This window comes from Rhodococcus sp. NPDC056516 (genome assembly GCF_042794655.1).
GTDB lineage: Bacteria > Actinomycetota > Actinomycetes > Mycobacteriales > Mycobacteriaceae > Rhodococcus_F.
On record NZ_JBHTTG010000006.1, the window covers coordinates 400,477 to 457,371 of the forward strand.

The following is a 56,895-nucleotide window of genomic DNA, read 5'->3' on the forward strand; positions in this document are numbered from 1 at the left end:
GGCTGTGGGGAGAGCGTCGAGAACAGCCAGTATGGTGTCTACCGGGTCGTGATGCCCCATCCTCCGAGCAATAGATCCCAGAGCTTCCCCCGCTCGGATCCCGAGTGCCGGTACCTCGGACAAGATCGTCACCCCATCGGCACCTCCGGACGCAGCGTAGAGATTCTCCCAGTCCTCGTCCTCACGATGGATCCTCTCGCGGATCTGGTCTCGGACACCGGTCGAGTTCAGGTGCGTGCGCCCGGCCGTGGTGTCACGACACCGAAACTCCGGTGGCAACGCGGCACTGAGCAGCGTGTTCCCCGCCTCGTACGGATATACGTCCGCGGTGATTCGCACGCCTTCCTCGCGAGCCGACTCAACCAATTGCAGGGCCTCGGACATTTTGTGCCAGTGCGACTTACCAGCAACCTTGAGGTGGTAAATCTCCCCGCGCGCTCCTGTCGTTCGAGCGATGTCGATCAGTTCCTCGATGCTTTCGAGAAACCTCTGCCCTTCGCTTCGGAGATGGCAGATATGGACGGCATCATGTCTGGCGAGCACCTGCGAAAATGCTCGCAACTCGCCGGTATCCGCATAGCTTCCGGGTGGATAGATCAGAGCCGAACCCACTCCGAGAGCTCCATTTTCAAGCTCCTCGTCGAGCAGGGCACACGCTTCGGCCAGCTCTTGTTCACTCAACAGACGATTGTCCACACCCGCAACCACCATGCGCAGATTCGCTGCGCCGACGAAGCTCGCCACGTTGAAACCGACGCCGTTCGTCTCCAAGGATTCGAGAAAATCGTGCAACTTCGGCCAATGTGATTGCACTCCAAGTGGAATCGCACCCAATCCGAGCATCGCCGGAGTCATCGAACCCGTGACCGGTCCGAGAGACACGCCTTCACCGAAGACCTGGGTTGTGACCCCCTGATACAAGTCCGACAATCCTCGTGGGTCTTGCTGCAGCGTGAGGTAACTATGGCTGAGCACATTCACAAAACCGGGAGCCACCATGCAACCGCGAGCATCGATGTCGCTCGCCCCCGGCACAGCACCGATCGTTCCGACTTCCACGATCGTGTCACCGGAGATCGCAACATCCGCTTTCCTGGGCGGGCTCCCACTACCATCGAGCACAGTCCCGTCCCGAACGACGATTGTCGGCAGCATCACGTCTCCTCCACGGTGGCCTTGCTGTCGCGAGATGCGACCCTCTTCACTCTGCTCAATCGTGGAAGCGAAATCTTGTTCCAGACACACATACGCGATGCAAAATTGGTGCCGCCCTACCAAACTGGCCCATGGTTCCGATCATGCCATCGGTTAGCCGACAACCCTGCGGATCTCGCTCTCGGAGGCATTGGCGCCCGTGCAGACAACAGCAACGCGCTTGTCAGCGAAGGTGTTCGGATGCGCATAGACCGCAGCAAGTGCGGCCGCACCGGCGCCTTCACTCAAAGTGTGAGCGTCGTAGAGCAACGCCCGCTGCGCGAGGGTGATGTCGTCGTCAGTGACGAGCAGGAAGGCTCCTAGCCGTTCACGCAAAACACGTTGTGTCAGTGCGAACCCGGCACCGGTCGCAAGCCCCTCGACACGGGTGGTGTTCGGGCGCTCGACGCACGTGCCGGAACTCCATGAGTCATGTGCGGCTCGCGCGGCCTCCGACTGCACTGCGAACACCTCTAGGTGCGGCGCGAGCGCACTGGCGACGAGACACGCCGCCGCGGCACCGCTGCCGCCACCGACTGGGACTACCACCGCGTCCAGATCGGGTTGTTGTTCGACGAGTTCGACGTAAGCAGTAGCGACACCGGCAAGGATGGCCGGCTCATTGGCGGCGCTGACGAGACGCAGGCCGTCACGTTCGCTGATGAACTCGGCGTGAGCACGTGCCTCGTCGAAATTCACACCGTGCTCGACAAGTTCGGCTCCGAGCATGCGGACAGCATGAGCCTTGACTGGATTCGCCCCAACCGGCATGACGATCACACATCGCACGCCCGCACCCGCTGCTGCATACGCCAAGGATTGAGCGTGGTTTCCGGTCGAGTAGCCGACAATCCCCCGCGCGCGCGTCGCCTCATCCAGTCCTGCCACCAGATTCAGTCCGCCGCGAACCTTGAACGCACCCGTGGGGTGCACGTTCTCGTGTTTGACGAACAATTGGCTGCACGAGCCCGCACCCAAGGTCGGATGCGATACCAGGGGCGTAACCGGTAGATGCCGACGGACGACCTGACTGGCACGCTCGATGTCTGCCCACGTGGGTGGTTGTAGCTCGGTTGTTGCCGCGAGATCAGGTGCCTGTGCCATGTGGAGCACCTTTCCAAACACTGATTCATAGGTCCAATACGTGTTTTCGTCAAAAGCATCGAAATCTTCTATGATTTCGGCATGCTCGATCTAATTCGGCTGAGGGTCTTGGTCGCTGTTGCGCAGGAAGGATCGGTGACAGCCGCCGCCGATTCTCTCGGTTACGCACAGCCCTCCATCAGCCACCACCTTCGACAACTCGAATCGGAAGTCGGGGTTCCACTGTTCCAGCGAGCCGGTCGTGGGCTACGTCTGACGGATGCCGGTGCGGTACTGGTTCGGCGAGCCACCGAGATCCTCGGCCACGTCGATGCAGCAGTAGCGGAAGTCGAAACGTACGCAGGACTGAGGGCCGGGCGGGTACGACTGGCCGCATTCCCGTCAGCCCTGGCGAGTTTGATTCCGCAGGCGATGGCAGCGTTCACGTCCCAGTACCCCGATGTGTCCATCAGCCTCGTTGATGCAGAACCACCCAAAGCACTTGCACTGCTTCGTAACAACGATGTCGACGTAGCTGTTGTCTTCGCGCACGAGGACACCCCTGAAGTCGGGCTCAAGCATGTCGCGCAGACGACTTTGCTGGAAGATCCGTTGTACTTGATCACCTCCGCGCGGAATCCAGATGCCGCCAGCCAGCTCAGCGACTACTCCAGCGAGACCTGGATTGCCGGTTGCCCGAGCTGCCGCGCCCACCTCCTCACCGCTTGCAATCGTGCTGGATTCATTCCGCGGATCGAGTTCGAGACCGACGACTACGTCGCCGTCCAAGCGCTGGTCGCCTCCGGAAGCGGGGTCAGCACCCTTCCGGCCCTCGCTCTCCAGGCACATCAGAATCCGGATATCCACGCACACCGCATTCCCGGCGAGCGGCGCACTATCTCTGTCGCGACCTACGGGAAACCTCCACTTGCTCCCGCCATCGACGCGTTCGTCAGAACTCTGACAGCGATATCCGAATCCATGTGTGAGCGCGTCGAACTGGATGGGCACGTCAGTCTATGACGACCCTGGGCGGCCCGATCACGACCGCCCGCAATAGCCAGTGACCTCAGGCCCTACCAACAACCGCGACTATCAGTGCGGCAAGTTCGCTTCGAGCATCGTCGGGCGAGAGCGCTCCCGCTACAGCCGCATGCGAGAGTGCCTCTGCAGCACCGAATATTGCAGTCATCGAAGGTTGCGCAAGTCCCCCGCCCACACCAAAGGGAGCCAGCACCTCCCGACATCGTTCGGAATACGCGTGTTCGGATTCACGCTTGACCCGCTCCAGCTCGGGCGAACCCTCCAGCGCTGCAAGCACACCCGTCAGCTCACGCCCCTGCGCCAGCGAACATCCGACGTAGGAGTCGGCGATGGCATTCGCGCGTCCGCTCAAAGACTCATCCGCGGCATCGAGATACTCCTCGAGCATCACCGTCTGACGATCGTCGAATTCCTTGAAAAGGGCTGCCAACAACGCGGCGCGGGAGGCGAAATGGCTGTAGACAACGGGCTTTGCGACGCCGGCACGTTCAGCCAACCGGCCAAGGGTGAGCGCGTCTGCGCCCTCCTCTCGCACCAATGCCCACGACACCTCGACGAGCTGTTCGTACCTGCCGGCTCGCGACAGTCTCGTACGTGCCATCGGACACCTCCTTGCGCTATATACCAATAGTAACCTACTCTTAGTACATAAGCGCACCAGCTACCGAAGGACGCTCATGACCACACTCGTCGTAGTCTCCCACTCCGATCCACAGTCACTTACCCAGCATGTCGCCCGTTCTACCGCCGACGCGATCCGCGACCTGGGCGGCGACGTCGACTTCGCGGACCTACATGCCGAGAATTTCGATCCCCGATTCTCCGAAGCCGATGTGAACCTGTTCCGCGGCAACGGGACTCCCCCGGCCGATGTTGTAGCCGAGCAGGACCGAATCGATCGTGCAGACGATCTGATTCTCGTGTTTCCGATGTACTGGTGGTCGATGCCCGCACTACTCAAAGGTTGGATCGATCGAGTCTTTGTCAGCGGATGGGCGTACGAATACACCCCGGGAAGCGAATTCGTGAAGAAACTGGACCGACTCACCGTCCACCTGATTCCGGTCGCAGGTGACGACGCTGAGAGTTTCGACCGACACGGCGTGTACGAGGCCTTCCGGACACAGATCGAGCGCGGCATCATCGAATATTGCGGTGCCACACTGGGATCGACAACCTTCGTTCACGAGTCGGACACGAAGGGCCGAGACGTCCTCGCCGCAGAAATCCACGACGTCAGCGAAAGCATTGCGGCCCGTGTCGCTTACCCTGCGACCGTGACTTCCAGTTGACGGTCAGAACGCGGTCAACTGACGCTTGACCGACCCGTGGCTGCCCAGTAGCGAAGCGTATCCCCAGTATGACCGAGGTTGCGCGACAACTGATCAGCTGGGCGCACGCTGTCGAGTAGACCGCCACACCCTTCGATTGCCTTACGCGAACCCGCGTTCATTTCGTCGCAGGTAATCAGGACGCGACTGAGCCCCACCGGGTCGCCGGCGTACGTGAGCACGTCCCGCAGAGCAGTCGACGCTATCCCTTTCCGGCGTTCCGACGGCCGAATCCCGTAGCCGATATGACCACCAAGATCAGCCAAGAACTCATTCAAGCTGTGTCGCAACTGGATAGCACCGAGATACCTGCCGTCACGAACGATCCACCAGTTGGTTGCCGGGACAATGTCGGGCCCCGGCAACGCCTCAGGCTGCGCCAACAACTCCTGCACCCAGTGCCCGAACCCATCGCGGGATGCAAGGTCGAGATCCAGACGTTGCGCAACTCCCAAGGCCGAACCGGGCTGATCCGCCTGCGGTCCGCCCCACTCGTCACGCGACTCCAACCAGGACACCCACAACGCCTCGTCAGGCGCAACCAAATCGACAGTCATAGCAGCGATGCTACGTCCCACCCGCAATGGTCGAGACTTCGCCTCAATCCATCGCAAAAGCACATAGTGTCGATGTATGAGTGGACGTTTCACAGCTGGGGTCTTTATCGTCGTCGTCAGTGTCGTCGCCGTTGCGTTGGTTTGGGCCGGCGTTCGAGACTATGAATCTTTCACTCCACCGGCCGCGACAGCGGTCGATCGGGCGGACTGTCTCGCCCCTGATATCGCCGCCGCGCTCGTAGCCCCCGAGGCACGCGACAGCAGCATCGCTCTTCGCCCTGAGGGAAGTGGTTACCCCCCTCCTGATTTCAGCCCCGTTGCCGTTGTTCGATGCGAACGCGGAGAAACGTCCGACGGCGGGTTATCGATCGACACCGTACGCCTCGAGGGGGACATCCACGCGGTGGACGAAGCATTCCGCGAACAGTCTCGTCGATTTCCTGCCAACGTCCGAGCCGACTGCGCGTACCGTCTCGTCCCGCCAGCCGGTTTGTGGCTGGTAGACGAAGCAGGAGCAGCCATACGCCCTACCTGGCCGACCGCGCCCTGCGGACTGCAAGAGAAACCACACGCAGCCCTGAACCGATTGCAAGAGGACAGCCGCGAACAACACTTGGTCGACGGTGTGTCCGCCGATGATGCGGGAATCTGCCCCGACTCGATCGGACAACCGTTCGCGACGACCACTGAAGCTGACATGAATCGCATGGCAGAACACGAAGACACTCACGCGCGCCCACTGACGGAAACAGCTTTGGCTACACCGATTTCCGACGTCGGCAGACTACGGGTGTGCCGCTATTCCACCGAACCGCCGCTGACCGCGTCCCGAATCCGCTTGTCACGCCAGCAGAGTACTGATCTGATGGAGGCTGCATCCACCGCGCCACCTGCAGGCCCATGCGATCTCGTCGCTCAACACATCGCTTCGATCGACGTGCTTCGTCCCGACGGATCGGGCGGCACTCGGATGGCAGTCGAACTCGACGGATGCCAACGCGTAAACCTCCTCGGACAACGTCAATTACCGCCCGCAGTCATTGCGTTCCTGTTGCGGTAGCACGGACCCACACCCGAGTTCATCGAGACTGATCGCATAAAACCGACGAGGGAATCACAGGTCTCGAATCGACGTGACGACAACCGGCCTGACCGGCTTGGGCGCCGCGCCGCAACTCGGTGGACGCGGCGCGAGTTCGGAGACTGCAGTCTCGACGGCCCATCGCCGGCCGTCCACATGTGCGACGACGCATGTCCCGTCACTCGCCTGCTCGATGACAGCCAACTGGTTGATTCCACAGCCGATTTGTTGTCGCACTGCAATTTCCGAAGCCTGACCCGCCGGAGACCAGCAACTCCGACCACGCAGGCCTGGCAAATGGACTTGGTCTCGGGAAGCCACCTCCACGGCCGTGACACTCTCACTTGCGGACAGACGGCCGTATGTATTGCCGCTCGGCAGCAGGATCATCGACGGCGCAAATCGGTGCCCGCCGGTATGCGAACACTCCCACACCTGAGGCCCGAAGGACGACATGAGCGCTGCGGCAATCGGCCTGCCGAATACAGCGCAGCACTGGTCGCGCTTGCCGTGAGCACAGACCAATACGACTGGCTCGGTCACTTGCTCGCCCAATCCTGGTGGCGGCCCATCCAACAGGAAGAAATCGACGTCGAGTAAATCCATCGGCGAATCGATGTGCAACCTTTCACACCATGAGTCGCTCGGATCGGAGCGCGCAAGCAGGACGGTGTGTCCATCAGTCATCGGATCGGTGCGCCCGGGTCGCCGAACGAACATGATTCGTACGTCGGCAGCGTCGGCTCGTCGGCTCAGCTCGGCGGCGAGCTCCTCCCCCAACGCCGTTCCGTCCAGCACGTCACGACCCCAGGCTGCGTTGAATTCGAGACACACCCAACCCCGCACGACGGCAGCGCTGCCTGCCAGCGGTTCGTCGACAGCAGACAGCGCGGAACAGGTTTCGGCTTCGGTCACGAGCCCTATTGTGTCAGCCGCGCTGGGTATCGATTCGCAAGTGCCTGTAGCTCAGTGACGCGGAAGCTCAGTAGAACTTCTTGCCCTCCGCAAGCTGGTTGACGAATTTCTCGATCCGCCTGGCTCGCGTCTCCGGACGCTTTGCCTCCTGTAGTCGGTACGCGATGGTGAATCGGTTGGTGGAATTGAGCGTCGCGTAGAACTCGCGAGCCTTCGGGTTGTCCGCAAGCGCATCGAGAAAGTCTTTCGGGACCTCGGCCTTGGCTGATCCCTCGTACGCGCGATCCCATCGACCGTCGGCTTTGGCCTTCTCGATCTCGGCGACACCGGATGGCTCGAGAAGTCCCGCGGCGTCGAGGCGGGCGACTATCTCGACGTTGCGTTTGGACCACGGACTCCGCGCGGTGCGTCGCGAAAACTTCTGCACGAAGAAATCGTCGTCGATTCGCCGTGCGAGGCTGTCGATCCAGCCGAAGCACAGGGCAACGTCCAACGCTTGGTCGTAGTCGATAGAGCTGTGCGACGAGGTCTTCTTGGCCATTTTCAGCCAAAGGCCGGGGACCACCTCGTGGTTCTCGGACAGCCATCGACGGAACTCTTCTCCGTCAGCGAAGTATTCGGTATCGAGTTCGACTGCCATCAGTGCTCCTCACATTCTCGATACCCATACTCTGACAAAACCCTGCGACAAATATCCGAAAGTTCCGAGCGCGAGCACCCATTTGGCAATACTGACAGTCGAAGCGGCGCGAACCCTCGAGTCGGTGATGCTGTCGCGATGATCGAGGAAATGGAGTCCGACCACGTTCTCGACGTAGTCGCCGGCCGCCGACAGTACCGGTGCGACGGCAACGACGCGCCGAGTTGCGGAGGAAAGGGGAACCCACTCCCCGAGCCGCTTGCCTGCTGACCGCAAAGCCATCGCGTAGATCGCGGGATGTACGAAGTCGGGGTAGTAGTGACTACGAAATCGCGCCGAGGCCTCTGCGTCCATGGAGTCCAATATTTCGACGTACCGGCGAGCAGAGAAGGCCGTCTGCACTTCCAATACTTTGGGAGCCACCGGCCCGAGTAGGCGAGCAATATTCGCTTGTGAGACAACAAAAGCAGTCGTCCACAATGCCATCGCCTTCGCAGATCCAGTTGGTGCCATTCCACGATCGTGCCATCTTCGCACAACAGAACGGAACGGCCCGACGGAAAAGCTCGCCGAAAATGTGCATGAGGTTGTAAAAAGCGGGCATCCCGTATCGATCATCGGTCCGATAGCGGGGAGCGCGCATGTCGCCCAAGTCCAACCCGACTGTTCTGTTCATCCACGGACTCTGGATGCACCCGACCACCTGGGACCCCTGGGCGCAGGTTTTCGGCGCGCAGGGGTACTCCACGATGGCGCCGGGGTGGCCAGGGGACGCGTCGACGGTGGGTGAGACGCGTGAACACCCGGAGGACATCGCGGGGCACGGCATCGACGACGTGACGGATCACTACGCCAAGGTGATCGCCGATCTCGACGAACCACCGATCGTGGTGGGGCATTCGTTCGGAGGTTTGATCGCGCAGAAACTGCTGGGCCAGAAGTTGGCGACAGCGGCAATCGCCATCGACCCGGCTCAGCCCAAAGGGGTGCTGAAACTTCCCCTTGTTCAACTGGGCAGCGTCTTCCCGGTCCTGTCCAACCCCAGGAATTACCGGAAGGCTTACTCACACAACAGAGAGTCGTTTCACAAGTCCTTTGCCAGCGCCGTGTCCAAGGACGAGTCCGACGCCTTGTTCGAGCAGTATGCGATTCCCGCCCCTGGTCGGCCGTTGTTCGAGGCAGCACTCGCCAACTTCGCGCCTCACAGCCCCGCTGCAGTGGATTTCAACGCCCGCCGTGGGCCACTCCTGATGATCGGCGGCGGCAAGGATCGCACAGTCCCTAAAGCCAGTTCGGACAGCTCGTTCAAGAAGTATGCCAAGGCGCCAACGGTCAACGAATACAAGGTCTTCGGCGATCGGGGGCATTCTCTGACCATCGACCACGGCTGGCGCGAGATCGCGGATTACAGCCTTGCCTGGCTCGACAAGCAGGGCATGAGCCCGCCGCAAGGCAAGCACGAAAGTCAGTCTCAACCGAAAGCTTGAAAACGACGACGGTACACCTGCGGCGAGATTCCGAGATGCGTCGAAAATGCTCGGCGTAGGGATTCCGAACTGCCGAATCCCGCCAACTGCGCGGCTTCGGTCACCGAGTGGCCGGCATCGAGGAGCGCTTTCGCGGAATCGAAGCGGATCAACTCGACGTATTTGGCCGGCGTCGTACCGAGTTCCTCGCGAAAGAGTCTCGTCAAATGCCGTGGGCTCAGGTGCGCCAGGGCAGCCAGTTCGTCGACCGAGTACTCCCCCGCCGGATCGGCCGCCACCGCATCGACTACTGCGCGAAGCGCGGGCACCCGGGGCCGCGGCCCGCTCAACGACGGCGAGAACTGTGACTGCCCACCTGGACGCTGGAGGAATACCACCAGAAGCTGCGCGACGCGTCGGGCAATCTCTGCACCATGATCTCGCTCGAGCAATGCGAGCGCGAGGTCGATCCCGGCGGTCACACCCGCAGACGAGAACACCGTGCCGTCCTCGATGAAAATGGCGTCGGGAACTACCGTGATCTGCGGATAGGCGCGCGCCAGCGTTGCCGTGTGTTGCCAATGCGTCGTTGCGCGGCGTCCGTCGAGCAGTCCACTCGCCGCCAGGATGAAAGTCCCGGTACAGATCGAGGCAACCCGCCCCGATCGCCCTGCCAGGTCACGTGCTGCCTCGCGTAATTCCGGACCCACCGGCGTGGACGGGAACACGTCGCCACCCATGACAAGCAACGTGTCGAAGGAACCGGAATCTGCGACGTCGCAGTCGACCGGAATGCGCATGCCGGTCGACGAGTCGACATCGTGTCCACCCACCGAGCAGATCACCAACTCGTAGTTCGCTCCGCCGCGATTGGCTTCTGCGAACACCTCACTCGGACCTGCGACGTCGAGCAGTTTGACGCCGTCGAACACCAGGACGGCAACTCGATGCACTGCGGTCACGATCACTCCCCTTCGTCCTGATCTGTGGACAGTATGGCCGAGATCAGGGTGCGCCCGCGTGCGTGCTCGACCGACACTGGGATAGACCGAGAAATTCGCAGCAGCGACGAGCAGAGCAGGTACCGATGAACACGATCATTGCCGGTGTGAAAATCCCCGATTCGAAGATGGCTGCCGACGCCACCGAACTCGTCCGAGATACGGCTTCCGAGTTACTGTTTCACCATTCGCGACGCGTATTCCTCTTCGGATCGCTTCAGGGAGCGCGTCTGGGGCTGCACGCCGACCCCGAATTGCTCTACGTCGGCGCCATGTTCCACGACCTGGGGCTCACCGAGAAGTTCCGAGACAGTACGGCTCGATTCGAATTGGACAGCGCCGACGAAGCGCGGCGATTCCTCACCGGCTACGGTGTCGACGAAACCGACATCCGCACAGTGTGGGAAGGCATCGCTCTACATACGACGCCCGAAGTTCCCTCCCGATTGGAACCCGAAATCGCCTTGGTGACAGCGGGTGTGGAGACCGATGTACTCGGAATCGGATACAGCGAACTCGACCAGGCCGACATCGACGCCGTCACCGCGGCCCACCCCCGCCCGGATTTCAAGAATCAGATCTTGAAGGCCTTCACCGACGGTTTCAAGCACCGCCCCGAGAGCACGTTCGGAACGGTCAACGGTGACGTGCTCGAACATTTTGTACCGGGATTTCGGCACATCGATTTTGTCGAGGTCATCCAGAACTCGGCTTGGCCCCAATAGAACTCGATTTCAGCCGGCCGCCTCACTCATCGCAGCGGCATCTTCCGCCCCGAACTTTTCCTCGAGAGTTTCCGGCGAATAGTCGAGGTCGATCTCGGCGACGTCGCGCCCGCGCGCAGACTCGATCGCCGAAAGTCGGCGCTGCGCACGGTCTGCGGCATACTCGAGGAACTCCTGATTGTCCAAACCGAACGGCTGCACCTCGAATTGATCGTTGACCCAGTTGATCATTCCGAGCGCCATGGGCATGAGTTCACCCATCCGCTGCTGGACGACGTCCCAGTTGTGATCGTCGGCGGCGACGTGCCTTCGGCAGGTGAACGTCCCCCAAGCCATGTGCCGTCGTTCGTCGTCACCGATCTTCCGCACCAATTGCTGCATGCCAGGCAGGATTCCGCGCGTCGCACAGACTTTCTGCCAGGCGTAGTAGCCCGTCAACGCCAGACTGCCCTCGATGACGTGGTTGTACGTGACGCTGGCACGCACCTGGTTGACCGGGCTGGGATCCGTCTCGAGAATGCGTAGCGACGAAGGCAACTCCTCGTAGAACAGTTGCCGGTAGTACGGGTTGTCAGCGACGTAGGAATGCAGGTCACTGGTCAATCCCACTTCGTCCATCCACAGCCGAAATACCTGGGTGTGCTTGGCTTCCTCGAAACAGAACTGCGTCAAGTACATCTCGTCGCCGAACCTGCCCTCGGTCGACATCGCTTTCATGAACGGTTGAATGTCTTCGGTGACGGCTTCTTCACCGGCAATGAACTGCGCGCACAGGAAGGTGGCGCTGCGCTGCTGCTCGCTGGTCAGCTCCTGCCAGTCACGAGCGTCCTGGGAAAAATCGAGGTCGGTTGGGTTCCAGAATTTTGCATTTCCCTTGGTGAACAATCGGAGTGGGAACGAATCCCAGTTCAACCCTCCCGACCGAAGAGTACTGAAACCTTCTCGCCCCGGCGAGGTGACAGTCATGACATTCCTTCTTCCCGAACCGAAGACAGATGCCCCACCAGCATGCCCGCAGAACTGAAACGTGAATCAGTTTTGGCGAAATTTGATCTATTCCTTCAGAGAAACGCCCTTGGTCTCCATCACTGCGAAGAGCTTGGCGTTCATCTGAGCCGCCAGATCTGGCCGATACGAGCCGATATTGAGCGGATTGGCTAGATTGTTCAGTTCCAAGGGGTCGGCTTGTAAGTCGTAGAGTTCGTATTGCGGCGCAGCAACTCCCGCGGGATCGAAGTACATCGTGTACTTCCATCGACTCTCACGTATGCACCGGATGTGATTAGGCTGCGTGACGATGTTCTGACCGTCGGGCGTTGCGCAGTTCTGATCGTCGTAGGTGAACAGAATCGTGTCCTGAACCTGTGCGCTGGGACTTTGCGGATAGGCGGCAGCGTCGACGACGACCGGTGTCAGATCGGTGCCCAAGAAGTTCCACGATTGACGCGCAGGCGCTTGGGCGAGAGTGGCGAGCGTGGGCATCACGTCGATCAACGACGCCAGGGCGTCGGTGCGAACGGACTCGGGAAACAGCAAGGGGTTGCTGATGACCAATGGAACGCGCAGCGTTTCCTCGTAGGCGTTGAACACCTTCTGCCGCAAACCTCCGTGGCTCATCCCCATCTCCCCGTGGTCGGACATGCGAACGATCACCGTGTCGTCGAGCATCTGTGGAGTGGCCTCGATCGCGTCGAGCACGCTGCCGATGTGTTCGTCCACAACCTTGTGCATGTAGGCGTAGAAGTTGATGTAGTTGCGGGCCTGATCGGGTCCGAGCAGCGGCCCGAGCCCGGCTGCGAGCAGCAATTCCGACTGAACCTGTGCTGTCGGTTTGTGATTGAGCGCCAGGATCTCGTCGAAGGTGGGCGGCAGGTCGATACCCTGCTCGAAGGCGCCCGGCGCGTCCGATCCGTAGTTGTCGCACGTGCCGTTCATCGCGTTCCACGTCTGGGGGTACGCGAGGACATCGTGCGGATTCACGAACGAGACGATCAGCGCCCAAGGCTGTCCGGATGTGACTGCGGGTCCGGAGAGGAACTCGACAGCTTCCTCGGCGACACGGCGATCATGGTCTGCGCACCCGCCACCGAAATGATCCGGATTGGTGTCCTGGCCCGCGTCCGGCGGAATCCACCCCTCGAAGCCGAATCCTGCCACGTCCTCGCTTGTCGGATCACCACCCTCGACGCCTTTGCTCAGATGCCATTTCCCCCGGTACTGGACGTTGTAGCCGGCCGACGCCAGCAGCTTTGCCATGTTCTGTTCGGAGACCTGCAACTGTGGCTCGGTGGGGGAAACAGTGCCGCCTTCGGTGAGCGTTCTCGTGACCCCGTGCTGCGCGGGGTAAAGGCCGGTGAAGAACGTACTGCGACTCGGCGAGCACATCGCGGTATTGCACACCGCCTGGTCGAACGTCAGCCCGTGATCGGCAATCCTCTTGCGGTTGGGCAGATTCTGATCAGCCCAGCCTTGCGGCCAGTACATCGGCCGGCGTTCCTGATCGGTGATGATGACAACGATGTTGGGTTTCTGTGGAAACCGATCGGCGGGCGCTGCTTGTGCCGGCGCCGCGCTCACCACGCCGGTTGCGACGTCTGCCACTCCGGCGAGGACAAGAGCACCGACGCCACCGAGGAACGTCCGGCGCGGCAATGAATGACAATGCGAGGCTGGAACGTTCTCTGGGTTCACGGGCGTCGTCCTCTCGGAGGCGTTGTCGCCCCAGAGTTGACCGAATCAGTGTTCGCTACACATACTCGAGCAAACTGTCTGAGCGCTGATCAGCTCGATAACCCGATCCGCACAGCGCAGCGGATCCGGTGTCCGGCCGATGCCGAGAGTGTCGACTATCGAAATCGTCCTTCGCACATCAGCCTCCTCGACGCCCCACGACCAACCGAAGTCGTGATTCCAGAGCAGAACTGCGTTCTTCCCCGGATGGTTTCGGGCATGAACGGGGAGAACGATCACCGCATCCGTGCTCGGACCCTGCGGCCACCGAACTGTCTCACCGTGAACGGATCGTGCTACCGCGTCGACGTATTCGTGTGCGGACCAGTCGTTGCCGTTGGTGTGCATGAAAGTACATTCGGTGCCGCACTCGTTGTGGATGGGTTCTTTCCGGAACTGATCTGATATTCCGCTTTCAGGAAATGAACGGCAACACAACGGATTCGAATTGGCGGTGACCGTCGCGGTGGACACTGTGGCCGGTGCGGAAGGAGACCAATTCGCAGCGCGCGACCGTGGCCGCAACAGCGTCGAGGCGAACGGGGTCTACCATCCCGCCCAGACCTCCACGCAGGAACAACATGTCGGCCTCGATGAGTGGCAAGCGATCCCACCACTGCGGATCCGGTCGGCGGAACTGCTCGAGCGCGGACCGCGTCATCGAGCGATCGAACGTCAGCGCGGCTCGCGGATGTCGCACCAAACTTGTTGTGGCGTGCCACAGTTCTGGCACACTCGGCAATTTCCTCGCGAACACCTGTTCCGGGTCACCCGCACGTAGTGGTAACGGCGCTTCCTCGATGACCAACTTCCGCACCACGGTGGGACGTTTCTGAGCGATCAACGACGCCGCGTGCCCGCCGAGCGAATGGCCGACCAGATCCACCTGATCGAGTTCGAGATGATCACACACGTCCATGACGTCGTCCGCGAACTCGTCGAACAGGTACGACGACGCCCTAGCGCTCCGGCCGTGGCCGCGAAGATCGACCGAGACAACTCGTCGGTTGCGCGAACGCAAGGTCCGCGCGAACTTGTCCCAGGTACCGCTGTCGCCGCCCATCCCGTGCACGAGAACTACCGGAGGCAGATCTGCCACACTGGGATGCGAGCCGGAATCGCGGTAGCTGATCTGGACCCCGCCGGCACTTCGTACGTTAGCGACACTCACGAGTTCCCAGGATAGACCTGTCCTCGCGGATTGCTGACGCGGTCAGTTGAGGCGGCAACTCCCCTGGTCTCGTGACCTCGTCGTAGCGAGCCAGCCCGATCCTCGCGATGTTGCGCAGCGACTCGCTTGCATCGGCGAAGTATCCGCAATGCCCTCGAATGGCGCCGGTGTCGAAAACTATGGCTCCGTGCTGCGCTCGGACTGGAGACGGGCCGTGCCCGAGACGACCGATCTTCACGCGCGGGAAGTACCGGATCCAGTCCGACGGCCCCAGAGCAGCCCAGAGATTGCCGCCAAAGCACAGGTCCTTGCGCGAACTGGTCCCCATTCCCGGGCTGCCGATCACCACACAATCGTCCGCGCGCGCCGACGGGAGGGCGAGTCCGCACACCACCGCCCCGTAGCTGTGCCCGACGAGCGTGACATGCGCCGAACGCGGCAGGATACGAGTCAACCGCGCCAGATCGATCGCACCGCGTTCTGCAAGAGTCCGCGAGAACGACTCGAGAAATCCCCACGGCGTCCGATAACCGACCCACACGATCACCGCGACGCGGTCGTTCGGACCGAGCGTTCGGAGCATCCTTCCCAGTGTCCATCCGCTCGCTCGTGGTCCTGTCGGACGGTTCTCGTCGAAGTAGTTTCCCAGGCCGTTGTCATTGCCTGGCACGAAGATCACGATGTGCTCAGCTGTGGCGACGTCCCCGAATACCTCCACGATTCGGCCTTCGCCGGCTTCGTCGTACGCAAGAAGTTCTGCGTCGCGTAGCTCCGTCGGCCGGTAGTGAAGTCGATCGGTTCCGGAAACGTCAGATCGGCCCGCCGTTTTCATGACACTCCTCGCGAAGAGTTGCAACGACGAGAATCATTGCAACAGTGAGTTTTTGAATGTCATAGACGCTAGGTGCCCGACGGCGTCAGTACGATGGCGCCAGCGCCCCTACTGTTCGTACAGCCGACTCGACCATGTCCGGTACAGCTGGCTGTACCTGTGAACTCATTCGTACACACCCTCCACCGACCATCCACCGCCTTCACAGATCATCAGCAGCGCCCGCGATTCCTCCAGCAGAACCTGAGCCCGCGCCGCCGTGCGCGCCGAGGCAGCGTCCCACCATCGCTCGTCTACCGGCCATGGCCCGGCCCATCCCTGCACTGCCCATTCCTTGCTCCCCCACTTCAGCCTTCCCGGCTGCGAACTGAAGACTCCGCGCTCGGTGACGTACACGGCATTGCCGGCCATATCCCCCAGCCATACCTTGGGGTTGTCGACGAAGATCGACCCCGGAGAGGGCTGCGGCAGACGACCAGGCCACGGGGCTGTCGGATCATGGGCAGCTACCCGCTCGTCTCCCAAGGGCAACAGGGTAATTCGCTCCGAGGGTCCTCGACCACCGCTCAGGACACCGACCTGAACCGATTCGCCGCCCAGAAGACCTTGCACGCGCACCAATGCTCGCCTGGCCCGCTCCTCCTCGTCGCCGACCCCGCCCCACAGTCCCAACTGCAAGGCACCGGCACTGACCACCTCCACCGGTTCCAGACGCAACACCGCTATGCCTGCAGTCGGCCGGGTCTCACTGCGCCCGGTGAGCCAGCCGTCCAGTTGCCAACGCACTCGATCGGCCGTTCCCTCCGGCGTCAGAGGTTCGGCGCAACGCCAAGTCCGAGAAAGATTTTCACCGTTGCCCGTGCTGGCCGAAATCGACAGACGCGTACACGCCACCGCGGCAGCAGACAGCTTGTCGTGCAGCAGACTTGCCAAGGCACGCCCGGCAAACGCTGCGGCATCCACACGCTCGATCGACGGATCGTAATGCTGCTCCACTTCCAGGTCCGGCGGAAGCGTCCGCGCCGACGGTGGCCGCTCGGGTTCACCACGCGCGGCACGATGCGCGAGCACCGCATCGGCACCGAAACGCGAAGCGACGTCCACTGCCGGTAGATCTGCGAAAGCACCGATGGTTCTGATCCCGAGTCGGCGCAGCAGATCGACCAACTCTCCGCGATGCGGCGCAGAGAGGCTGGGCTCGGCCGCCAACTCCGGCATGGGTAGGGGCGCCAGAAACCGTGCTCCCTCCCCCGGCGGCACCAGCGCTGCCCGGCGTGCGGCAATGACCGCCGTGGACAGCTGATCCGCCACACCCACCTGACTCTCGACGCCCGCAGCAGATGCCTGATCCACCAATCGTTCCGCCGCAGCTTCCTCCGAACCGAAGTACCGACTGACACCTCGCGCACTGAGCACCAACAAACCGGGACGGAGTACCTCGACGCCCGGTGCCACCGCATCGATGGCCGCGGCGACCGGCTCGAACAATCTGGCGTCGCGTTCCGGATCTGCCGTCGCCACATACAGTTCCGGGCAGCGGGCCTGCGACTCGCGTCGACGCAAGCCTCGGCGAACTCCCTCCGCGCGGGCCGTCGCCGAACATGCGATCACCCGATTACCCGAGGTGACCGCGACGGGATGTGTTGCCGGAAGATCGGCAAGTGCTGCCGCTGCCACCGCCGGCCAGTCCGGGCACCACAACGCCAGAACTCTGCTCACAGTGACACCACCTGCGACGCCACCACTTGCTCCGACACCACCTGCTCCGACACAGTCTCCACCGGCTGGGAAGGCACCCACTCGACCCGGCCGGCTGCACTGCAGATGTCCAGGCGCGTGGTCCGGGGCTGGAACGAGCGCCCCCGTGCACGAACCGCGAGGCTCAGGGAACTGAGCCGACCACGCCCCAACTCCCGGCCCTGACCGAACCCACCGTAACCATGGACCCGAGCGTCCAACCGAACTTCGGCTCCGTCCCAGTGACCTTCGGTGACAACAAGAGTCGAGCCCTTGCTCCGGGCGCGCGCCACCACCGCTCGCGCACGCGACGGGGATACCGATGCACCCGCCAACCCCAGAATCACCAGATCCATACCGTCGAGCAGCACAGCGGCGATCTCGACCGGATCCGGCCCAGGCGCCGGAATGAGTGCCAGACGTTCCAGTTGCGCACCCATCTCGTACGCCGCCAGCAATCCCAGTCGAGGCTGCCCGATGACTGCAACATGCCCTCCGGACGCCGTCACCGACGCGACCAATCCCAAAAGCAAGGAAGCAGCGCCCTCGACGGACACCACGGTTCCGCGCACCAAACCGCCCTGCGGTAGCAATGCCCCGATACCTTCCGGCACTGGGAGAACACCAGCCTTGTGCGCGCGGTCCACGACCGGTATGTCCCGGTCGGCAACACTCTCGAAGGCTGCTGCACTTGTCCCGGAAACACCAGCCACGGAAACACTCGGTCCCGAAAACGACGTATCGCCCCGAGACGGAATGGACGCGATCTGTCGGCGGAGCTGTGCCAGCCGATCCTGACGGGACAACCCCGCCGCATCTGCCGACAGCTCTACCAACTCGGTCACCTCGGTCATCCCCATCCTCCGGAACACCGGAAAAACTCACTGGTAGCAATCCATAACCAGCCGGCAAACCGCGGGGAAGTCGGGTTTGACATGCATCCAACGAACAGCAATTTCGAACATATTTTCGAACTGTTTTCAGTAAACCGTGTCACCCCCGACACGTCAAGCAGAGCCAAAAACCCAGTTCACAGGAGCCTCGAGCGTCACAGTGGCATCAATCCATTAACCTTGAGATGTGACAGCTCAGGAGCAGACCGGGAGGGGCATCGGGCCCGAATACCTGCTGGCGGGGCGGTACCGACTCCGCTCCAAGATTGGCGACGGAGGGATGGGCGCCGTCTGGCTGGCCCGCGACACCCTCCTCAGCCGTGACGTCGCGGTGAAACAGGTCACAAGTACGGAAGGCCTCGACACCGAAACGGCCGAAGAGGTCCGCGAACGCACATTGCGCGAGGGCAGGAACGCCGCAAAGCTCACCCATCCCCACTCCATCGCCATGTACGACGTCGCGATCGAGTCCGGCGAACCCTGGTTGGTCATGGAGTACTTCCCGGCTCGCAGCCTCGCCCAGGCCATGAACCTGGCCGACACGTTGCCACCACTCGAAGTCGCGCAGATCGGCGCGCAGATCGCTGCGGCACTCACCGAAGCGCACGCCGCAGGCATCGTCCACCGCGACATCAAACCCGGCAACATCCTGATCGCAGACCGAGGCAAGTCCCTCGGCACCGTCAAGATCAGCGACTTCGGCATCGCCCGTGCAAAGAGCGACGTGTCCGACACCCAGGACGAAGTCATCACCGGCACTCCCGCGTACTTCGCACCCGAAGTTGCCCGCGGCGACGACCCCACCGAGGCCAGTGACGTCTTCTCACTCGGGTCGACGCTCTACACGGTGATCGAGGGTCAACCGCCCTTCGGTATCGACTCGGACGCCATCGCCCTACTGCATCGTGTTGCCAAGGCCGAGATCTACCGACCCACCAAGTCCGGACCGCTCACCGACGTTCTCCTTCAACTCCTCGAGCCGGACCCCATCCGACGGCCGACAATGGCTCAGGCACGCGACGCTCTCGCTGCAGCCGCGACGGGCGGTGGCACGATCGAGCAGCTGATCGACGCTCCCGTCTACTCGTCCGAGGGCGCCGTACCGGCCTGGGCTCACCGGACCACACAACTTGCCGACCCACACCGCCGCAATCGCTTGACCGGATCCACGATCACCGGACTTCCAGCAGTGCAACAGAACACGCCACTGCGGAACGTTCCCAGTCCGATGGACATGTTCTCCTGGCCGCCGCGAATACCGACCGGGCCCGCCGATGCCAGCACCCGTGACAAGGTAGTGGCCTGGGCTCCCCTCGCCATGACCGGCATGATTGCCGTCATCATCTTGGCCGCGCTGATCGTCGTCATCCTGGTATTCACGGTCTGACTGGTGTTCGCACTCTGATTTGGACGCCTTACGCGGGCAGAATATTTGCGTTGAGGTGAAACACGTTGTCCGGGTCGTACTTCGCCTTGACTGCGGACAATCGCGCATACTTCGCCGCGCCGTAGGAGGCTCGCACTCGGTCCTCGTCGACATCGGTCATGAAGTTGACGTACCCGCCTTGATTGGACGAGAACGGACGCAAGGCTTCCCAGGTCTCACGCACCCACGATCGGTCCAACTCTAGCGTTCCGGCATCGGTGGCCGTAGCCGTCATGTTGCACACGTAATGTGGTGTGCGAGAACCACCGAACGCAGTCTCGTCCTCGCCGACGGAAGTGAAAGCTCCCTGCAGCGGAAAGATCGGCATGAAGGACATCGGCGACGATTTCTTGCCCGCTTGCTCGGTCAGAACATCGATCACGTCGTCGGAGAAATCCACCAGGTCCAAAGCCTTCTCATAGGCGTACGCACCCCACGGTTCCGAGTCGTCGAGCATCGATTGCAAACCGGTGTACGGGAGCGGGGTGACGAACTCGAACAGCGTCGGCACGCCCTCTCGGATCGGCGCAATCGCATTAGAGTGTTCCTCTTCCGATCCGAAACCGGCTACCAGCAACGCGTATCCGGGTAGCAGGTGAAACTGATCCGGGACAAACGGTGCCGGCGGCGCGGACAAACTGACGGCAACCATCGCTCCCGCATTTCTCGGCAGGGCAGGCACCACTTCGCGGCACAGACGAAGCGCTGCGGGTCCGTCCTCCATTCCCCAGAAGAACAGTCCCAGATGCACTTCCGGACCGATCTCGCTCAGACGGTACTCGAACTCGGTGACCACTCCGAAGTTTCCGCCGCCGCCGCGCAGAGCCCAGAACAAGTCGCTGTGATCGTCCTCGGAGGCTCGCACGATCGAACCGTCGGCAAGCACCACCTCCGCCGACACCAGATTGTCGATCGCCAGGCCGAGCGTGCGGGTCAGCCACCCCATGCCGCCACCGAGCGTCAGGCCACCGACGCCGGTATCACTGATCACTCCACCGGTCACTGCCAATCCGTGTTCCTGCGTCGCGGCGTCGAGGTCGGCAATCGTCGCACCACCGCCGACCCTGGCTCGCTTCGCGGACGGGGCGACGGTTACCACGTTGATCGCGCTGAGATCGATCATCACACCGCCTTCGCACACCGATGTGCCGCGGTAGGAATGCCCGCCACCTCTGACCGAAACCTCCAATGAATGGGCTCTGGCAAATGCAAGTGCCACAGACACATCCGACGCCGACCGGCACCGGGCGATCACCGCCGGCCGATGGTCGATCTGCCCGTTCCAGATCGACCTGGCGTCGTCGTACTCCGGATCTCGGGGACCGAACACAGAACCTGTGATCGCCGATTTCAGCGGCGCGAACTCGACTGTCGTCATCACGCACCGCCCTTATCGGGTGTCGCGGTGAGAAGCAGGTACTCCCACTCCATCACGAACGGCTCACTTCCGGTGCCGTACTTTTTCGCCAACTCGAGCAGATCTCGGTCCAGTGCCTGCGCTCGGTCAGGATCGTCGCCGATGTTCCGGTACACCGCGATGGTCGGCCCGTAATTCTTCTTGAAGAAATCACGGAAATCTTCCGGTCCGCTGAATGTCTCCACACGCAGTACGTCTGTCCTGGCGTCGACATCACCGAGCAGATCACGAACATGGTTCTCGTCGCCCCACAACGGCGCCGGTTGGGTGCCGGGCGGTGGCGGCGGCGCATACGGCTTCATCGTTTTGAACATCTCGCCGATGAATCCCGTCGGAGTCCAACTCAGCACTCCGATCTTTCCGCCGGATCGGCATACTCGCAGAAGTTCGTCCGCGGCACGCTGATGGTGCGGGGCAAACATCACGCCGACGCACGAGAGCACCACGTCGAACTCGTTGTCGCCGAAGGGAAGAGCCTCGGCATCGGCCTCCTGCCAATCGAGTTCGACACCCGCGAGCGCCGCGGCCTCCTTTCCTGCCACGAATAGTTCGGGAGCCAGGTCGGTGGCGATCACATGTGCACCCAGCGCGGCCGCCGGGATCGCCGCATTGCCCGACCCCGCCGCGACGTCGAGCACCCGATCTCCTTTCTGCACGCCGCATTCACGTACCAATACAGGTCCGAGTTCCGCGATGACCTGCGCCGCTACCGCCGGATAGTTACCGAGACCCCACATTGCCCGGTGCTTCGCCTTCAGCTCCCGGTCCAGCCCGAGCGTTCCCGTTGATCCACTCATTACCGTTCTCCTTCAATATTTTTCGTACTCCGAACCAACAAAGTTGATGCCGTTACTTCGACGCTACGACGACGGTTCGCACCTCTCCAGTACGAAATCTGTACCGGAGCACCCCGGAGGCCTACGATCGAGAGATGGGGTCCTCGTACCACCAGTTCTGCCCCGTCGCCAAGGCGATGGAGCTACTCGACGAGCGGTGGACACTGCTTCTCCTCCGCGAACTGATCATGGGAAGCGAGCATTTCAACGATCTCCGCCGCGGGCTTCCGCGAATGTCGCCGACACTGCTCTCGACCCGGCTTCACCAGCTCGCGGTCGCCGGCATCGTGGAGCGAGAAGAAACCGACTGCGTCGTCAGCTATCGTCTGACCGACGCCGGCCGTGAACTGCGTCCCGTGGTCGAAGCTCTCGGCATCTGGGGCACCAGATGGATCGGCGAGCTCGGCGACGAAGATCTGGATCCGAAACTGCTGCTGTGGGACATGCATCGCCGGGTGGATCATTCCGTGGTGCCCGACGGCAAGACCGTGGTGCACTTCGCGTTCTCCGGAGTGCGTGGACATTCGCGGAACTGGTGGCTCGTCATCAATTCCGGCGAGGTGGACATGTGCGATATCGATCCAGGTTTCGACGTTGCGGTGTCGGTCTCTGCTGGCTTGCGACCGATGACCGAGATCTGGCGCGGTAACCTGACCTGGTCGGACGCCATACGGTCCGGTGATGTCACCATTTCGGGGCCGACAGCGTTGCGTCGTAGCTTGCCTTCGTGGTTCGAACTCTCGACTTTCGCATCGATCCCGCGCCCCGCATAGCGCACGCTCACCAGCCCCGTTCCGTCCTGTTACAGAGCTGTTGCAGACCGTGACACCGCCGACGAACGGTGACCATCTGCCGGTGACACTGACCGAGCAGTCTCTGATACATGCCCAGCCACCGCGGAATCATCCGCTTCGTCGCCCTCGGTGCAGTCGTGCTCGGTGCGGTCACGCTCAGCGCGTGCTCGTACACAGAAGAAGCACAGCCGAAGAGCGGTAACTACCTTGCCACTCAGCCTGATTCAGGACCTTCAGGCGGCGAGATCGAAGACGGCATCAGCTTGCAGGACACTCATGTGCCCGCGCTGGCCCGTCTCGATACCGCACTGCTCGCGGCGCTGCAGTCGGCAGCGGCCGACGCACAGGCGTCCGGAGTGGACATGCACGTCACGTCGGGTTGGCGGTCCGCGGCATACCAACAGCGACTGTTCGACGAAGCCGTCTTCAAGTACGGCAGCGTGGACGAAGCGTCCAAGTGGGTGCACTCCCCGAGTCTGTCGAAGCATGTCAGCGGGCTGGCCGTCGACATCGGACCGACAGACGCCGACGACTGGCTCATACAGCACGGCAGCGATTACGGCCTCTGCCAGACCTATGCGAACGAGATGTGGCATTTCGAATTGGCAACCACTCCCGGCGGGGAATGTCCGCCCCAGCTGAGCAACCCTTCGGACGAGAGAGCGGAAGGCTGATCATGACACGAGTCAAACCAGCGAGACTGATTGCCGCACTGGCACTCTTGATTCTCGGAGTCGTCGAATTCGAATTGGCGGTCAACACTACCGGTGGTCAGATCGTCGACCAACAACTCATGGTGGGCGCGGCCACCTCCGAACGCCTCAGTGTGTTCTCCGCCGAATTCATCGGCCTCGTCACCCCGATACTGATAGTGGGAGGAGTGCTCGTGGCGCTCATGATCACATTGCGCAACAACCCGATTGCGCTAGCTTTACGCGTCGTCGTCGTGACCCTCGGTCCCATCACGACGGCCTGGGTTCTCAAACAATCGTTGGATCGACCGGACCTGAACGGTCTGGTGATGCACAATTCCTTTCCCAGCGGCACTTTGACGGCCATCGCTGCTCTGGTCTGCGCGATCGTGATCGTCACACCCTCGAGGTGGCGGGCGGTCGTTGCGGTCAACGGTGCGTTGGTCACCATCGGAACCGCGATCTCTGTGGTCGTGCTGCAATGGCACCGCCCGAGCGACGTGATCGGTGCACTACTGCTCGTCGGCTGCTACACCCTTGCTGTGTCGGCATTTCCGTTGAACACAAGCGTCGCCCGGCATGCGGTACTGGCAGACTCAGGCAACGAGCGACTCTCGCGAGTGTGATCCCTGTACCCTTGGCTGACCGAGATTCCTCCGACCGCAGAAGGCCCCTGATCATGGCGAGTCCAAGGTGAGCTCATGGTGAGCATTCTTTTCATAGAAGACGATCCAGCCGTGGCCGAGGCAATCACGTTGGGACTGAACCGACTCGGGCACAACGTCAGCCATCGCCCCGACGGTAACGGCGATTTCGACGACGCCCTGGGCGCCACCGACCTCGTCCTCCTCGACCTCGGGTTGCCGGGGGCCGACGGTTACGAGATCTGCCGACGTATCCGCACCCGAAGTTCGATCCCGATCATCATTCTGACCGCTCGATCCGACGACATCGACACCGTTGCCGGTCTGGAAGCCGGTGCCGACGACTACGTCGTCAAACCGGCCAGTCCGCGTGTCCTCGACGCTCGGATCAAAGCCGTCGTCCGCCGTTCGGCACCCGCAACGACGCGTCCAGATGTGGCGCCGGGTGCAGAGACGTTCGGCGACCTGGAATTGGATCGGTCGTCATTGCAGGTGCGCAAGGCCGGGACGCTGCTGACCCTGACCCCGACCGAACTCCGACTGATACTGGCGCTGACCGAGAACCCCGGACAGGTCCTCAGCCGCAGGCAGTTGTTGTCCGCAGCCTGGGACCAGGAGTACCTGGGCGATTCCCGAATCGTCGATGCAGCGGTGCAGCGACTGCGCGGAAAGATCGAGGACGACCCGGCCGCACCGACCGTCATCGAAACGGTGCGCGGGTTCGGGTATCGCTTCAACACCAGCTCAGCTCGATGAGACCGCCCTGGCTTCAGGTCGACGGTCTGCGGACCAGGCTCGTGCTCGTGTTCATCGCAATCGTCGTGATCATCGCCGGGGCAACCGCAGGCGTCGTCTCGTTCATGGCGCGGTCGTGGATCTATTCCAACGCTCAGGACGTCGCAACAGCACAATTTCGCGACGAACTGCAGTACAGCAACGGAGTGCCGGTAGACGAGTTGACACCTGCCAACCTCGAACAGATTTTCCAATCCGACATGACACTGATCGCCGACGGCGAAGTCATCCGTCAAGGAACTGTGGATGCGGCGACCATCCCGCCCAGCTTCGAGGACGGTTTGGACAGTCCCAAACTGATCCGCTTCGAGAGACTCGACTCACAGCGCATCATGTTGGGAATGTCCGTCAATGTCGTGGACATGAGCGCAGACGACGGCTACGACAACGAGACACTGGTCAAAGCCGTTACCATCCGGCCGCTGGTAGGGGTGCAGGACAAGTTCGACGACCTACTTCGAGCAGTCGGTCTCACCCTCGCGGCGGGTGTGCTGGTGAGCGGTCTGCTCGGACTCTGGATCGCGTCGACGCTGGTCCGTCCGCTCAAACGCCTGGACGAGGCCGCCGCACGCGCCGCCGACGGCGACCTGAGCGTCCGGCTCCCCGAAGACGGAGTAGCCGAACTCGCCCAGGTCACAACAACGTTCAACAACATGGTCGCTCGCAACGAAGCGGTCATCCGAGGCCTGGAAGAATCGGAAGAGCAGTCGAGAAGGTTTGTCGCCGACGTCTCCCACGAGCTCCGGACGCCGCTCGCAGCACTCGTGCCGGTCAGCGAAATTCTCCGTGAAGAGATCCCCAATCTTCCGCCCGACGCCGCCGCTGCCGCGCGCATCGTGAGCAGTGAGATCGGCAAGCTCACTCGACTTGTCGAAGACCTCATCGAAATGTCTCGCCACGACTCTCAGCAGGCGCACCTCGTCCTCGACGACGTCGACCTCGTCGAATTGACCGAGCGCACACTCGAGAGCCGAGGTTGGATCGAAACCGTCGAACTCCGTGCGCTTGAAAATGTCAGTGCCAGAGTGGATTCGCGTCGAATCGACATCGTCGTCGCCAACCTCGTCGGTAATGCACTGCGCCACGGAGCACCCCCGGTTCGCGTCGAGTTGAGCGTCGAACCCGGTTTCTCCGTCATCACCGTCGTCGACCACGGCCCCGGCATCTCACCGGAAGATCGACAGGCGATCTTTCGGCGGTTCTACAAGGTCGACACCGCGCGCGGACGCAGTGAGGGCAGCGGACTCGGACTCTCGCTCGCCGTCGAGAACGTGCACTTGCACGGCGGCACCATCGGCGTCGACCAGGTGGACGGGCGCACGGTCTTCACGGTTCGCCTGCCCAATCGCTGACCCCCTCCCCGAGCGAACGTACCTTTCAGCGCACCCAAGGCGATCGTCGTACCGTTCGCTCGAAAAGGGGTGGGCTGTCGCAACCCAGCACCGCCGAGATATGACCAAATAATGGGATTCAAGTTTCAACATGTGAAACTGCGCGCGTAGCCTGGGCACCGTCGAACAGCGCAGAAATCGGAGGGCACCATGACGCAGGCGTCGCGGTTGGAAAAGACTGCCGTCTCCCCGAAGGCATGGACGATGCTCGGAATCGGCGTCGCGGCCCAGGCAGCAGGCACCGTCTTCGTCAGCACCCCGGCCTTCCTGATCCCGCTGCTGCATTCCGAGCACGGTCTCTCGTTGACGCAGGCCGGAACCCTGGCCGCTGCACCCACTTTCGGCATGGTTCTCACGCTGGTGGCGTGGGGAGCGATGGCTGACAGATTCGGCGAGAAATGGGTCATCTCCATCGGGCTCGGCCTGACGGCGATCGCCGCGCTGGCCGCGACCACCACCGACAACTACACACTCCTCGGGATCGCATTTCTACTCGGCGGAATGGCTGCGGCGAGCACCAACGCTGCCAGTGGACGTGTTGTGGTCGGCTGGTTTCCCAAGGACCGGCGCGGCCTCGCGATGGGAATCCGGCAGATGTCACAGCCCCTGGGCGTGACCATTGCGTCGCTGACCATCCCGACTCTTGCTGCGAACGTCGGAATCGGTTCGGCCGTCGGATTGTCGGTAGCTCTCAACGGCGTTCTCGCCCTGATCTGCGCCGTCGCATTGATCAATCCCCCGCGACCGGCGGCGCGGCCCACAGATATCCCGGTCGAATCGGTCAACCCGTATCGCTCGAACTGGTTCCTCTGGCGCATTCACGTCGTCTCGGCACTGCTGGTGTTTCCGCAGTTCACCCTCTCGACATTCGGTCTGGTCTGGCTGATCAGCGAGCAAGGATGGGACGCTGCGCCCGCTGGTCTCCTGATCGGGGTCTCCCAGTTCGTGGGTGCGCTCGGACGCATCGTTGTCGGCATCTGGAGTGATCGCGCCGGAAGCAGAGTAGGCCCGCTGCGGTTGGTAGCGGTTTCTGCATCTGCGGTCATGTTGGCAATGGCAGCAGCCGACGCAGCGCCATGGGGCGTTCCGGCATTGATCCTGCTGTTGGCAACTACCGTCAGCGTCGCCGACAACGGGTTGGCGTTCACATCCGTCGCCGAAGCTGCCGGGCCGAAATGGCAAGGAAAAGCGTTGGGCGCACAGAACACCGGCCAGTTCATCGCCGCGTCAGCAGTGGGCCCGGTGGTCGGTGCGCTGATCGGCGCGGTCGGCTACCCGGTCGCCTTCGCGATAGTCGCAGCGTTTCCAGCCGCCGCAATCCCCTTGGTGCCCAGCCGAGATCGCGACATCAGCGTCTAGTCCCTCATCGGATTCGGTTGCACTGCAGGTCCCGTCAGATCACAATGCGGCTTGCAGGCAACCGAATCCGCTTCCTGAACCGGCTCTACTGTCGGAGTTCGGATCAGCGTTGCGGCAATCACCGCACCGACCAACAGCAGCGCCACGCAGATGTACATCGCGTACCGGAATCCGTCGGAGAAATTCGTCGGATCGACCAGACTCTCGGCGTCGATACCCACGAGCGCAGGCAAGGCCGCAACGGCAAGAAGTTGGCTCGTGCGGGCAACGGCATTGTTCACACCGGACGCAATTCCCGACTGCTCCACCGGCACCGAGCCGAGCACCGCGGCAGTCAACGGGGCCACCATCACCGCCAGGCCGAGCCCGAACACCAGAACTCCCGGCAACACGACGGTCAGGTACGACGCTTCCGGCCCGATACGCGTCATCAGCACCAACCCCACCGCGGCAACTGCCGGTCCGACCGTCATCGGCAATCGTGGTCCGTGGGTCTGGGCGTAGCTTCCCGCTCTCGACGACAACAGCAAGAGCGCCAAGGTGATCGGCACGGTCGCGACACCGGCCGCCACCGGCGAGTACCCGGCAACCAATTGCAGTTGCAGCACAAGCAGGAAGAACACACCGCCAAGCGCCGCATAGACCGCAAGTGTCACCAAATTAGCTGCGACGAACATCCTCGAGCGGAACAGTGACGGCGGCACCAAGGCGCTCGGTGAGCGTCGTTCCACCACGACGAACAGGCACAGAGCGATCATTCCGATCAGACCGACTATCAGGTTGACCTCGATCAGCCCGTACGTCAGCGCGCCGAGACCGACTACTGCGCAGACGGATCCGACCACATCCAGATGCTCGGGTGGATTCGGATCCCGGCTCTCCGGCACGTGGCGCACCGCTGCCCACACCACGACGACCGCCAGCGGAATGTTGAGGAGGAACACCGACCGCCACCCCGCCACTTCCACCAGCCAACCACCGAAAAGCGGTCCGATGGCGCCGGCAACACCACCTAAACCCGACCACAATCCGATGGCTGCGCCGCGGTCCTCTTCACGAAGTGACGCGGAGATGATGGCAAGGCTGCCAGGCGTCAACAGCGCCGCCCCCACGCCCTGCAGGATCCGTGCAATCACCAGAAACGTGATGTCAGGTGCAATTCCGCAGAGCAACGACGCGACCGCGAACCAGACCGTCCCCCACACGAATACCCGTCGCCGACCCCAACGATCTCCGAGGGCTCCCCCGAGCAGGATCAGTGACGCCAACGCCAAGGTGTAACCGCTGAGAGTCCACTGCAGTCCGGCGACACCGGAACCTAATTCTTCACCGATATGCGGCAGAGCAATGTTGACGACGGTGCCGTCGAGGAGAGCCATGCTCGAGCCGAGAACGGTAGCGGCGACAACCCAACGCCCACGTCTCGACGCGAGCGCCAGTGGTTCCGTCATCGGTCCATGGTGCGCCTTCACACGCAATCGCGAAAGAGCGCGCGGAAATTCAGTCGATCTGGCGGCGATGTGCCCAACGCGTCAGCGCATTGCGATTGGACTGCTGAGTTTTTCGCAGGACATTCGACGCGTGAGTCTCGACGGTCTTCACGGAAATCACCAGGTCCTCGGCGATTTCACGGTAGGTGTACCCACGCGCCAGCAAGCGCAATACCTCGAGTTCGCGCGGGGTCAGCGAGTCGAGTTCCGGATCGAGTTGCGGCTCCGGCGCATTGGAACGTCCGGTGAAGGAGTCCAGTACGAAGCCTGCCAGGCGCGGCCCGAATACTGCGTCACCACCGGCAACGCGTCGCACGCCCTCGGCAAGTTCGGATCCCGAGATCGTCTTGGTCACGTACCCGCGAGCACCACCGCGGATCACCGCTATCACGTCTTCGGCCGCGTCGGAAACGCTGAGCGCCAAGCACACCGGACCGGAATCGATTCCCCGCAGAACTGCCACTCCACCACCGTCAGGCATGTGGACGTCGAGGAGAACGACGTGCGGCTTCGTCGAGTTGATACCCGCGATTGCCTCCGCGACGCCGCCGGCCTCACCGACGACGTCCATGTCTGCTTCGCGCGAGAGTTCCGCCCTCACCCCGGAGCGGAACACTGCATGATCGTCGACAAGAAATACGCGGTACGGGGGCGGCGCAAGCGAAGTCACTGGGGCTGTTCCTCGGGGTTGTCGACACGGTCAGCAGTCTCGTCCCACTTTAGAGCAGAGTCACCGAGCGGCATGTGCACGCGGATCTCCGTGCCCTTTCCGATGTCGGACCGAACCACCACCCGGCCACCTCGACGTTCGATGCGACCACGAATCGACTTGGCCAACCCCTGACGATCCTCCGGCACAGCATTGACGTCGAATCCGACGCCGCGATCACGCACGAACACACTGACTTGGTCGCCCTCGACCTCGGCGAACAGATTGATTTCCTTCTCCCCCGAGTGCTTTGCGGAGTTGACGAGAGCTTCGCGCGTCGCACCGAGGAGCGCGGTGAACGCCTCCTTGGGCAGACCGTTCTCGACGCCCTCGCCTTCGAGTTGCACGTCGCCGACAGTGACGGGGCGGACCGTGACACCGTGTTGGTCTTCCACTTCGCCGGCGATGATCTTCAGGCCTTCCGTCAAACTCGTGTGATCGATATCGCCACCGCTGAACAACCACTTGCGCAGCTCGCGTTCCTGACCACGGGCCAGGCGCGCCACCTCTTGCGGATTGTCGGACTGCTTCTGAATCAGCGCCAAAGTCTGAAGCACGGAGTCGTGCAGATGCGAGGCGATCTCTTCACGTTCGTCGTTGCGAATTCGGGCCGCACGCTCGGCGCCGAGAGCCCGCCACATCCGCAGCCACAGCGGCACCGTCAACAAACCGACACCGATCAGCGTCACCACCACGGCCAGCAGGGACGAACGCAGTGCTTCGAGGTCGACCTGAGCGAGGACAACGACGCCGAGACCCAAGATGATCAAGGTCGCTCCCCCGACCACCCGCGCCCACGTGAGAACGGTAGGCCGCTGCGGCAAGCCGATGACGGTCCGGGGACCGTCGGAGTCGAACTCGCGCCACACCAAAGCGGCACCGATCGCGACGACGAAGAACGGTGCGAGCACCGAACCCGCCGTGCCGCTGAACAGCCAGGACAACGCGGCTGCGCCGCCCAATCCGAGTGCGATCAAGCCGTACGCCCGCTGCCGCTCGGCCGCGGACGGCTTCTGGGTGTCCGTGCCGGCTGAGGTGAAGATCCAGAGGGCGCCGTAAATCACGATGCCGGATCCGGCCATCGCCGCCAGAATCGCGAAGGCGACTCGAACCTTCAGAACGTCGATCCCGAGATGATCGGCGATACCGCCTGCAACACCGGCGACGATGCGACCGCCGGTGCGCCGCTCCAGCTTTCGCAATGGAACACCGCCCGGGATGGGCACACCCTTCTTCATGGGTACGGCATGCACCGGTACCCCGTTGACGGGCGGGCCTCCCGTAAACCCGGGAGCGGGACCGCTCACGAACGGCGGATCTGACAGATATTGCACATAGTCGATACTGGCACGAACCACTCGGACTCACATCAGGGTCCAACCCTGAATCAGGGCGGCGCCCCTGGCCCCGATCGTCACAAAGATCAGGGTTGGCCCTGATGCGCGGAGGCCGCCCCGGAAGCCAGGATTGATTCATGAACAATCCGACTTTCCAAGAACAGATCCAGGATCTGTGGCGGACCCGCCCCGTGCGTCTGCCGGCACAAGGTCACGTGGCCGGGGTATGCGCCGGAATCGGATACCGGTACGGCATCGACCCCATTCTGGTACGTGTCGCGTTTGTGGCCTCCACCATTTTCGGCGGCTCAGGCATCCTTCTCTACCTCGCCGGGTGGTTGGTGCTCGCCCGCGCCGGTGACGGATCGTCCCCCGCACAGTCGTTGATGGGCCGCGGACACAGCTCCGATTCCAGTACCAAGACCATCGTCTTGTTGGTGGCTCTCGCCATCGCGGCTACGACCGTCGGGCCTGTCGGCGTCGGCCTGGGTGGTTCCGGTCTGATCGGGCTGATTCTGATGGTCGGAGGCCTGTGGCTGCTCTACCAACGAGCGCCGGTCCCGCCTGCACTGCCACAGAGCACGTCACCGTACGTCGGCGCGGGTACCGCGTATCCAGGCACGGGATTCACGCCCGGGCCGTTCACTCCCGGATACTTCGCACCCAATCAGCCGCCCATGTACACGCCGTACACCAAACTTCCCGACAGCTACGTGCCCGAGGAACGACCGGCCGAGCAGTCACAGCAGTCACCGCAATCCCAAGCCGATCATCCGACGATCAACCTCTCCAAGGACCCGGGATCTTCGGCCACGACCAATCCGACCGAGGTGATCGGCGAAGCCGCCATCACACCGCCCTCCTGGGATCCACTCGGCGTTGCACCGTTCGCCTGGGATCTTCCGGATCCCGCAGTCAAGGCCACGCCGCTGCTGCCTTTGCCACCACGTAAGCGTCGCTCGCGTTGGACGCTGACAGTGCTCGGACTCGCGATCATCGTCGCTGCCGTCACCGGGGCGGCGGGCGCGGCAACCGGCAACGACTGGTTCACTCCCGGCCGGGTCGGTGCGGTCGGACTGGCTGTCATCGCACTGGGCCTGATTCTCGGGGCTTTCTTCCGAAAGGGATACGGCCTGTTGGTCGTCACCGGACCACTCGTGGGTTTCGTACTGCTGGCCTCGTTGGTCTACCCGATCGAGTTCGACGCCTCGGGTGAGCAAAGGTGGACTCCGGCAACAGCATCCGAGCTGGATCCGTCGTACTCGGGAGCCTTCGGAAGCTTCACTCTCGACCTCAACGGGGTCAAGTTCACCGAGGACAAGACCATCGACGTCGCGGCGTCGTTCGGCGAGTTCACCGTCATCGTGCCACCAACCGTCAACGTCAAGAACAGCTGCACCGTCGTCATGGGTGACGGATCAGGTTGCCTCGACGGCGGAATACACCCGGGCCGTGATGTGACACCGGATTCACCCACACTGACCATCAACGCCAAAGCAACGTTCGGCAGCCTGAAGGTGACGCAATCATGAGCGACTTCGACGAGACCACAGACCAGGACGAGATCCGAGAATCCAAGCGCCCCTCAGCACTTCTGCTGATCGCCGGACTGGCCGCACTGTTGGTCAGTGTGTGGGCACTGATCGGGCCGTTCTCCCTGGCGCCGGCAGCGAACATTCAATTCCGTTGGCTGTTCGTCGGTGCCGCCGTCGTGGCGGGATTACTGCTGGTGATCCTGCCGAATCGACGGAACCGCAAGTAAAACTGCTGTGCGCCTTTATTAACCGCGGGGGGTTAATAAAGGCGCACAGTTATTTTTACTCCCACTCGATAGTTCCCGGCGGCTTGCTCGTCACGTCGAGGACTACGCGGTTCACGTCCGCAACCTCGTTGGTGATTCGAGTCGAGATGCGCTCGAGGGTCTCGTACGGCAGACGCGTCCAGTCCGCGGTCATCGCGTCTTCACTCGAGACCGGACGCAGCACGATCGGATGACCGTACGTACGGCCGTCTCCCTGCACGCCTACGCTTCGAACGTCGGCGAGAAGAACCACCGGGCACTGCCAGATCGTTCCGTCGAGGCCTGCAGACGTAAGCTCTTCGCGCGCAATGGAATCTGCCTGACGCAGGATCTCGAGGCGATCGCGGGTGACCTCACCGATGATCCGGATACCCAGTCCGGGACCGGGGAACGGCTGGCGTCCGACGATCTCTTCCGGCAGTCCGAGTTCGCGTCCGACGGCACGGACCTCGTCCTTGAACAGCAGACGCAGCGGTTCGACCAACTTGAACTGCAGGTCTTCCGGAAGTCCGCCGACGTTGTGATGGCTCTTGATGTTTGCGGTTCCGGTGCCGCCGCCGGACTCCACGACGTCCGGGTACAGAGTGCCCTGGACGAGGAAGTCCACGGTCGCACCGTGAGATGCGTTCTCGCCCAGAACATCACTGACTGCGCCTTCGAAGCTGCGGATGAACTCGCGGCCGATGATCTTGCGCTTGGTCTCGGGATCGGTGACGCCGGCCAGCTCACCGATGAAGGTGTCCGCGGCATCCACGGTGATCAGACGAGCGCCGGTTGCCGCGACGAAGTCCTGCTCGACCTGCGTGCGCTCACCGGCTCGCATCAAACCGTGATCGACGAAGACGCATGTCAACCGGTCGCCGATTGCGCGCTGAACCAAAGCCGCAGCGACAGCGGAGTCGACGCCACCGGACAGACCGCAGATGGCGTGTCCGTCGCCGACCTGCTCGCGAACCTGCTCGATCAACGCATCGGCGATGTTGGACGCCGTCCACGCTGCCGGAATACCGGCGATCTCGTGCAGGAAGCGGCTCAGGACCTGCTGACCGTGCGGTGAATGCAGAACCTCGGGGTGGTACTGCACACCGGCGAGCTTGCGGGCGCGGTCCTCGAACGCCGCGACGGGAGCACCATCACTGGTCGCGGTCACCTCGAAGCCGGAAGGCGCTTCGGTGACGGCGTCGCCGTGGCTCATCCATACGGGCTGCGTCGCGGGAAGACCGTCGTGGAGCAATCCGCCGGATACCGCGATGTCGGTACGGCCGTATTCGCGGGTACCGGTCTCGGCGACGGTGCCGCCGAGGGCGCCGGCCATGGCCTGGAATCCGTAGCAGATTCCGAAAACCGGAATGTCGTGATCGAACAGTGCGGGATCGAGCTTGGGAGCACCGTCTGCGTAGACACTCGAGGGCCCACCCGAGAGCACAACAGCCAAGGGGTTCTTGGCCACGATCTCCTCGACGGTCGTGGTGTGCGGAATCACCTCCGAGTAGACCTTGGCTTCGCGAACTCGCCGTGCGATCAACTGCGCGTACTGCGCCCCGAAGTCGACGACAAGAACTGGTCTCTGCTGCTCGATATCTGCCACAGGTGCAGTCTAATCGCCGCAGCCAGCGCTTCTGCGCATGCATGGACTCAGCCCGCTCCTCGGCCGAGCGAGCGCGAGGTACGTCACTACAAAGGCCGACCCTCAGAACTGCGCAGCGACCTCGCACTGATCTAGACCACCGTCCAGGTCAACGACGCCCCAATCACCCGCACCTTAGCTTCGGCAATCAAATTAGCGGCATCATCGCAGGCCAGGGCCCGAAATGGACGAAGGGTGAATTTTCTGGACGTTTGACCGATTCGCCTGAACCAAACGTCCAGTAAAGGTAATCTCGCCCGTCAAGTGATCAGGATCACGATCGCAAACGGCCGGCGCCGCCGAACGGCGCTCACCTCGAGGAGGACCTGTGCGTCGATTCATACGACGACTCGCCATACCTGTCGCGGCTGTGACGGCTGCCGCCGGACTTCTAGTCCTCGGCACGCCGGCCACTGCTGACGAAGCCCCGCCGACCAGCTTCACCGGCACGACCGACAATCTGATCTTCACGAAGAGTGTCATCGGGAACGCGGCAGTTCACCCAGGCGACACCGTCACGTACAAGACCGAGATCAAGCACAACGAAAGCGGCATCGAACGGTCGATCGCAAAGATCCGTGACATCCCGCCCGCAGGATTCGTCCTCGTGCCGGGCAGCGCCAAGGCCACCTACCTGGGTGTGACCAACCGGGCGACGATCAGCAACGAATCAGATGGCGGAGTCTCAGCGAAGTGCTCGAGCGGCTGCACCTTCCTGGTCGGTGGATTCGTCGTCAAGAAGAACCAACCCGTCACGCTCGAGGCGACCTACACGGTCCCCGTCGGAACAGCCTTCGGGACGTACGACAGCGGCATGCTCTTCGACGTCAACGCCTTCAGCACACAGCAGGGCCTCAACCCGATCAACGTCAACGTCCAGGTAGTCGACCCGTCGGTCGCCACCGGAACCACACTGGTTGCACCGGCAACGGCGAAGGTCGGCACACCGGTCGACCTGACCGCAACGGTTGCGCCGTCCAACGCGACCGGAACCGTCCAGTTCAAGGACGGCGGAAACGACATCGGCTCACCGGTCCCGGTCTCGGGCGGTAGTGCCACCCTCTCCCACACCTTCGACAGCGTCGGCGCCCACGACATCACCGCCGCGTACAACGCCGGTTCGGGATTCCACAGCTCGACCTCCGGAGTCCAGACCGTCGACGTCTCCGCGGACACCACCACTACGATTTCAGCCCCGAACGCCGCGTTGGTCGGCGACAGCATCACCGTGAGCGCCGTCGTCACACCGGCAAACGCCGTGGGCACAGTGCAGTTCAAGGACGGCGACACCAACCTCGGCGCACCGGTGGCTGTGGTCAACGGAACGGCTTCCCTGACCCGCAGCTACGACGCTTCGGGCACCCACAGCTTCACCGCAGTGTTCACCGGCGAGGCCGGCTACGGCGATTCCGTCTCCACCGCAACCCAACTCGACGTCAGCGATCCCGACTGGGGAACCACGACCACAGTTGTCGAACCACTCACCGCTGTTGTCGGTGAACCGACCAACCTCTCGGCCACCGTCTCCCCCATCCCGAGCAGCGGAACCGTGACGTTCAAGGTCGACGGCGCCGAGGTCGGTACCGCACCGGTCGGCACGGGTGACGGCGTCGCGATCCTCCCGCACACCTTCGCATCAGCGGGCGCTGCAGCCGTGACGGCAGAGTTTTCCGGCGGAACCGGATTCATCGGCTCCACGTCCACGTCGTTCACGGTGAACGTGACCGATCCCGAACCCGCTCGCGCCGATACCACTACGTCTCTGACCGTCAGCGGCTCGGCTCAGGTTGGAAAAGCATTGCAGCTCAAGGCCACCGTCGCACCCGGAACAGCAAACGGAATGATCCAGTTCAAGTCCGGCACGACGCCCATCGGCGCACCCGTTGCCGTCGTCAACGGCGTCGCGACGCTCACGCACACCTTCGACGACGAGGGAACCTTCGGCCTCACTGCCAACTTCGTCGGCGACGCCGGTTGGAAGAACTCCGTCTCCGGTCCGACGGTCGTGCAGGTCGGCACCGCACCGACCGACGGCGGCGGCACCGGAAGCGTGGACACCGGTTCGCTCAGCGGCCTCATCCCGCTCTTCGGAAGCTAATCCCCCACATCAGCCTTGGACACCACTCCCGTACCGAACTCAGGAGAATCCATGTTCGTGCATTCCAGACGCCGCATCGCGGCGCCGATCGCCGTCACGGCACTAGCCAGTGGCGTCATCCTCGCGGGAATCCCCGCATCAGCAGCGCCGGTGACAACAACCTTCGGAACGAGTTGCCTCGCAACCCCGTCCGCTGTCGCCGGGCCGACCACGCAATCCCAGTCCGGCTCGGTCATCGTCGACGCACCGGAATCAATCGGAGCCGGTGAAACCTTCGAGGTCACCATCCAACCGGGCCCCATCGCCTTCCCCGGCTCCGCTTCGGGGGCGACCGTCCAAAACGTCTCCCGTATCAAGGTCGACGTCGACGTTCCCGCGAACGCCACCTTGGTGGAAGCCACCATCGTTCCCGGAACTTCGGCAGGGCTCAGCGGTGTCGCGCCGAACATCCTGCGCGTCAACGAGAACGGCAACGTCGATCCCAACGGAACGATTCTGCGCCTTTCCGGAAACAACCAGGTCATCGGAAACAGCCCGAGTTCGAGCACCAGCTCCGAGGGCGGAATCGTCGTCAAGGCGACCGGCAAGAACGTCGACGGTTCCAACAATGCCGACGGCTACACGCAGTTCCAGCTCCCCCAGGTCAAGGCAGTTCTCAAGGCCGGCGACTCGGGCGAGGTAGCCATGAAGGTACGCACCGGCGGCAGCGCGGGAGCGTGGAACAACGATCGCAACTTCCTCACGTTCCTCCCCAAGGCCACTCTGGTCATCACCGCCTGGGCACCCACGCGATGCACCCCGCGCGATGCCGAGAACGGTCCGCTCAACAGCGGCGCCGGACCCCTCGCCACCACGCGAATCATCGAGGCGGACAAGGCAACCACCACCACGGTCGTCGGACCGGCCAACGCCAAGAACGGAACGCCCGTCACGCTGTCAGCCAACATCAGTGGCGGCGCAACCGGCGGAACCGTCCAGTTCTTCGACGGCGACAACCCACTCGAGGACGCAGTGCCGGTAACGGCTGGATCGGCCAGCATCTCCCCGACCTTCACCGAGGATGGGCCACACTCCATCACCGCAAGCTACAGCGGCGCACCCGGATTCCTGGCGTCGACTTCGGCGTCGGCCAAGATCGTGACAGTCACGACGGACGCACCGCCTGACGCCGTGACCACCACTGCCACGGTTTCGCCGTCGACCGCGAAGGTCGGTCAGGACGTGAACCTCACTGCCAAGGTCGATCCGCAGGGTACCGGCGGCACCGTCGACTTCATCGTCGACGGCGCCGAAACGGTCAGTGCCACGGTCGGAACCGACGGAGTTGCCATCGCTCCGTATACCTTCACCTCGACCGGAACGCACAAGATTGTCGCGAAGTTCACGGGCTCACCAGGATTCGCGCCTTCCGCTGCCCCGGCATTCCCGGTCAGCGTCACGACACCGGCTCCGGCTGACGTCGAGACGACCACGGTTCTCGACGCCGTCGGAACCGTCCAGAAGAACACCCCCGTGACGCTCAAGGCAACGATCGATCCGGCCGGCGCCACGGGCAAGGTCCAGTTCAAGGTCGGTGACACCCTCATCGGCGGACCGGTCGACGTGGTCAACGGTGTCGCGACGGTGCCGGCGACGTTCTACAACTCCGGGACTTACAGTGTCACTGCAGAATTCGTGGGCGCTTCGGGCTACACGTCCTCCGCATCTGCGCCGCAGACCCTGACCGTCCCCGGTGATACGGACGGTGGACCCGGAGGCGGGACCGGCAGCCTCGACCTCGGCACCCTGTTCGGGTCGCTAGGAGGCTGACACCCTGAAACAGAGATGGGGCGTGTCGTCGAATCTTCGACGACACGCCCCATCTTCGTTTGCGGAGACCTTATCCGGCTGCAGGCTCAGCCGGAACAGTGGCAGCAGTCTTGCCGCCGGTGATCTTCACGATCGGCAGAACCAGCGCGGCCGGAGCCGACGCCGGAACCACGGGCGACTTGGGTGCGATCGGAGCCAAACGCTCGTAGCCGCTGCCCTGAGCGGGACGCAGGTCCGTCTCCCCCTTGTTCGGCCACAGCGAGGCCGAGCGCTCAGCCTGAGCGGCAATGGTGAGCGACGGATTCACACCCAGATTGGCCGAGACCGCTGCTCCGTCGACGACGCTGAGCGTCGGGTAGCCGTAGACGCGGTGGTAGGGATCGATGACCCCGTGATCGGAATCCGACGCGATAGCGCAACCGCCGAGGAAGTGCGCCGTCAGCGGCACGTTGAAGATCTCGCCCCACGTACCGCCTGCGACGCCGTCGATCTTCGCGGCAACTCGACGCGTCGCCTCGTTGCCTTCCGGAATCCACGTCGGGTTCGGCTGACCGTGGCCCTGCTTGCTGGTGACCTTGCGTCGACCGAACAGGCCCTTCTTCGTGTACGTGGTGATCGAGTTGTCGAGGTTCTGCATGACCAGGGCAATGATCGTGCGCTCGCTCCAGTCCTTGACCGTCAGCATGCGCAGCATCTGGTACGGGTTCTTCGCGACCACACCGAGGAACTTGATCCACCGCGGTGTCGAGCCACCGCCATCCGTCATCAAGGTCTGCAGCAGTCCCATCGCGTTGGAACCCTTGCCGTAGCGGACCGGCTCGATGTGCGTGTCACTACTCGGGTGGAACGACGACGTGATCGCCACTCCGCGGGTCAGGTCGAGTGCGGGATCGACCTTGTACTTGCCTGCGCCGACAATGGATTCGGAGTTCGTTCGAGTCAGCTCGCCGAGCTTGTCGGAAAGCTTGGGCAGCGCTCCGGTGTCCTTCATGTCGAAGAGCAGATGCTGAGTGCCCCACGTTCCGGCCGCGAGAATGACGTTCGCAGCCGTGTACGTGCGGCGGTTCTTGCGTCCGAATGCACCGGTTCGCTCGGTGAACACGTCCCACGAACCGTCGCGAGCCTCACGAAGTCCGGACACGGTGGTCATCGGAATGATCTCGGCCCCAGCGGTCTCGGCAAGGCCGAGGTAGTTCTTGAGAAGAGTGTTCTTTGCTCCGTGACGGCAGCCTGTCATGCACTCGCCACACTCGATGCAACCGGTGCGCTCGGGTCCGACACCGCCGAAGTACGGGTCCTTCGCCTTCTTGCCCGGCTCACCGAAGTAGACGCCGACGGGCGTCTGGATGAACGTGTCTCCGACGCCCATGTCGTCGGCGACCGACTTCATGATCTCGTCGGCGGGCGTCATGTGCGGATTGCGGACCACACCGAGCATCTTCTGAGCCTGCTCGTAGTACGGCGTGAGTTCACTGCGCCAGTCGGTGATGTGCGCCCACTGCTTGTCCTGGAAGAACGGCTCCGGCGGCTGGTAGAGCGTGTTGGCGTAGTTCAACGAACCGCCGCCGACACCCGCGCCGGCAAGAATGAGGCAGTCGCGCAACAGATGTACGCGCTGAATGCCGAAGCAACCCAGCTTCGGAGCCCAGAGGAACTTCTTGAGATCCCAGCTGGTCTTCGCGAAGTCTTCGTCGGCATACCGTCGGCCGGCTTCGATGACGCCGACCTTGTAGCCCTTCTCCACGAGACGAAGCGCGCTCACGCTTCCGCCGAACCCGGATCCGACGATCAGTACGTCGTAGTCCGTTGCCCGTTGCTTGCCCATCAGGACACCTCCACCGTGAACCGTAGTTACCCGCCAGTATGCACCTATTCCTTGTGACTACCACCACAAGGGGTCTCATAAGCGTAACCGCAAGTATCAGGAACGGACGAAAGTCCTGCACAACGAACTGTGGCCCCGGTTCACGAGGAACCAGGGCCACAGAAAGGTACAAATTACGCGCGGACCGTCAGCCCGACCTTCTGGAACTCCTTGAGGTCGGAGTACCCGGCCTTGGCCATCGAACGACGAAGACCGCCGACGAAGTTCAGCGAACCGTACGGGTCATCCGACGGACCGCTCAGAACCTGGTCGAGACTCGGACGCTCACCGTAGGAAACCGGGAGAAGCGCTCCTCGAGGAACCGAAGGATGAGCCGCAGCGGACGGCCAGTACCAGCCGCCACCGGGCGCCTCGGCCGACACGGCCAGCGGCGTTCCCAGAACTGCAGCGTCCGCACCGCAGGCGATGGCCTTCGCCAGATCGCCCGAGGTTGCTATGTCACCGTCGGCGATGACGTGGACGTAGCGTCCACCCGTCTCGTCGAGGTAGTCGCGCCTGGCTGCTGCAGCATCGGCAATGGCCGTGGCCATCGGAACACCGATACCCAAGACCTCACCGGTGGTGGTTGCGCCCTCGGTGGAGCCGTACCCGACGATGACGCCGGCAGCACCGGTACGCATCAGGTGCAGGGCGGTGCGGTGGTCACTGACCCCACCCGCGACAACCGGAACGTCGAGTTCCGAGATGAACGTCTTGAGGTTGAGCGGTTCCTGCTCGGTGTGCACGACGTGCTCGGCCGAGATGATCGTGCCGTGGACGACCAACAGGTCGATTCCGGCCTTGATCAGCTCAGGCGTCAGTGCGCGCGCATTCTGCGGGCTGACGCGAACGGCAGTGGTGACCCCCGAATCACGGACCTGCGCGACCGCGGCGGCCAGAAGACCGGCCTGCAGCGGTGCCGCGTGCAACTCCTGCAGATAACGGATGGCCGCGTCGACCCCACCGTCCTTCTCGGCGATCTCGACGAGACGCCGGAGCTTCTCCTCGACATCGGGGTGACGGCCCCACAGGCCTTCACCGTTGATGACACCGAGGCCGCCGCGCTTTCCCAGCTCGATCGCGAAGGTCGGTGAGACCAATGCGTCGGTGGGATGTGCGAGGACTGGAATGTCGAACCTGTAAGCGTCGAGCTGCCAAGCAGTCGACACCTCCTTCGACGAACGGGTTCGCCGGGAGGGAACGATGTTCACATCGTCCAACTCGTAGGTACGTCGGGCCGTTCGACCCATGCCGATCTCAACGAGGTCGCGCACGCGCGCCCCTTTCTCGTGTACTGGTTGCTAACGAGCGGTGTAGTTGGGTGCTTCGACAGTCATCGTGATGTCGTGCGGATGGCTTTCCTTCAAACCAGCCGCCGTGATCTGGACGAACTGAGCGTTCTGCAGGTGCTCGATCGTCGCCGACCCCGTGTATCCCATGGCAGCGCGCAGACCACCGGTGAGCTGGTGCGTCACCTGCGAGAGCGGGCCACGGAACGGAACACGTCCTTCGATGCCTTCCGGAACCAACTTGTCCTCGGAAAGTACGTCGTCCTGGAAGTACCGGTCCTTGGAGTACGACTTGGCCTCGCCACGCGACTGCATCGCGCCGAGCGAACCCATTCCGCGGTAGCTCTTGAACTGCTTGCCGCCGACCAGAATCAGTTCGCCGGGCGATTCAGCGGTACCGGCCAGGAGCGAACCCAGCATGGCCGTCGACGCACCTGCGGCAAGAGCCTTCGCGATGTCACCGGAGAACTGGAGTCCACCGTCAGCGATGACGGGCACACCGAGAGGCTTGCACGCGGCAACCGCTTCCAGGATGGCCGTGACCTGAGGGGCACCGACACCGGCGATGACGCGGGTGGTGCAGATCGAACCAGGGCCGACTCCGACCTTGACGGCATCGACGCCGGCTTCGACCAGAGCCAGAGCACCCGCACGCGTAGCGACGTTGCCACCGATGATCTGAACCCGCTCGCCCAGTTCACGCTTGAGCTTGGCGATCATGTCGAGAACATTGGACGAATGCCCGTGCGCACTGTCCACCACGAGTACGTCCACACCGGCATCGGTGAGCGCCATCGCGCGCTGGAAGGCGTCATCGCCAGCACCGACTGCAGCGCCGACGAGCAGTCGACCGTCACGGTCCTTGGTGGCGTCGGGATGCTGCTCGGTCTTGACGAAGTCCTTGACCGTGATCAGACCGGTGAGCTTGCCGTTTCCGTCGACGATCGGCAGCTTCTCGATCTTGTGCCGACGAAGAAGGCCCAGTGCCACGTCAGCGGTGACGCCTTCCTGAGCGGTGATCAGCGGCATCTTCGTCATGATCTCGACGACCGGGCGGTTCTGGTCGACCTCGAAACGCATGTCACGGTTCGTGACGATGCCGACCAACTGGCCGGCGTCGTCGGTGACCGGCAGACCCGAGATGCGGAAGCGAGCGCACTTCGCGTCGACCTCGCCCATCGTGTCGGTCGGCTTACACGTGACGGGATCGGTCACCATGCCGGCCTCGGAGCGCTTGACGGTCTCGACCTGTCCTGCCTGGACGTCGACCGACGAGTTGCGGTGCAGTACACCCATGCCGCCGGCGCGTGCCATCGCAATTGCCATGCGCGACTCGGTGACGGTGTCCATCGCAGAACTGACCAACGGGATCCGCAGACGGATGTCGCGAGTCAGTTGACTGGACGTGTCGACCTGGCTCGGGATGACGTCGGACGCGGCAGGCAGCAGCAGCACGTCGTCGTATGTCAGTCCCAGCATCGCGACCTTGTTGGGGTCGTCTCCTCCGGTGTGTACATGTCCTGCAGAACTACTCATGCGGTCAGGACCCTCCATGGACCTAGATTCGCCCAGGGCGACCGCTGTAGCAGCCGCCTCGAAACGGATTACGAAAGCTGGATATCGGATAGAAGGCACCTGCACAGAAAGATATTCCTGGCACCTTTTCCCGGCGTTGCACACCATGGTATCGGCTCACTCAAAGGTCCGAACCATCCCACCCACGCTGCGGGTACGCGTAACAAGTGGCGCTGACCCCCCTGACCTGCGTACCGTGGTGCTGTGCGTGATCAACTGCCCCCCGGTCTGCCGCCAGATCCCTTCGCCGGCGACCCAGCTGACCCCTCCGCGGCTCTCGATGCCATCGAGCCGGGCCAACCACTCGACCCCCACGAACGCCAAGCGGTCGAGGAGGATCTCGCTGACCTCGCCGTTTACGAGGCACTCCTCGCTCACCGCGGCATCCGCGGTCTCGTAGTGTGCTGCGAGGACTGCCAACAAGATCACTACCACGACTGGGACATGCTGCGCGCAAACCTGCTGCAGCTCCTCGTGGACGGAACCGTCCGCCCTCACGAGCCTGCCTACGACCCGATGCCTGAGGCATATGTCACGTGGGACTACTGCCGCGGATACGCCGACGCGTCGATGAACGAGGCGATGCACGGCGACGGTTTCGACAGCTGAGCGAAACCCCACCAAGTTCATACGAAAGTGGCCGACAAGCAATTGCTTGTCGGCCACTTTCGTATGACTCGGATCGCAGCGATACGATCAGGGCGGGGGTGAAGAAGAATCACCCGACGGCGACGAGGCCGGAGCCAGTGACGTCGTTGTCGTAGTTGTTGTCGTCGTCGTCGTGGTCGTTGCCGTGGGCGACGATGACGGTGTCGACGACGCCGCGCTTGGACCAGGCGCCTGCATGATTCCAGGGTTGGGCGTTGTCGTCGTGGTCACGCCGCCAGGCAGCTGAGGGTTGGCCGGATTGACTGAGATCCCCGGAATCGCCGTGGGAGAGGTGGCAATCGAGGACTGCTGGTCGGTCGTCAACGGCGGTACGGCGGGTGACGTGGTCTCCTGGACCTGCGTCATCAACTTGCCCCAGCGCTCGACGAGATCCGTCTTGTCCTGCGAGTCCTTGACCGCATCGGCACGGTGAGCTGCGTTGTCCAGCACCATCTTTGCCGCAGGAATGTCTCCAGCAGCCAACAGCCGCTCGGCCTTTTCCAGCTCGGAAGTCGTGTCGATCTTCGCAACTGTCGAGTTGGCCTCGTCGGCGAAGACGACCTGCTTGACACCCCACAGGGCATCGCCGGGCTGGGCGTCGTACGCCATCGCCGTGGCGCCACCGAAGACCACTGCTGCAACAGCTGCAGCGGCGGCGATCGGACGAACCACACGCAATCGAGAACGGGAACGTGAACGCTGACGATCGGAGAAGCCGGACGGCGTCGCTGTGATTGCAGCGATGACATCGTCCAACAACGGACCCTCGGGCATCGGAGTCGCAACGACATCGTCACGCCATTGCGAGAGGATCAACGCAAGTTCGTACTGTTCGGTGCTATCGGTTGCTACTGGCCCACCATTCGAAATGGATTCGATCAGCGCATCGTCACGCCGAACCGCAGCCAAATCCACTGGCGTACCGTCGTCGGCGAGATCACCGAGATCCGAAGCGTCACGCCCCTCGTCTCTAGCCAAAGCTCTCACCTGCTTTCGTTACTTCTTTTTTCAGTTTCGCGATCGCCCTGTGCTGAGCGACTCGTACAGCTCCGGCGGTACTACCGACGGCGACGGCCGTTTCCTCGGCCGACATCCCGACCACCAGGCGAAGTATCAAGATTTCCCGATGCTTCTCCGGAAGTGTGCCGAGCAGTTCGTGCATCTGTCTGCTGGATTCCGAATCGAGTGCTCGCTGTTCGGGACCATCATCCAGTGCTATTACATCCGGTACTTCGGAAACGGGCTCCGACTTGTTACGGGCGGAGCTTCGATGTGCGTCCGCAACCTTGTGTGCCGCAATTCCGTACACAAAGGCCATGAACGGGCGTCCCTGGTCTTGATAACGCGGCAGCGCGGTCATCACGGCCAGACACACTTCCTGTGCGACGTCGTCAGCGGACAGGTGTCCTCGCTCGGCCGCACCCACTCGACCGCGGCAGTAGCGCACCACCATCGGTCGGATGTTCTCCAGAACCAAAGCTAGAGCTGTACGGTCGCCCTGCGCAGCAGCGGCGACCGCGGTGTCCAACTCATCGCTCGTATTTGTCATCGTCAGCGAAAATCCTGGCGTTACAGTGGCACCTCCCGAGCGGGTGTGCTCCCGCTCTCAGCGGAACCCTCTAAGAGTAACCATCCGGACCGGCTGGTCTCCGCATGCCTGCCCAGCAGTCGCGATATCGATACAGCTCCTTCTGGAATGTTCTCCGGAGACTTCGGTGGAGTGGTTACGACAAAGGTAGGAGTGATCCACCACGCATCGCAATCAGATCGCCGATCTCCCGGGCACTCGGTGAGGTTCTCTCACCGCTGACACCTTCGATCAACAGAGACGACGCCCAGGCCAGGGGCAGCAGGCCGTATTGCCGGCACCGCCCGAACACATCTGCTGCCATCTTCACGGCTGCGCTCGCGTCTGTTCCGGTCAGCGCGGCGCTACGCAGCAGATCCGACTTCACGCGGTGCCGCACAGACTCCGATTCCCCTGACAATTCGACGGCGCGTTCTGCGTGTCTGCCGGCGCGCGTGAAGTCACCTCCCGCCAGCGCCAGTTCCGCCGAGACCCATTCGATCCGAATTTGCTGCCGCCACAGCCCACCGTCGCCAACCAGAGCACCGTCGTCGTCGAGACGACGCCGACACTCCCCCAGCAGCCGCCAGCCGAGCGGGAGCCGGCCACAGCCGAGGGCGTCCGCAGCCAGACCGGTCAGCGCATCACAGGCAGCCTCCGCGTTGACGGGCCGGCCGTCGACTATCGCCAATGCACGCCCGTCCCACGTGGCCGCGAGCGCATGGCGTCCGCTTTGACGAAGAAACGACGCTCTTGTGCTGGCAGACAGAGAGGCAAGGACTCGATCCGAATGCGTCGAGAACCCGGCCGTGAGCCGGTCCAGGACATCCAAGGCCGCCCGCGCTCTGGCGTAGTGCCCCTGACCACCCAGAACTACTGCCGTTGTCCACCAATCCCGGGTGGAGCCGGGCTCCGGGAGCCGGTCGAGGTCCGGATCCGCGCCGAACGCGGCGGACTCGAGGGTTTTGGATCGTACAGCTGTCTCAGGGCGCTCAGGTGTCGACACAGGTAGATCATCGCAGCAGCACCAGCAGTCAAGCGCCTGACCGATGCCATAAGTGGCACGGAAATACCAAAAGGCAAGTTTGTCGGAGTTAATCAGATATTCAACTGAGATTTGCCAAATGTACTCGTAATGATATTTAACGGGCATATATCCGTGACGTTAACTGCGCATTACTTATTGGACAGATGTCCTAGTTTAAACTTGGGCACTAAGTCCCGAAATGGAGCGAAACCTCGTTCGCTCAATATCGGACAAATGACGCAAACCGAGCTGAACGACGGAGCGATTTCGCCGGGCGATCAGCAGCAAACATATCCCTGATCTGTGGGTTTCGCATCTCGAGCAGCCAGGTTTCTCGGTCAGCCCATCGATCGGCCCGATTCCGACATCGGCGCAGCACAACGCACGAAGGAACCGAAATGTAAATATATACTTCGTTAACTCTCGCATTTCGATATATGCCGATCACCACTGAACGAGCCTATTGACGCGATTTACTCAGCACCCTTACGGTTAGCAAGCGTGAACGATTCAGAAGGCCCGGATAACCTCCGGGCAACTTGGTCCGCTCGTTGATCAACGCGAGCTTGCAGTAAGGAGTCAACATGCCTGCACCGAATCACCTTCCAGGCCCCAACGCAGACATCTGGGACTGGCAGATGCACGGTCTGTGCCGCGGAGTCGACTCCTCGATGTTCTTCCATCCTGATGGCGAACGCGGTAGAGCACGTGCCCAGCGCGAAACCCGCGCAAAAGAAATGTGCCGTCAGTGCCCGGTACTGATGCAGTGCCGCAGCCACGCGCTGACCGTCGCCGAGCCGTACGGCATCTGGGGCGGAATGTCGGAAACCGAACGTGAACTACACGCACGCCACCGTCGCACCACTCGCATAGCGTCCTGATACGCGCAGGTCGAGAGCACAAGGCCCCCGAGAGTATTCGGGGGCTTTTGCATGCCCACACCAGTTCGTGAAAAGAATTTAGGAAACCGACCCATCCTGTCGACAGCCGACTCCGAATGCCTTCTGACAGTGCACCTCAGCACATCCCTTCAGGAAGGCAGACCCATGAACACCTCTACTCGAGTTCTGGCAGTCACCGCAGCAGCTTCTTTCGCCGTCTTCGGCGTCGTCGGTTGCTCCTCCGACGACAACGATTCGTCGACCGACACCTCGAGCGCCGCCATGACGTCTTCGCCCATGGGATCGAGCATGTCTCCCAGCAGCGCGATGGCAGAGCCCGCTTCTGATCTGGTCGGTGCCGGTTGTGCCGACTACGCAGCTGCAGTGCCGAGCGGCGCCGGATCGGTCAGCGGAATGGCCCAGGATCCGGTTGCCACAGCGGCATCCAACAATCCGTTGCTCACCACCTTGACCGCGGCAGTCTCCGGCCAGCTCAACCCGGACGTCAACCTGGTCGACACTCTCAACGGTGGCGAGTTCACCGTCTTCGCACCGATCGACTCGGCATTCGCCAAGATCGACCCCGCCACGATCGACAGCCTCAAGACGGACAGCGCCACGCTGACCAAGATCCTCACCTACCACGTGGTTCCCGGCCAGATCGCCCCTGACGCGATCGACGGAACGCACCCCACCGCCGAGGGCGGAACGGTCACCGTCACCGGATCCGGTGACAACATCAAGGTCAACGACGCAACCGTCGTCTGCGGTGGAGTCAAGACCGCAAACGCCACCGTCTACCTCATCGATTCGGTGCTGATGCCGCAGTAGTCCCCACCTGCTGTGCGCCTTTGTTAACCTCCCGCGGTTAATAAAGGCGCACAGCGGCCAACGGCGGGCCGAGAGAAAAGAACCGGACATGCACGCTACGGTTGTACGCGATGAAGCGAGACAACTCTTCGTGAGCGAGCCAGACCATGCGTCGGATGCGGCCGACGCATGCCCGACGGACAATTCTGCGGCCCGCACCGCGCGAATCGCGGAATCACGCGAGCTGGCAGTGATCCTCGCGAACGTTGCCGGCGGCGACCAGAGCGCCTTTGCCGAGTTCTACGACCGAACCAGCTCCCGCGTCTACGGCATGGTTCTACGTGTACTCCGTGATCCAGGCTTCTCCGAGGAAGCTGTCCAAGAGGTCTACCTCCAAGCCTGGAAATCGGCCGACAGTTTCGATCCGGCCAAGGGGTCCGCACTCTCCTGGCTCCTGACGCTCGCTCACCGCCGCGCGGTGGACCGCGTTCGCTCCGAACAGTCGAGTTCGGATCGACAGGCTCTCTACGACACCACCAATTCGACTCCCGAGTTCGACGTCGTCAGCGATGAGGTGACACGAAGAGACGAGCATCGTGCTGTCACCGACTGTCTCGAAACGCTGACGGACACTCAACGCCAATCGGTGACTCTCGCCTATTACGGCGGCCGAACGTACCGCGAGGTGGCCGAAGATCTCGGCGTGGCGATTCCCACGATCAAGTCGCGAATTCGCGACGGACTACTGCGCCTACGTGGATGTTTGGGGGTGATGTGAGATGGACGAAGAGCTGATCGACTACGCGTACGCCTACGCGATCGATGCGTTGGACCTCGACGAGCGCCGTGAGGTCGACAGACGACTTGCCACTTCGGACTCCGCGACCCGCGCCGAATTCGATGCCCAGGTCCGACTCACCGCCGAAACCATGGCTGCGATGACCGTCGTCGACGCCGTCGAGCCCCCGCCGTCACTGCGCAGCAGCGTCCTCGCCTCGATCTCGGAACAGACCGCTGCTGCCGACGCCCCGATCTCACTGGCCGAGCGTCGTAACCGTCGACGCCCGTGGACCATGGCTCTTGCGGCGGCCGCCGCAGTCGCAATCCTGGTCGGCGGCATCGGAATCGGACGCACGCTGTCCGACAACACGCCGCCGCAGAACCCCGCATCCGAAATCATGGCAGCACCCGACGTTCATGCCACGACGCGTGAAATCCCGGGCGGCGGAAGTGCCACGACGCTGTTCTCGCCTTCCGAAGACGCCGCAGTCCTCGTGATGAACGACGTGACTCCCCCGAGTCCGGATACCGTCTACCAGATGTGGCTGGTGCCGGGCGACACCGACGACACCACGATGATCCCGATGGGGACGATGGCTCCGGGCGACGTCAAACCCACTACCCAGGTGGTGCTCGACGGCATCGGTCCGAACACGAAGTTGGCGTTCACTGTCGAACCGCCCGGCGGATCGCAGCAGCCGACGAGCGAGCCGTTCGCAACGATCCCGCTCATCTGATCGCCAGACGAAAAGAGATCCCCCACCGGATTCCGGTGGGGGATCTCTTTTTGTCGAAACTACGAGCAGCGAGTTAGTGGCTGTGACCGTGTCCGGTGTCGGCAACTTCCTCGGTCGGCTTCTCGACGACGGCGCTCTCGGTCGTGAGGATCATGCGCGCGACGGAAGCGGCGTTGACCACTGCCGAGCGAGTGACCTTGACCGGGTCGACGACGCCGTCGGCAAGCAGGTTGCCGTAGGTGAGGGTGGCAGCGTTGAAGCCTTCGCCCTTGGTCATCTCGGCGACCTTGCTGACAACGACGGAACCGTCGATGCCTGCGTTGCTGGAGATCCAGAACAACGGGGCGTTGAGGGCTTCGCGGACCACGGCAACGCCTGTGGCCTCGTCACCCGACAGTCCGAGGTTCCCGATCAGAGCCGTACCGGCCTGAACGAGAGCCGATCCGCCACCGGGGACGATGCCCTCGGCAACTGCTGCCTTGGCTGCGTTGACCGCATCCTCGACGCGGAACTTGCGTTCCTTCAGATCGGTTTCGGTGGCTGCGCCGACCTTGATGACCGCCACGCCGCCGGACAGCTTCGCCAGACGCTCTTCGAGCTTCTCGCGATCCCAATCCGAATCGGTGTTCTCGATCTCGCGACGCAGCTGCGCAACGCGGGTCGCGATGTCGTCAGCGGTACCTGCACCGTCGACGATGACCGTCTCGTCCTTGGTAACGACAACGCGGCGAGCGCTACCGAGCAATTCGAGGCCGGCTTCCTTGAGGGAGAGACCGACGTCGGTGTTGATGACGGTGCCTGCCGTGACGACTGCGAGGTCGTCGAGGAATGCCTTGCGACGATCACCGAAGAACGGCGCCTTGACGGCGACGGCCTTGATGGTCTTGCGGATGGAGTTGACCACCAGGGTGGAGAGAACTTCACCCTCGATGTCCTCGGCGATGATCAAGAGCGGCTTGCCGGATTCGGCAACCTTCTCGAGCAGCGGCAGGAAATCGGGAAGTGAGCTGATCTTCTCGCGGAAGAGCAGGATCAGCGCGTCTTCGTAGATGGCCTTCTGCGCATCGATGTCGGTGACGAAGTAGGGCGAGAGGTAGCCCTTGTCGAACTGAACACCTTCGGTGACAACGAGTTCGGTTGCAACGGTGGAGGATTCCTCGACCGTCACGACGCCGTCGGTTCCGACACGGGTGAGTGCCTCGCCGACGAGCTTGCCGATCTCTTCGTCACGCGAGGAGACGGTGGCGACCTGAGCGATCGACTTCTCGCCCTCGACGGGAGTGGCTGCGGCGAGCAGTTCCTCGACGACCTTGTCGGCTGCGGCGTTGATGCCGACGCCGAGCGCCATCGGGTTCGCGCCCGCTGCGATGTTCTTGAGTCCGCCGCGGACGATGGCCTGGGCCAGAACGGTCGCGGTGGTGGTGCCGTCGCCGGCAACATCGTTGGTCTTGGTGGCGACGCTCTTGACGAGCTGTGCGCCGAGGTTCTCGAAGGGATCTTCGAGCTCGATCTCACGGGCGATGCTCACACCGTCGTTGGTGACGGTGGGGCCGCCGAATGCCTTGGCGAGCACGACGTGGCGTCCACGCGGGCCCAAGGTCACCTTGACGGCGTCGGCAAGCTTGTCGACTCCGGCTTCGAGAGCGCGGCGTGCGGTCTCGTTGAACGCAATTTGCTTGGACATCTGTTCTGTCAGCTCCTGAATCTTCGGGGCGTGAACGCATTCCGCCCCGGGATCCTGTGTGGACTCCGGGGCGGATCACGTGTGTCTTACTTGGAGACGACAGCCAGCACGTCGCGTGCCGACAGGATCAGGTATTCCTGGCCGGCGTACTTGATCTCGGTTCCGCCGTACTTGGAGTAGATGACCGTGTCACCCTCCTTGACGTCGACCGGGATGCGGTTGCCCTGCTCGTTGACGCGGCCTTCGCCGACTGCAACGACGGTGCCCTCCTGGGGCTTTTCCTTGGCTGTGTCAGGAATGACCAGGCCGGAAGCCGTCGTCGTTTCAGCCTCGTTGGCCTGGACGAGGATCTTGTCCTCGAGCGGCTTGATGTTGACGCTCGCCACGATGAGCCCTCCACTTTGGGGTATGTGCGTCCGAGGCGATCCTCGGACAGCTGTTGGGTATGCCGTTTACGGCGCGTCACTGCAGTCCCGTCGTCGCGGGTGCCGGAACTCGATCAGCGCCAATTGGCACTCTATACGTGAGAGTGCCAACCCTCAAGGACTGGGCGCATTTTTCTCTTCGTCCAGAGCGAAACAGGACAGCCGTCCACCACGTTCACCTATTGTTCACTTCGTGACGAACATCAATCGCCGTAGTTTTCTGACCTTCGCCGGACTCGGCGCCGTCGGCGCGGTCAGCCTTGGCAAGCCGTGGGGCCTGCAATATGCAGGCGCGTCGACCATTCCGACGTCAGGTCCTGGCACCACTCTCGAGTCCGTGTCCACGCCCGTCAGCAGCAGCGGCTACACCAGGCTCACCGCCGGGCCGGGTTGGGCGAACATCGTACGCAGCGAGTTGGCGGAGCCGAAGTCAGGACGCGAGGATCGCCGCACCGCACTCGCCTCGCTCGTGCAGTTGACCGACGTCCACATCGTCGACGCCCAGTCCCCCATGCGATTCGAGTACGTCCACCAGATCACCGGCTCGGCGTTCCGCCCACAGGAGACCCTGACGGCGCACGGGCTGATTTCACTTGTCCGACGAGTCAATTCGATCGGCAGTGGCCCACACACGTCGCGACCCTTCGATGCCGTTGTCACCACCGGCGACAACACGGACAACAAGGAATTCGCCGAACTCGACTGGTTCCTCACCTCCCTCAACGGCGGAACCGTCGTTGCCAACACCGGCGCCAAGGATCGCTACGAGGGTGTGCAGAACTCGGGCGCGGATCTGTACTGGAACCCTGAGTCACCGATGCTCGACATGTACAAGAAGGCCGGTTTCCCCGAGATCCCCGATTTCTTCGGTGCCGCTTTCACTCCCGTGTCGAGCCCCGGCCTGAACACGCCTTGGTACTGCGTGTTCGGCAATCACGACGATTCGGTGTCGGGCACGGTGCCCAGCGGCATCCCGCCGCTCGAGGCGATGTACACGGGATCTCTCAAATTCGAGGTGCCCGGTTCACCCGAGCAAGCCAAGCAGATCGACATCGCCACCAAATTCGATCCCAGTGCGATTCCCGGAATCCTGTCCGCCTTCACGACGCCGCCGCGCCAGGTCACCCCCGACCCGTCTCGCGCGCCGTTCACACCTCGGCAGTTCATCGCCGCGCACCTTGATCCGGCGCACACCGGCCCCGGCCCCGTCGGGCACGGTTTCGCCCCCGACGCCGGAGAAACGGGTATCGGCTACTACTCGTTCGAAATCGCACCGGGCGTTGTCGGCATCAGCATGGACTCCACCAACCGCGCGGGCTTCGTCGACGGTTCGTTGGGCGCCGCTCAGTTCCAGTGGATCGAGAACACCCTGCGCGCCGGCAGCAGCACCTACTACGACGCAGCGGGCTCGCGTGTCACCGAGTCGCGTAGTGACACCTACTTCGTACTGTTCAGCCACCACACGAGCGACACGATGGACAATCTCATTCCCGACCCCGAGAACATCCTCGAGCCGCGCTTCCGCGGTTCACAGCTTCTCGAATTGCTGCACCGCTTCCCGAACGTGCTCGCCTGGGTCAACGGACACACTCACGAGAACAAGATCACCCCGTGGCCCGGCGCGACCCCCGAACAGGGCTTCTGGGAGATCAACACCGCCTCGCACATCGACTACCCGCAACTCGGGCGCATCGTCGAGATCGCAGACAACCACGACGGAACGGTGTCCTTGCTCGCGACGCTCTTCGAGGCGGAGAGCCCCAATTCCGCCGACTACAGCGACAAGTCGGCAGCCGGGCTCGCCTCGCTGTATCGGGAACTGTCGTTCAACGACATCCACCGCGACCCGAAGTTGACCGGTACCGGCGTCGATCAGAACGTCGAATTGTTGGTTCACACCGGACGATGATCCCGATTGCCGCAGTGTCCTAGGCGATTTCAGGTCCGCTCGAACTCGAGCGGTGCGCTTTCGCCCACGACACTGCGGCAACCACGAATCGAACACCGAACCCGATCAACACCAGATTGCAGATGATCTGCAGGCTCACAAGTCCCCTGGCCAGATCCGTTTGCGCCGCGATGTCGCCGAAACCGACGGTCGAGAAGACGGACAGCGAGAAATACAGCGCCGCCATCCGTGACAGAGGTTCGGTGAAGCTGCCGGCGCTCGCATGCTCGACCGAAAAATAGGTGATGGACACCAACAACAAGTACGTCGGCATGACCACCGCCACAGCTTCCACCGCCTGCAGGGAAGGCACGTCGGAACGCAGAATTCGCCACACCTGCCAGGTGGTCACGGCAAGCACCGCCACCCCTCCACCGATCAACAGGAAGATCGCACCCGCCGTGTGAACGTCGATCCACGGCAGGAAGAAATACGCGCATCCGAAGGCGATCACCGTCAGCGTGGGTCGAAGCACCGCGCCACGGATCAGCGCGCGTCGCCGCTCGCCGTCGATGTGGGGAGAATCGCCTTTTTTCTGCATGAATCAATGATCGACAATTTCCCAGGTAAAACCACCCTTTCGGTCCGAAATGAGCATCACGGAGACGAAAAGCACTGAGCAATCCTCACGAACCTTCTGTAACGTTCATATAACGGCGGTCGATTGAACATTGACCGGTATTGACTGTGAGGAGGTGCGCGATGAGTTGTTCACTGGGAATTTCCACTGGATCTTCCGGTGTCTATTCAGCCCTCGTCGACACCGATACCAGCACAAATGCGCCAGGAGCCGTGCCTGCCGAGACCCGATTCGTCTCGGCCGATCAGGCCAATTCCAACGTCGGCGACCTCGTTCGCGCTTCCATCAAGCTGATGACGACGCAGGTAACGGACGGATCTGCGGCGCCGCGCTCCATCGGTGTCAGCTATCGCACGGACGACCAGCTCGCGAGTATCAGGTCTTCGCTCTCCCGCTCGCCGAAGCAGGTCCGTGCCATCCCCGAACCTGCCGCCGTACACGCCTACCTTGCCGAGACCGGGAAGACCGAGCGGTACGACACGACAGCTCAGGTGGATGTCGGAGATCAGGGCCTGACGGTGTCCGTCGTCGACCACACCGGTGAAGTTCTGCATTCCGACCGTATCGACGCCCTCGCGGGGGCCGGGATCGACCGGGCTCTCGTCGAGTTCGTCACGGAGAAGGCCGCAGGGCACCTGCGCCGCTACACCGACGCGGAACTACTTGCCGCCCGGTGCCACGTCGCGAAGGAACAACTGTCCACGGCCGCCAAGGTCACCATCGACCTTCCCGTCGATGCGATGTCGATCTCGCGCGACGAGTTCGAGGCCATCATCGCCCCGGACATCGAGCGCGCCGTCACCTTCATCCGTGAGGTCGTGAACGGCTCGCCGCGGCCCGTCGGTGCCGTCGTACTCATCGGCGGTGGTGCACACATTCCAGCCGTGCGCTCGGCTGTCGCCGCTGCCGTCGATCTCCCCCTGGTCGAGATCGACGAGCCTGAGACTGCGGCAACCAAAGGTGCTGCGCTCCTTGCTGATTCGATCACCGCAATCCGCTTCCCCTTGTTGGGCTCCGGAACTGCACAGCGCTCTGGATCCACGGCCAAAGTCTCCGGCGCTCTGATCGGCGCGCTCGTCGTCGGCGGACTGGTACTCGGTTACGGCGCAAAGGAATTGGTGCCGACCGATGACACCGCTGTCTCGCCCGTCGGAACCGGTTCGACCACGACGACGGTGAGCCCCGAAGCGACGCTGAGCACCGGTTCGACGATCATCCCGTCTCATGACCCCCTACCTTCGGTAGCGGGTAGCACGTACCCGCAGTACGGGTATCCCACAACACCGTTCGACTCACAGCCGTACGGCACGCACACGTACACAACGCATCAGTACACGCTTCCGCCGGCGCCGATACCCGACACCTCGACCACAACCGCGTCGCCGACCACGACAACAACGACTCCCAGTTGGCCGACCATCCCCGGAATCACACTGCCCGATCCGCCGGCATGGTGGCCGACGCTCCCGGACACGGAGGCGACGCCTCCGATCGATCCGACCGAGGGAAACCCGGGCGGCGGTATCGGCCCGGGCGAGAGCGGCGGCGAAAACCCGACGACACCGGAAAATCCCGGATCCGGTTCCACCGAAACGGAAATCACGACCCCCGGTGGGAGTAATCCGACGACAAAGCCCGGTGAACCGAACATCGCGACGCCCGAACCGGGTGCCGCGACCACACCGGATCGGGAACCGGCCCCAGTCGGTTGATTCTCAGCGCAGCCTGAATCTCAGCGCATCAACTGGCTGACCGAGACCGACAACCCCGGGTCGGTCGCAACACTCAGTTCCGAAGGGCCTGCGCCGTTCCCGATGAGGTGGGCGGCCAACGAAGCGATCATGACGCCGTTGTCCGTGCAGAGTCGAGGTTTCGGAATTCGCAACGTGATTCCGGCTTCGACGCAGCGCTGCTCGGCGAGCGAGCGGATACGTGAATTGGCCGTGGCACCGCCGCCGAGAACCAACGTGTCGACTCCGACATCCTTGGCTGCACGCACCGCCTTCATCGTCAGTACGTCGGCAACCGCTTCCTGGAACGAGGCAGCGATGTCCGGGATCGAAAAGGACTCGCCTGCGCGCTCTTTCGATTCGACATAGCGAGCGACCGACGTCTTGAGTCCCGAGAACGAGAAGTCGTGCCGCGAATCGCGCGGGCCGGTCATGCCACGAGGAAAGGCGATTGCGTTCCGATCTCCCTCTTGCGCAGCAGCATCGAGTGCCGGTCCGCCGGGAAATCCGAGTCCGAGCAGTCTGGCCACCTTGTCGAAGGCCTCGCCGGCGGCGTCGTCGACAGTCGTGCCCAGTTCGACAATGGGCTTACCCAGATCTTCGACGTGAAGCAGGTGCGTGTGACCACCGGAGACGAGCAATGCGACGCACGAGGGCAACGGACCGTGCTCGAGAGTGTCCACGGAGACGTGACCACCGAGGTGATTGACCGCATAGAAGGGGAT

Annotated in this window: 54 protein-coding genes (2 of these 54 cut by a window edge); 23 read left to right on the forward strand and 31 right to left on the reverse strand. The window is 62.7% G+C overall.

Annotation, left to right across the window (positions count from 1 at the left end):
• A protein-coding gene (locus ACFQ6Y_RS20525) for an amidohydrolase family protein (RefSeq protein WP_378636505.1) crosses the window boundary here: on the reverse strand, positions 1–1,155 show its 5' portion. The gene continues 471 nt to the left of window position 1, outside the view; only the first 1,155 of its 1,626 coding nucleotides appear in the window; its start codon is at positions 1,153–1,155; its stop codon lies beyond the left edge, outside the window.
• 153 nt (positions 1,156–1,308) lie between these two features.
• The gene (locus ACFQ6Y_RS20530) at positions 1,309–2,298 is read right to left on the reverse strand and encodes a threonine/serine dehydratase (protein ID WP_378636510.1); all 990 of its coding nucleotides are present in this window, start codon (positions 2,296–2,298) and stop codon (positions 1,309–1,311) included.
• Between the two features lie 81 nt (positions 2,299–2,379).
• Here ACFQ6Y_RS20530 and ACFQ6Y_RS20535 point away from each other — a divergent pair, with 81 nt between their 5' ends.
• Entirely contained in the window at positions 2,380–3,300 is a 921-nt protein-coding gene (locus ACFQ6Y_RS20535; RefSeq protein WP_378636514.1) for a LysR family transcriptional regulator, read from the forward strand.
• Between the two features lie 46 nt (positions 3,301–3,346).
• Here ACFQ6Y_RS20535 and ACFQ6Y_RS20540 read toward each other — a convergent pair whose 3' ends face one another.
• The gene (locus tag ACFQ6Y_RS20540) at positions 3,347–3,922 is read right to left on the reverse strand and encodes a TetR/AcrR family transcriptional regulator (protein WP_378447761.1); all 576 of its coding nucleotides are present in this window, start codon (positions 3,920–3,922) and stop codon (positions 3,347–3,349) included.
• Positions 3,923–3,998: 76 nt separating this feature from the next.
• Between ACFQ6Y_RS20540 and ACFQ6Y_RS20545 the strand changes: the two genes are divergently transcribed.
• Positions 3,999–4,613 carry an NAD(P)H-dependent oxidoreductase gene (locus ACFQ6Y_RS20545; RefSeq protein WP_378636519.1) on the forward strand — a complete coding sequence of 205 codons (615 nt, stop codon included), beginning with the start codon at positions 3,999–4,001 and terminating at the stop codon, positions 4,611–4,613.
• A gap of 14 nt (positions 4,614–4,627) precedes the next feature.
• Here the strand turns inward: ACFQ6Y_RS20545 and ACFQ6Y_RS20550 are convergent, their stop codons facing one another.
• On the reverse strand, positions 4,628–5,209 hold the full coding sequence (locus tag ACFQ6Y_RS20550) for a GNAT family N-acetyltransferase (RefSeq protein ID WP_378636523.1): 582 nt from the start codon (positions 5,207–5,209) through the stop codon (positions 4,628–4,630).
• A 76-nt stretch (positions 5,210–5,285) separates the two neighbouring features.
• Between ACFQ6Y_RS20550 and ACFQ6Y_RS20555 the strand changes: the two genes are divergently transcribed.
• A complete protein-coding gene (locus ACFQ6Y_RS20555; RefSeq protein ID WP_378636526.1) occupies positions 5,286–6,269 on the forward strand; it encodes a hypothetical protein in 984 nt (327 codons plus the stop codon).
• A gap of 54 nt (positions 6,270–6,323) precedes the next feature.
• Here the strand turns inward: ACFQ6Y_RS20555 and ACFQ6Y_RS20560 are convergent, their stop codons facing one another.
• The 3 genes from ACFQ6Y_RS20560 to ACFQ6Y_RS20570 are packed head-to-tail and all read right to left on the reverse strand — an operon-like array spanning position 6,324 to position 8,358.
• A complete protein-coding gene (locus ACFQ6Y_RS20560; protein WP_378636803.1) occupies positions 6,324–7,214 on the reverse strand; it encodes a sucrase ferredoxin in 891 nt (296 codons plus the stop codon).
• Between the two features lie 58 nt (positions 7,215–7,272).
• Positions 7,273–7,845 carry a YdeI family protein gene (locus ACFQ6Y_RS20565; RefSeq protein ID WP_378636531.1) on the reverse strand — a complete coding sequence of 191 codons (573 nt, stop codon included), beginning with the start codon at positions 7,843–7,845 and terminating at the stop codon, positions 7,273–7,275.
• A 9-nt stretch (positions 7,846–7,854) separates the two neighbouring features.
• On the reverse strand, positions 7,855–8,358 hold the full coding sequence (locus tag ACFQ6Y_RS20570) for a hypothetical protein (protein ID WP_378636536.1): 504 nt from the start codon (positions 8,356–8,358) through the stop codon (positions 7,855–7,857).
• A 128-nt stretch (positions 8,359–8,486) separates the two neighbouring features.
• Between ACFQ6Y_RS20570 and ACFQ6Y_RS20575 the strand changes: the two genes are divergently transcribed.
• Positions 8,487–9,332, forward strand: coding sequence for an alpha/beta hydrolase (locus ACFQ6Y_RS20575; protein WP_378636540.1), 846 nt, complete (start codon positions 8,487–8,489; stop codon positions 9,330–9,332).
• On the opposite strand, the gene ACFQ6Y_RS20580 is transcribed toward ACFQ6Y_RS20575, so the two are convergent.
• Positions 9,317–10,273, reverse strand: coding sequence for a GlxA family transcriptional regulator (locus tag ACFQ6Y_RS20580; RefSeq protein WP_378636544.1), 957 nt, complete (start codon positions 10,271–10,273; stop codon positions 9,317–9,319). The genes ACFQ6Y_RS20575 and ACFQ6Y_RS20580 overlap by 16 nt on opposite strands.
• Before the next feature lie 125 nt (positions 10,274–10,398).
• Here ACFQ6Y_RS20580 and ACFQ6Y_RS20585 point away from each other — a divergent pair, with 125 nt between their 5' ends.
• Positions 10,399–11,037, forward strand: coding sequence for an HD domain-containing protein (locus ACFQ6Y_RS20585; RefSeq protein WP_378636548.1), 639 nt, complete (start codon positions 10,399–10,401; stop codon positions 11,035–11,037).
• 9 nt (positions 11,038–11,046) lie between these two features.
• On the opposite strand, the gene ACFQ6Y_RS20590 is transcribed toward ACFQ6Y_RS20585, so the two are convergent.
• The 7 genes from ACFQ6Y_RS20590 to ACFQ6Y_RS20620 form a co-directional block, all read right to left on the reverse strand.
• Complete coding sequence (locus ACFQ6Y_RS20590) at positions 11,047–12,003, reverse strand: R2-like ligand-binding oxidase (RefSeq protein WP_317556439.1); 957 nt, start codon at positions 12,001–12,003, stop codon at positions 11,047–11,049.
• Between the two features lie 87 nt (positions 12,004–12,090).
• Complete coding sequence (locus tag ACFQ6Y_RS20595; protein ID WP_378636553.1) at positions 12,091–13,728, reverse strand: sulfatase-like hydrolase/transferase; 1,638 nt, start codon at positions 13,726–13,728, stop codon at positions 12,091–12,093.
• A gap of 45 nt (positions 13,729–13,773) precedes the next feature.
• Positions 13,774–14,115, reverse strand: coding sequence for a DUF6292 family protein (locus tag ACFQ6Y_RS20600; RefSeq protein ID WP_378636559.1), 342 nt, complete (start codon positions 14,113–14,115; stop codon positions 13,774–13,776).
• Between the two features lie 67 nt (positions 14,116–14,182).
• Positions 14,183–14,938 carry an alpha/beta fold hydrolase gene (locus ACFQ6Y_RS20605; RefSeq protein WP_378447771.1) on the reverse strand — a complete coding sequence of 252 codons (756 nt, stop codon included), beginning with the start codon at positions 14,936–14,938 and terminating at the stop codon, positions 14,183–14,185.
• On the reverse strand, positions 14,925–15,770 hold the full coding sequence (locus tag ACFQ6Y_RS20610; RefSeq protein ID WP_378636562.1) for an alpha/beta hydrolase: 846 nt from the start codon (positions 15,768–15,770) through the stop codon (positions 14,925–14,927). Before ACFQ6Y_RS20610 ends, ACFQ6Y_RS20605 begins: the two co-directional genes overlap by 14 nt.
• A 165-nt stretch (positions 15,771–15,935) precedes the next feature.
• The gene (locus ACFQ6Y_RS20615; RefSeq protein WP_378447773.1) at positions 15,936–17,489 is read right to left on the reverse strand and encodes a DNA polymerase Y family protein; all 1,554 of its coding nucleotides are present in this window, start codon (positions 17,487–17,489) and stop codon (positions 15,936–15,938) included.
• Positions 17,486–18,361: a hypothetical protein gene (locus tag ACFQ6Y_RS20620; RefSeq protein WP_378636566.1), complete on the reverse strand. Its 876-nt coding sequence runs from the start codon at positions 18,359–18,361 to the stop codon at positions 17,486–17,488. The genes ACFQ6Y_RS20615 and ACFQ6Y_RS20620 overlap by 4 nt, the downstream gene beginning before the upstream one ends.
• Positions 18,362–18,587: 226 nt before the next feature.
• Between ACFQ6Y_RS20620 and ACFQ6Y_RS20625 the strand changes: the two genes are divergently transcribed.
• Positions 18,588–19,787, forward strand: coding sequence for a serine/threonine-protein kinase (locus ACFQ6Y_RS20625; RefSeq protein ID WP_378534382.1), 1,200 nt, complete (start codon positions 18,588–18,590; stop codon positions 19,785–19,787).
• 28 nt (positions 19,788–19,815) lie between these two features.
• On the opposite strand, the gene ACFQ6Y_RS20630 is transcribed toward ACFQ6Y_RS20625, so the two are convergent.
• Positions 19,816–21,204, reverse strand: a complete 1,389-nt coding sequence (locus tag ACFQ6Y_RS20630) for an FAD-binding oxidoreductase (RefSeq protein ID WP_378545315.1) — start codon at positions 21,202–21,204, stop codon at positions 19,816–19,818.
• Positions 21,204–22,040 (reverse strand): class I SAM-dependent methyltransferase, encoded by an 837-nt coding sequence (locus tag ACFQ6Y_RS20635; protein ID WP_378636570.1) that lies wholly within the window; start codon positions 22,038–22,040, stop codon positions 21,204–21,206. Before ACFQ6Y_RS20635 ends, ACFQ6Y_RS20630 begins: the two co-directional genes overlap by 1 nt.
• A gap of 134 nt (positions 22,041–22,174) precedes the next feature.
• On the opposite strand from ACFQ6Y_RS20635, the gene ACFQ6Y_RS20640 reads away from it, so the two are divergent.
• From ACFQ6Y_RS20640 to ACFQ6Y_RS20665, 6 genes are all read left to right on the forward strand, one after another.
• The gene (locus tag ACFQ6Y_RS20640) at positions 22,175–22,852 is read left to right on the forward strand and encodes a helix-turn-helix domain-containing protein (RefSeq protein ID WP_283303251.1); all 678 of its coding nucleotides are present in this window, start codon (positions 22,175–22,177) and stop codon (positions 22,850–22,852) included.
• A gap of 110 nt (positions 22,853–22,962) precedes the next feature.
• Positions 22,963–23,547 carry a M15 family metallopeptidase gene (locus tag ACFQ6Y_RS20645; protein WP_378636575.1) on the forward strand — a complete coding sequence of 195 codons (585 nt, stop codon included), beginning with the start codon at positions 22,963–22,965 and terminating at the stop codon, positions 23,545–23,547.
• A 2-nt stretch (positions 23,548–23,549) separates the two neighbouring features.
• Entirely contained in the window at positions 23,550–24,191 is a 642-nt protein-coding gene (locus tag ACFQ6Y_RS20650; protein ID WP_378447780.1) for a phosphatase PAP2 family protein, read from the forward strand.
• A 75-nt stretch (positions 24,192–24,266) separates the two neighbouring features.
• Positions 24,267–24,965 carry a response regulator transcription factor gene (locus tag ACFQ6Y_RS20655; protein ID WP_378534393.1) on the forward strand — a complete coding sequence of 233 codons (699 nt, stop codon included), beginning with the start codon at positions 24,267–24,269 and terminating at the stop codon, positions 24,963–24,965.
• Positions 24,962–26,356 carry a sensor histidine kinase gene (locus tag ACFQ6Y_RS20660; RefSeq protein WP_378636584.1) on the forward strand — a complete coding sequence of 465 codons (1,395 nt, stop codon included), beginning with the start codon at positions 24,962–24,964 and terminating at the stop codon, positions 26,354–26,356. Before ACFQ6Y_RS20655 ends, ACFQ6Y_RS20660 begins: the two co-directional genes overlap by 4 nt.
• Before the next feature lie 189 nt (positions 26,357–26,545).
• A complete protein-coding gene (locus tag ACFQ6Y_RS20665; protein ID WP_378636589.1) occupies positions 26,546–27,754 on the forward strand; it encodes an MFS transporter in 1,209 nt (402 codons plus the stop codon).
• Here the strand turns inward: ACFQ6Y_RS20665 and ACFQ6Y_RS20670 are convergent.
• Genes ACFQ6Y_RS20670 through ACFQ6Y_RS20680 form a run of 3 tightly spaced genes read right to left on the reverse strand, consistent with a single transcriptional unit; the run spans position 27,751 to position 31,191 of the window.
• Positions 27,751–29,205 carry an MFS transporter gene (locus tag ACFQ6Y_RS20670; protein ID WP_378636594.1) on the reverse strand — a complete coding sequence of 485 codons (1,455 nt, stop codon included), beginning with the start codon at positions 29,203–29,205 and terminating at the stop codon, positions 27,751–27,753. The two genes, ACFQ6Y_RS20665 and ACFQ6Y_RS20670, sit on opposite strands and share 4 nt — an antisense overlap.
• Before the next feature lie 49 nt (positions 29,206–29,254).
• On the reverse strand, positions 29,255–29,914 hold the full coding sequence (locus ACFQ6Y_RS20675) for a response regulator transcription factor (protein WP_003940972.1): 660 nt from the start codon (positions 29,912–29,914) through the stop codon (positions 29,255–29,257).
• On the reverse strand, positions 29,911–31,191 hold the full coding sequence (locus ACFQ6Y_RS20680) for a PspC domain-containing protein (protein ID WP_378636807.1): 1,281 nt from the start codon (positions 31,189–31,191) through the stop codon (positions 29,911–29,913). The genes ACFQ6Y_RS20675 and ACFQ6Y_RS20680 overlap by 4 nt, the downstream gene beginning before the upstream one ends.
• A 236-nt stretch (positions 31,192–31,427) precedes the next feature.
• Between ACFQ6Y_RS20680 and ACFQ6Y_RS20685 the strand changes: the two genes are divergently transcribed.
• Positions 31,428–32,822, forward strand: coding sequence for a PspC domain-containing protein (locus ACFQ6Y_RS20685; RefSeq protein ID WP_378636597.1), 1,395 nt, complete (start codon positions 31,428–31,430; stop codon positions 32,820–32,822).
• The gene (locus ACFQ6Y_RS20690; protein WP_378636601.1) at positions 32,819–33,052 is read left to right on the forward strand and encodes a hypothetical protein; all 234 of its coding nucleotides are present in this window, start codon (positions 32,819–32,821) and stop codon (positions 33,050–33,052) included. Before ACFQ6Y_RS20685 ends, ACFQ6Y_RS20690 begins: the two co-directional genes overlap by 4 nt.
• Before the next feature lie 55 nt (positions 33,053–33,107).
• Here the strand turns inward: ACFQ6Y_RS20690 and guaA are convergent, their stop codons facing one another.
• On the reverse strand, positions 33,108–34,679 hold the full coding sequence (guaA, locus tag ACFQ6Y_RS20695; protein WP_020969072.1) for a glutamine-hydrolyzing GMP synthase: 1,572 nt from the start codon (positions 34,677–34,679) through the stop codon (positions 33,108–33,110).
• 367 nt (positions 34,680–35,046) lie between these two features.
• Here guaA and ACFQ6Y_RS20700 point away from each other — a divergent pair, with 367 nt between their 5' ends.
• Together ACFQ6Y_RS20700 and ACFQ6Y_RS20705 are read left to right on the forward strand one after the other, a co-directional pair.
• On the forward strand, positions 35,047–36,816 hold the full coding sequence (locus ACFQ6Y_RS20700) for an Ig-like domain-containing protein (protein ID WP_378636604.1): 1,770 nt from the start codon (positions 35,047–35,049) through the stop codon (positions 36,814–36,816).
• A gap of 51 nt (positions 36,817–36,867) precedes the next feature.
• The gene (locus ACFQ6Y_RS20705; protein ID WP_378636607.1) at positions 36,868–38,625 is read left to right on the forward strand and encodes an Ig-like domain-containing protein; all 1,758 of its coding nucleotides are present in this window, start codon (positions 36,868–36,870) and stop codon (positions 38,623–38,625) included.
• A gap of 70 nt (positions 38,626–38,695) precedes the next feature.
• On the opposite strand, the gene ACFQ6Y_RS20710 is transcribed toward ACFQ6Y_RS20705, so the two are convergent.
• The 3 genes from ACFQ6Y_RS20710 to guaB form a co-directional block, all read right to left on the reverse strand.
• Positions 38,696–40,450, reverse strand: coding sequence for a GMC oxidoreductase (locus ACFQ6Y_RS20710; RefSeq protein ID WP_378636610.1), 1,755 nt, complete (start codon positions 40,448–40,450; stop codon positions 38,696–38,698).
• Between the two features lie 173 nt (positions 40,451–40,623).
• The gene (locus ACFQ6Y_RS20715; protein ID WP_003940976.1) at positions 40,624–41,763 is read right to left on the reverse strand and encodes a GuaB3 family IMP dehydrogenase-related protein; all 1,140 of its coding nucleotides are present in this window, start codon (positions 41,761–41,763) and stop codon (positions 40,624–40,626) included.
• Between the two features lie 27 nt (positions 41,764–41,790).
• Positions 41,791–43,314: an IMP dehydrogenase gene (guaB, locus tag ACFQ6Y_RS20720; protein WP_283303226.1), complete on the reverse strand. Its 1,524-nt coding sequence runs from the start codon at positions 43,312–43,314 to the stop codon at positions 41,791–41,793.
• A gap of 243 nt (positions 43,315–43,557) precedes the next feature.
• Here guaB and ACFQ6Y_RS20725 point away from each other — a divergent pair, with 243 nt between their 5' ends.
• Positions 43,558–43,962, forward strand: a complete 405-nt coding sequence (locus ACFQ6Y_RS20725; RefSeq protein WP_003940777.1) for a DUF5319 domain-containing protein — start codon at positions 43,558–43,560, stop codon at positions 43,960–43,962.
• An 87-nt stretch (positions 43,963–44,049) separates the two neighbouring features.
• Here ACFQ6Y_RS20725 and ACFQ6Y_RS20730 read toward each other — a convergent pair whose 3' ends face one another.
• The 3 genes from ACFQ6Y_RS20730 to ACFQ6Y_RS20740 form a co-directional block, all read right to left on the reverse strand.
• Positions 44,050–44,988 carry an anti-sigma-D factor RsdA gene (locus ACFQ6Y_RS20730; protein WP_378636614.1) on the reverse strand — a complete coding sequence of 313 codons (939 nt, stop codon included), beginning with the start codon at positions 44,986–44,988 and terminating at the stop codon, positions 44,050–44,052.
• Positions 44,972–45,550, reverse strand: coding sequence for a sigma-70 family RNA polymerase sigma factor (locus ACFQ6Y_RS20735; protein ID WP_003940953.1), 579 nt, complete (start codon positions 45,548–45,550; stop codon positions 44,972–44,974). Before ACFQ6Y_RS20735 ends, ACFQ6Y_RS20730 begins: the two co-directional genes overlap by 17 nt.
• Before the next feature lie 175 nt (positions 45,551–45,725).
• Positions 45,726–46,574, reverse strand: coding sequence for a hypothetical protein (locus ACFQ6Y_RS20740; RefSeq protein WP_378636617.1), 849 nt, complete (start codon positions 46,572–46,574; stop codon positions 45,726–45,728).
• 605 nt (positions 46,575–47,179) lie between these two features.
• Between ACFQ6Y_RS20740 and ACFQ6Y_RS20745 the strand changes: the two genes are divergently transcribed.
• The 4 genes from ACFQ6Y_RS20745 to ACFQ6Y_RS20760 all read left to right on the forward strand — a co-directional run bounded on the left by ACFQ6Y_RS20745 (position 47,180) and on the right by ACFQ6Y_RS20760 (position 49,803).
• Positions 47,180–47,476, forward strand: coding sequence for a WhiB family transcriptional regulator (locus tag ACFQ6Y_RS20745; protein ID WP_003940939.1), 297 nt, complete (start codon positions 47,180–47,182; stop codon positions 47,474–47,476).
• Positions 47,477–47,641: 165 nt separating this feature from the next.
• Positions 47,642–48,307, forward strand: a complete 666-nt coding sequence (locus ACFQ6Y_RS20750) for a fasciclin domain-containing protein (RefSeq protein WP_230812285.1) — start codon at positions 47,642–47,644, stop codon at positions 48,305–48,307.
• An 88-nt stretch (positions 48,308–48,395) separates the two neighbouring features.
• Positions 48,396–49,064 carry a sigma-70 family RNA polymerase sigma factor gene (locus ACFQ6Y_RS20755; protein ID WP_378636620.1) on the forward strand — a complete coding sequence of 223 codons (669 nt, stop codon included), beginning with the start codon at positions 48,396–48,398 and terminating at the stop codon, positions 49,062–49,064.
• A gap of 1 nt (position 49,065) precedes the next feature.
• Positions 49,066–49,803, forward strand: a complete 738-nt coding sequence (locus tag ACFQ6Y_RS20760; RefSeq protein ID WP_378636624.1) for an anti-sigma factor domain-containing protein — start codon at positions 49,066–49,068, stop codon at positions 49,801–49,803.
• 73 nt (positions 49,804–49,876) lie between these two features.
• Here the strand turns inward: ACFQ6Y_RS20760 and groL are convergent, their stop codons facing one another.
• Entirely contained in the window at positions 49,877–51,487 is a 1,611-nt protein-coding gene (gene groL / locus ACFQ6Y_RS20765; protein ID WP_378534421.1) for a chaperonin GroEL, read from the reverse strand.
• Positions 51,488–51,573: 86 nt separating this feature from the next.
• Positions 51,574–51,873, reverse strand: coding sequence for a co-chaperone GroES (gene groES, locus ACFQ6Y_RS20770; protein WP_003940763.1), 300 nt, complete (start codon positions 51,871–51,873; stop codon positions 51,574–51,576).
• A 232-nt stretch (positions 51,874–52,105) separates the two neighbouring features.
• On the opposite strand from groES, the gene ACFQ6Y_RS20775 reads away from it, so the two are divergent.
• Entirely contained in the window at positions 52,106–53,821 is a 1,716-nt protein-coding gene (locus tag ACFQ6Y_RS20775) for a TIGR03767 family metallophosphoesterase (protein WP_378636627.1), read from the forward strand.
• 19 nt (positions 53,822–53,840) lie between these two features.
• On the opposite strand, the gene ACFQ6Y_RS20780 is transcribed toward ACFQ6Y_RS20775, so the two are convergent.
• Positions 53,841–54,401, reverse strand: a complete 561-nt coding sequence (locus tag ACFQ6Y_RS20780; RefSeq protein WP_378636631.1) for a potassium channel family protein — start codon at positions 54,399–54,401, stop codon at positions 53,841–53,843.
• Between the two features lie 161 nt (positions 54,402–54,562).
• Here ACFQ6Y_RS20780 and ACFQ6Y_RS20785 point away from each other — a divergent pair, with 161 nt between their 5' ends.
• Entirely contained in the window at positions 54,563–56,152 is a 1,590-nt protein-coding gene (locus tag ACFQ6Y_RS20785) for an Hsp70 family protein (RefSeq protein WP_378636635.1), read from the forward strand.
• Between the two features lie 20 nt (positions 56,153–56,172).
• Here the strand turns inward: ACFQ6Y_RS20785 and tsaD are convergent, their stop codons facing one another.
• Positions 56,173–56,895, reverse strand: the 3' portion of a protein-coding gene (gene tsaD / locus ACFQ6Y_RS20790) for a tRNA (adenosine(37)-N6)-threonylcarbamoyltransferase complex transferase subunit TsaD (protein ID WP_378534429.1). It continues 315 nt past the right edge of the window; 723 of the gene's 1,038 nt are visible here — the last part of the coding sequence; its start codon lies off the right edge, out of view — the gene reads right to left on this strand; its stop codon occupies positions 56,173–56,175.

What these genes read in the sequence shown, in the direction of transcription:
- ACFQ6Y_RS20530 (WP_378636510.1), bottom strand. Translation starts at nt 2,298, where the DNA reads ATGGCACAGGCACCTGATCTCGCGGCAACAACCGAGCTACAACCACCC.
- ACFQ6Y_RS20535 (WP_378636514.1), top strand. Translation starts at nt 2,380, where the DNA reads ATGCTCGATCTAATTCGGCTGAGGGTCTTGGTCGCTGTTGCGCAGGAA.
- ACFQ6Y_RS20540 (WP_378447761.1), bottom strand. Translation starts at nt 3,922, where the DNA reads ATGGCACGTACGAGACTGTCGCGAGCCGGCAGGTACGAACAGCTCGTC.
- ACFQ6Y_RS20545 (WP_378636519.1), top strand. Translation starts at nt 3,999, where the DNA reads ATGACCACACTCGTCGTAGTCTCCCACTCCGATCCACAGTCACTTACC.
- ACFQ6Y_RS20550 (WP_378636523.1), bottom strand. Translation starts at nt 5,209, where the DNA reads ATGACTGTCGATTTGGTTGCGCCTGACGAGGCGTTGTGGGTGTCCTGG.
- ACFQ6Y_RS20555 (WP_378636526.1), top strand. Translation starts at nt 5,286, where the DNA reads ATGAGTGGACGTTTCACAGCTGGGGTCTTTATCGTCGTCGTCAGTGTC.
- ACFQ6Y_RS20565 (WP_378636531.1), bottom strand. Translation starts at nt 7,845, where the DNA reads ATGGCAGTCGAACTCGATACCGAATACTTCGCTGACGGAGAAGAGTTC.
- ACFQ6Y_RS20570 (WP_378636536.1), bottom strand. Translation starts at nt 8,358, where the DNA reads ATGGCACCAACTGGATCTGCGAAGGCGATGGCATTGTGGACGACTGCT.
- ACFQ6Y_RS20575 (WP_378636540.1), top strand. Translation starts at nt 8,487, where the DNA reads ATGTCGCCCAAGTCCAACCCGACTGTTCTGTTCATCCACGGACTCTGG.
- ACFQ6Y_RS20585 (WP_378636548.1), top strand. Translation starts at nt 10,399, where the DNA reads ATGAACACGATCATTGCCGGTGTGAAAATCCCCGATTCGAAGATGGCT.
- ACFQ6Y_RS20590 (WP_317556439.1), bottom strand. Translation starts at nt 12,003, where the DNA reads ATGACTGTCACCTCGCCGGGGCGAGAAGGTTTCAGTACTCTTCGGTCG.
- ACFQ6Y_RS20600 (WP_378636559.1), bottom strand. Translation starts at nt 14,115, where the DNA reads ATGCACACCAACGGCAACGACTGGTCCGCACACGAATACGTCGACGCG.
- ACFQ6Y_RS20610 (WP_378636562.1), bottom strand. Translation starts at nt 15,770, where the DNA reads ATGAAAACGGCGGGCCGATCTGACGTTTCCGGAACCGATCGACTTCAC.
- ACFQ6Y_RS20620 (WP_378636566.1), bottom strand. Translation starts at nt 18,361, where the DNA reads ATGACCGAGGTGACCGAGTTGGTAGAGCTGTCGGCAGATGCGGCGGGG.
- ACFQ6Y_RS20630 (WP_378545315.1), bottom strand. Translation starts at nt 21,204, where the DNA reads ATGACGACAGTCGAGTTCGCGCCGCTGAAATCGGCGATCACAGGTTCT.
- ACFQ6Y_RS20635 (WP_378636570.1), bottom strand. Translation starts at nt 22,040, where the DNA reads ATGAGTGGATCAACGGGAACGCTCGGGCTGGACCGGGAGCTGAAGGCG.
- ACFQ6Y_RS20640 (WP_283303251.1), top strand. Translation starts at nt 22,175, where the DNA reads ATGGGGTCCTCGTACCACCAGTTCTGCCCCGTCGCCAAGGCGATGGAG.
- ACFQ6Y_RS20645 (WP_378636575.1), top strand. Translation starts at nt 22,963, where the DNA reads ATGCCCAGCCACCGCGGAATCATCCGCTTCGTCGCCCTCGGTGCAGTC.
- ACFQ6Y_RS20650 (WP_378447780.1), top strand. Translation starts at nt 23,550, where the DNA reads ATGACACGAGTCAAACCAGCGAGACTGATTGCCGCACTGGCACTCTTG.
- ACFQ6Y_RS20655 (WP_378534393.1), top strand. Translation starts at nt 24,267, where the DNA reads ATGGTGAGCATTCTTTTCATAGAAGACGATCCAGCCGTGGCCGAGGCA.
- ACFQ6Y_RS20660 (WP_378636584.1), top strand. Translation starts at nt 24,962, where the DNA reads ATGAGACCGCCCTGGCTTCAGGTCGACGGTCTGCGGACCAGGCTCGTG.
- ACFQ6Y_RS20665 (WP_378636589.1), top strand. Translation starts at nt 26,546, where the DNA reads ATGACGCAGGCGTCGCGGTTGGAAAAGACTGCCGTCTCCCCGAAGGCA.
- ACFQ6Y_RS20670 (WP_378636594.1), bottom strand. Translation starts at nt 29,205, where the DNA reads ATGACGGAACCACTGGCGCTCGCGTCGAGACGTGGGCGTTGGGTTGTC.
- ACFQ6Y_RS20680 (WP_378636807.1), bottom strand. Translation starts at nt 31,191, where the DNA reads ATGAAGAAGGGTGTGCCCATCCCGGGCGGTGTTCCATTGCGAAAGCTG.
- ACFQ6Y_RS20685 (WP_378636597.1), top strand. Translation starts at nt 31,428, where the DNA reads ATGAACAATCCGACTTTCCAAGAACAGATCCAGGATCTGTGGCGGACC.
- ACFQ6Y_RS20690 (WP_378636601.1), top strand. Translation starts at nt 32,819, where the DNA reads ATGAGCGACTTCGACGAGACCACAGACCAGGACGAGATCCGAGAATCC.
- ACFQ6Y_RS20705 (WP_378636607.1), top strand. Translation starts at nt 36,868, where the DNA reads ATGTTCGTGCATTCCAGACGCCGCATCGCGGCGCCGATCGCCGTCACG.
- ACFQ6Y_RS20710 (WP_378636610.1), bottom strand. Translation starts at nt 40,450, where the DNA reads ATGGGCAAGCAACGGGCAACGGACTACGACGTACTGATCGTCGGATCC.
- guaB (WP_283303226.1), bottom strand. Translation starts at nt 43,314, where the DNA reads ATGAGTAGTTCTGCAGGACATGTACACACCGGAGGAGACGACCCCAAC.
- ACFQ6Y_RS20735 (WP_003940953.1), bottom strand. Translation starts at nt 45,550, where the DNA reads ATGACAAATACGAGCGATGAGTTGGACACCGCGGTCGCCGCTGCTGCG.
- ACFQ6Y_RS20745 (WP_003940939.1), top strand. Translation starts at nt 47,180, where the DNA reads ATGCCTGCACCGAATCACCTTCCAGGCCCCAACGCAGACATCTGGGAC.
- ACFQ6Y_RS20750 (WP_230812285.1), top strand. Translation starts at nt 47,642, where the DNA reads ATGAACACCTCTACTCGAGTTCTGGCAGTCACCGCAGCAGCTTCTTTC.
- ACFQ6Y_RS20755 (WP_378636620.1), top strand. Translation starts at nt 48,396, where the DNA reads ATGCACGCTACGGTTGTACGCGATGAAGCGAGACAACTCTTCGTGAGC.
- ACFQ6Y_RS20760 (WP_378636624.1), top strand. Translation starts at nt 49,066, where the DNA reads ATGGACGAAGAGCTGATCGACTACGCGTACGCCTACGCGATCGATGCG.
- groL (WP_378534421.1), bottom strand. Translation starts at nt 51,487, where the DNA reads ATGTCCAAGCAAATTGCGTTCAACGAGACCGCACGCCGCGCTCTCGAA.
- ACFQ6Y_RS20780 (WP_378636631.1), bottom strand. Translation starts at nt 54,401, where the DNA reads ATGCAGAAAAAAGGCGATTCTCCCCACATCGACGGCGAGCGGCGACGC.
- ACFQ6Y_RS20785 (WP_378636635.1), top strand. Translation starts at nt 54,563, where the DNA reads ATGAGTTGTTCACTGGGAATTTCCACTGGATCTTCCGGTGTCTATTCA.